51 protein-coding genes, 3 pseudogenes, 1 riboswitch and 1 other annotated feature (1 of these 56 running past the window's edge) are annotated in these 57671 nt (G+C 28.3%); of the genes and pseudogenes, 14 read left to right on the plus strand and 40 right to left on the minus strand.

Annotation, left to right across the window (positions count from 1 at the left end; translation table 11 throughout):
- Positions 1-229 precede the first annotated feature (229 nt).
- The 4 genes from C1715_RS01145 to C1715_RS01160 all read right to left on the minus strand — a co-directional run bounded on the left by C1715_RS01145 (position 230) and on the right by C1715_RS01160 (position 6569).
- Positions 230-2536 (minus strand): transglutaminase domain-containing protein, encoded by a 2307-nt coding sequence (locus C1715_RS01145; protein WP_102398851.1) that lies wholly within the window; start codon positions 2534-2536, stop codon positions 230-232.
- Positions 2537-2698: 162 nt separating this feature from the next.
- Positions 2699-3865, minus strand: coding sequence for a DUF58 domain-containing protein (locus tag C1715_RS01150; protein WP_102398852.1), 1167 nt, complete (start codon positions 3863-3865; stop codon positions 2699-2701).
- Positions 3843-4802 carry an AAA family ATPase gene (locus tag C1715_RS01155; protein ID WP_102398853.1) on the minus strand — a complete coding sequence of 320 codons (960 nt, stop codon included), beginning with the start codon at positions 4800-4802 and terminating at the stop codon, positions 3843-3845. The genes C1715_RS01150 and C1715_RS01155 overlap by 23 nt, the downstream gene beginning before the upstream one ends.
- A 225-nt stretch (positions 4803-5027) precedes the next feature.
- Entirely contained in the window at positions 5028-6569 is a 1542-nt protein-coding gene (locus C1715_RS01160) for a VanW family protein (RefSeq protein WP_102398854.1), read from the minus strand.
- Between the two features lie 329 nt (positions 6570-6898).
- Between C1715_RS01160 and C1715_RS01165 the strand changes: the two genes are divergently transcribed.
- Entirely contained in the window at positions 6899-7936 is a 1038-nt protein-coding gene (locus C1715_RS01165; protein WP_102398855.1) for a M42 family metallopeptidase, read from the plus strand.
- A 187-nt stretch (positions 7937-8123) separates the two neighbouring features.
- Here the strand turns inward: C1715_RS01165 and C1715_RS01170 are convergent, their stop codons facing one another.
- From C1715_RS01170 to C1715_RS01220, 12 genes and pseudogenes are all read right to left on the minus strand, one after another.
- Positions 8124-8879 carry a DNA alkylation repair protein gene (locus C1715_RS01170; protein WP_102398856.1) on the minus strand — a complete coding sequence of 252 codons (756 nt, stop codon included), beginning with the start codon at positions 8877-8879 and terminating at the stop codon, positions 8124-8126.
- A gap of 27 nt (positions 8880-8906) precedes the next feature.
- Positions 8907-9761 (minus strand): TPM domain-containing protein, encoded by an 855-nt coding sequence (locus tag C1715_RS01175; protein ID WP_102398857.1) that lies wholly within the window; start codon positions 9759-9761, stop codon positions 8907-8909.
- A 102-nt stretch (positions 9762-9863) separates the two neighbouring features.
- Complete coding sequence (locus C1715_RS01180; RefSeq protein WP_102398858.1) at positions 9864-10445, minus strand: LemA family protein; 582 nt, start codon at positions 10443-10445, stop codon at positions 9864-9866.
- 334 nt (positions 10446-10779) lie between these two features.
- Positions 10780-12438 carry a PAS domain-containing sensor histidine kinase gene (locus tag C1715_RS01185; protein WP_180963954.1) on the minus strand — a complete coding sequence of 553 codons (1659 nt, stop codon included), beginning with the start codon at positions 12436-12438 and terminating at the stop codon, positions 10780-10782.
- Between the two features lie 107 nt (positions 12439-12545).
- Positions 12546-12800, minus strand: coding sequence for a hypothetical protein (locus tag C1715_RS01190; RefSeq protein ID WP_102398860.1), 255 nt, complete (start codon positions 12798-12800; stop codon positions 12546-12548).
- A gap of 228 nt (positions 12801-13028) precedes the next feature.
- Entirely contained in the window at positions 13029-13655 is a 627-nt protein-coding gene (nth, locus tag C1715_RS01195) for an endonuclease III (protein WP_102398861.1), read from the minus strand.
- Positions 13656-13710: 55 nt separating this feature from the next.
- Positions 13711-14409, minus strand: coding sequence for a lysophospholipid acyltransferase family protein (locus C1715_RS01200; RefSeq protein ID WP_102398862.1), 699 nt, complete (start codon positions 14407-14409; stop codon positions 13711-13713).
- Positions 14410-14724: 315 nt separating this feature from the next.
- Complete coding sequence (sleB, locus tag C1715_RS01205) at positions 14725-15423, minus strand: spore cortex-lytic enzyme (RefSeq protein WP_180963955.1); 699 nt, start codon at positions 15421-15423, stop codon at positions 14725-14727.
- A gap of 160 nt (positions 15424-15583) precedes the next feature.
- On the minus strand, positions 15584-15730 hold the full coding sequence (locus C1715_RS20250) for a zinc ribbon domain-containing protein (RefSeq protein WP_423240816.1): 147 nt from the start codon (positions 15728-15730) through the stop codon (positions 15584-15586).
- Positions 15710-16141: pseudogene (locus C1715_RS01210) on the minus strand (RNA-guided endonuclease InsQ/TnpB family protein); the annotation flags it as partial. The pseudogene C1715_RS01210 and the gene C1715_RS20250, both read right to left, overlap by 21 nt.
- Positions 16128-16324, minus strand: a pseudogene (locus tag C1715_RS01215) (MerR family transcriptional regulator); the annotation flags it as partial. The pseudogenes C1715_RS01210 and C1715_RS01215, both read right to left, overlap by 14 nt.
- A gap of 1213 nt (positions 16325-17537) precedes the next feature.
- On the minus strand, positions 17538-18800 hold the full coding sequence (locus C1715_RS01220; RefSeq protein ID WP_102398864.1) for a magnesium transporter: 1263 nt from the start codon (positions 18798-18800) through the stop codon (positions 17538-17540).
- 266 nt (positions 18801-19066) lie between these two features.
- Positions 19067-19236, minus strand: a riboswitch (M-box (ykoK) riboswitch).
- 671 nt (positions 19237-19907) lie between these two features.
- On the opposite strand from C1715_RS01220, the gene C1715_RS01225 reads away from it, so the two are divergent.
- Positions 19908-21854, plus strand: coding sequence for a YgiQ family radical SAM protein (locus C1715_RS01225; RefSeq protein WP_102398865.1), 1947 nt, complete (start codon positions 19908-19910; stop codon positions 21852-21854).
- 20 nt (positions 21855-21874) lie between these two features.
- Here the strand turns inward: C1715_RS01225 and C1715_RS01230 are convergent, their stop codons facing one another.
- From C1715_RS01230 to C1715_RS01240, 3 genes are all read right to left on the minus strand, one after another.
- A complete protein-coding gene (locus C1715_RS01230) occupies positions 21875-22513 on the minus strand; it encodes a hypothetical protein (RefSeq protein ID WP_102398866.1) in 639 nt (212 codons plus the stop codon).
- A gap of 136 nt (positions 22514-22649) precedes the next feature.
- Complete coding sequence (locus tag C1715_RS01235) at positions 22650-23534, minus strand: YegS/Rv2252/BmrU family lipid kinase (RefSeq protein WP_102398867.1); 885 nt, start codon at positions 23532-23534, stop codon at positions 22650-22652.
- 139 nt (positions 23535-23673) lie between these two features.
- Positions 23674-24102, minus strand: a complete 429-nt coding sequence (locus C1715_RS01240; RefSeq protein ID WP_102398868.1) for a CBS domain-containing protein — start codon at positions 24100-24102, stop codon at positions 23674-23676.
- 194 nt (positions 24103-24296) lie between these two features.
- On the opposite strand from C1715_RS01240, the gene pssA reads away from it, so the two are divergent.
- Positions 24297-24809 carry a CDP-diacylglycerol--serine O-phosphatidyltransferase gene (pssA, locus tag C1715_RS01245; RefSeq protein WP_102398869.1) on the plus strand — a complete coding sequence of 171 codons (513 nt, stop codon included), beginning with the start codon at positions 24297-24299 and terminating at the stop codon, positions 24807-24809.
- A 53-nt stretch (positions 24810-24862) separates the two neighbouring features.
- On the opposite strand, the gene C1715_RS01250 is transcribed toward pssA, so the two are convergent.
- From C1715_RS01250 to C1715_RS01270, 5 genes are all read right to left on the minus strand, one after another.
- Positions 24863-25192 carry a hypothetical protein gene (locus C1715_RS01250; protein ID WP_102398870.1) on the minus strand — a complete coding sequence of 110 codons (330 nt, stop codon included), beginning with the start codon at positions 25190-25192 and terminating at the stop codon, positions 24863-24865.
- Positions 25193-25252: 60 nt separating this feature from the next.
- Complete coding sequence (gene cax / locus C1715_RS01255; protein ID WP_242971863.1) at positions 25253-26317, minus strand: calcium/proton exchanger; 1065 nt, start codon at positions 26315-26317, stop codon at positions 25253-25255.
- A 919-nt stretch (positions 26318-27236) separates the two neighbouring features.
- Positions 27237-28112: an L-serine ammonia-lyase, iron-sulfur-dependent, subunit alpha gene (gene sdaAA, locus C1715_RS01260; RefSeq protein ID WP_102398872.1), complete on the minus strand. Its 876-nt coding sequence runs from the start codon at positions 28110-28112 to the stop codon at positions 27237-27239.
- Between the two features lies 1 nt (position 28113).
- Positions 28114-28797, minus strand: coding sequence for an L-serine ammonia-lyase, iron-sulfur-dependent subunit beta (gene sdaAB, locus C1715_RS01265; protein ID WP_102398873.1), 684 nt, complete (start codon positions 28795-28797; stop codon positions 28114-28116).
- Positions 28798-28953: 156 nt separating this feature from the next.
- Entirely contained in the window at positions 28954-30612 is a 1659-nt protein-coding gene (locus C1715_RS01270; RefSeq protein ID WP_102398874.1) for a nucleoside kinase, read from the minus strand.
- Positions 30613-30736: 124 nt separating this feature from the next.
- Here C1715_RS01270 and C1715_RS01275 point away from each other — a divergent pair, with 124 nt between their 5' ends.
- The 3 genes from C1715_RS01275 to fba all read left to right on the plus strand — a co-directional run bounded on the left by C1715_RS01275 (position 30737) and on the right by fba (position 33165).
- Entirely contained in the window at positions 30737-31429 is a 693-nt protein-coding gene (locus C1715_RS01275; protein ID WP_102398875.1) for a YetF domain-containing protein, read from the plus strand.
- On the plus strand, positions 31426-31806 hold the full coding sequence (locus tag C1715_RS01280; RefSeq protein WP_102398876.1) for a DUF4363 family protein: 381 nt from the start codon (positions 31426-31428) through the stop codon (positions 31804-31806). The genes C1715_RS01275 and C1715_RS01280 overlap by 4 nt, the downstream gene beginning before the upstream one ends.
- A 411-nt stretch (positions 31807-32217) precedes the next feature.
- Positions 32218-33165: a class II fructose-1,6-bisphosphate aldolase gene (fba, locus tag C1715_RS01285; RefSeq protein WP_102398877.1), complete on the plus strand. Its 948-nt coding sequence runs from the start codon at positions 32218-32220 to the stop codon at positions 33163-33165.
- A gap of 252 nt (positions 33166-33417) precedes the next feature.
- Here fba and C1715_RS01290 read toward each other — a convergent pair whose 3' ends face one another.
- The 6 genes from C1715_RS01290 to C1715_RS01315 form a co-directional block, all read right to left on the minus strand.
- Positions 33418-34086, minus strand: coding sequence for an ABC transporter ATP-binding protein (locus tag C1715_RS01290; RefSeq protein WP_102398878.1), 669 nt, complete (start codon positions 34084-34086; stop codon positions 33418-33420).
- Positions 34083-35309: an ABC transporter permease gene (locus C1715_RS01295; protein WP_102398879.1), complete on the minus strand. Its 1227-nt coding sequence runs from the start codon at positions 35307-35309 to the stop codon at positions 34083-34085. Before C1715_RS01295 ends, C1715_RS01290 begins: the two co-directional genes overlap by 4 nt.
- A gap of 11 nt (positions 35310-35320) precedes the next feature.
- Positions 35321-36385, minus strand: a complete 1065-nt coding sequence (locus C1715_RS01300; RefSeq protein ID WP_207654956.1) for an ABC transporter permease — start codon at positions 36383-36385, stop codon at positions 35321-35323.
- A gap of 56 nt (positions 36386-36441) precedes the next feature.
- Positions 36442-36819 (minus strand): hypothetical protein, encoded by a 378-nt coding sequence (locus C1715_RS01305; RefSeq protein ID WP_102398881.1) that lies wholly within the window; start codon positions 36817-36819, stop codon positions 36442-36444.
- A 319-nt stretch (positions 36820-37138) separates the two neighbouring features.
- Positions 37139-37417 carry an IS66 family transposase gene (locus tag C1715_RS01310; protein ID WP_423240817.1) on the minus strand — a complete coding sequence of 93 codons (279 nt, stop codon included), beginning with the start codon at positions 37415-37417 and terminating at the stop codon, positions 37139-37141.
- Between the two features lie 50 nt (positions 37418-37467).
- A complete protein-coding gene (locus C1715_RS01315; RefSeq protein WP_102398882.1) occupies positions 37468-38502 on the minus strand; it encodes a nucleoid-associated protein in 1035 nt (344 codons plus the stop codon).
- A gap of 338 nt (positions 38503-38840) precedes the next feature.
- Here C1715_RS01315 and truA point away from each other — a divergent pair, with 338 nt between their 5' ends.
- On the plus strand, positions 38841-39578 hold the full coding sequence (truA, locus tag C1715_RS01320; protein ID WP_102398883.1) for a tRNA pseudouridine(38-40) synthase TruA: 738 nt from the start codon (positions 38841-38843) through the stop codon (positions 39576-39578).
- A gap of 616 nt (positions 39579-40194) precedes the next feature.
- Here the strand turns inward: truA and C1715_RS01330 are convergent.
- Positions 40195-40473 carry a spore coat protein gene (locus C1715_RS01330; RefSeq protein WP_102398885.1) on the minus strand — a complete coding sequence of 93 codons (279 nt, stop codon included), beginning with the start codon at positions 40471-40473 and terminating at the stop codon, positions 40195-40197.
- Between the two features lie 154 nt (positions 40474-40627).
- Complete coding sequence (locus C1715_RS01335; RefSeq protein WP_102398886.1) at positions 40628-40843, minus strand: hypothetical protein; 216 nt, start codon at positions 40841-40843, stop codon at positions 40628-40630.
- A 141-nt stretch (positions 40844-40984) separates the two neighbouring features.
- Between C1715_RS01335 and C1715_RS01340 the strand changes: the two genes are divergently transcribed.
- The 5 genes from C1715_RS01340 (at position 40985) to leuS (ending at position 46361) form a co-directional block, all read left to right on the plus strand.
- Positions 40985-41533 (plus strand): class IV adenylate cyclase, encoded by a 549-nt coding sequence (locus tag C1715_RS01340; RefSeq protein ID WP_102398887.1) that lies wholly within the window; start codon positions 40985-40987, stop codon positions 41531-41533.
- Positions 41533-42414: a DUF5685 family protein gene (locus C1715_RS01345; protein WP_102398888.1), complete on the plus strand. Its 882-nt coding sequence runs from the start codon at positions 41533-41535 to the stop codon at positions 42412-42414. The genes C1715_RS01340 and C1715_RS01345 overlap by 1 nt, the downstream gene beginning before the upstream one ends.
- Positions 42398-43015, plus strand: a complete 618-nt coding sequence (locus C1715_RS01350) for a DnaJ domain-containing protein (RefSeq protein ID WP_102398889.1) — start codon at positions 42398-42400, stop codon at positions 43013-43015. The genes C1715_RS01345 and C1715_RS01350 overlap by 17 nt, the downstream gene beginning before the upstream one ends.
- Positions 43016-43027: 12 nt before the next feature.
- Positions 43028-43540, plus strand: a complete 513-nt coding sequence (locus tag C1715_RS01355) for a hypothetical protein (protein WP_102398890.1) — start codon at positions 43028-43030, stop codon at positions 43538-43540.
- A 65-nt stretch (positions 43541-43605) separates the two neighbouring features.
- Positions 43606-43809: a binding site (T-box leader), on the plus strand.
- 113 nt (positions 43810-43922) lie between these two features.
- On the plus strand, positions 43923-46361 hold the full coding sequence (gene leuS / locus C1715_RS01360; protein ID WP_102398891.1) for a leucine--tRNA ligase: 2439 nt from the start codon (positions 43923-43925) through the stop codon (positions 46359-46361).
- 538 nt (positions 46362-46899) lie between these two features.
- Here the strand turns inward: leuS and yjbM are convergent.
- Positions 46900-47688: a GTP diphosphokinase gene (yjbM, locus tag C1715_RS01365; protein WP_102398892.1), complete on the minus strand. Its 789-nt coding sequence runs from the start codon at positions 47686-47688 to the stop codon at positions 46900-46902.
- 327 nt (positions 47689-48015) lie between these two features.
- Here yjbM and C1715_RS01370 point away from each other — a divergent pair.
- A pseudogene (locus C1715_RS01370) lies at positions 48016-48702 on the plus strand (DUF2225 domain-containing protein).
- A 10-nt stretch (positions 48703-48712) separates the two neighbouring features.
- Entirely contained in the window at positions 48713-49717 is a 1005-nt protein-coding gene (locus C1715_RS01375) for a methyl-accepting chemotaxis protein (RefSeq protein WP_102398893.1), read from the plus strand.
- A 74-nt stretch (positions 49718-49791) separates the two neighbouring features.
- Here C1715_RS01375 and C1715_RS01380 read toward each other — a convergent pair whose 3' ends face one another.
- From C1715_RS01380 to C1715_RS01410, 7 genes are all read right to left on the minus strand, one after another.
- On the minus strand, positions 49792-50481 hold the full coding sequence (locus tag C1715_RS01380) for a metallophosphoesterase (RefSeq protein WP_102398894.1): 690 nt from the start codon (positions 50479-50481) through the stop codon (positions 49792-49794).
- Between the two features lie 16 nt (positions 50482-50497).
- Positions 50498-50758 (minus strand): EscU/YscU/HrcU family type III secretion system export apparatus switch protein, encoded by a 261-nt coding sequence (locus tag C1715_RS01385; protein WP_102398895.1) that lies wholly within the window; start codon positions 50756-50758, stop codon positions 50498-50500.
- Between the two features lie 18 nt (positions 50759-50776).
- Complete coding sequence (locus C1715_RS01390) at positions 50777-52462, minus strand: ring-infected erythrocyte surface antigen domain-containing protein (RefSeq protein WP_102398896.1); 1686 nt, start codon at positions 52460-52462, stop codon at positions 50777-50779.
- 296 nt (positions 52463-52758) lie between these two features.
- Positions 52759-53976: a tyrosine--tRNA ligase gene (gene tyrS, locus C1715_RS01395; RefSeq protein ID WP_102398897.1), complete on the minus strand. Its 1218-nt coding sequence runs from the start codon at positions 53974-53976 to the stop codon at positions 52759-52761.
- Between the two features lie 151 nt (positions 53977-54127).
- Entirely contained in the window at positions 54128-54538 is a 411-nt protein-coding gene (locus tag C1715_RS01400) for a hypothetical protein (protein ID WP_102398898.1), read from the minus strand.
- 75 nt (positions 54539-54613) lie between these two features.
- Complete coding sequence (locus C1715_RS01405) at positions 54614-55774, minus strand: AlbA family DNA-binding domain-containing protein (RefSeq protein WP_102398899.1); 1161 nt, start codon at positions 55772-55774, stop codon at positions 54614-54616.
- A gap of 1234 nt (positions 55775-57008) precedes the next feature.
- A protein-coding gene (locus C1715_RS01410) for a peptide chain release factor 3 (protein WP_102398900.1) crosses the window boundary here: on the minus strand, positions 57009-57671 show its 3' end. Its footprint extends 930 nt past the window's final position; the window shows 663 of its 1593 coding nt (coding positions 931-1593); its start codon lies off the right edge, out of view; the stop codon is at positions 57009-57011.

Consider the following 57671-nt stretch of genomic DNA (forward strand, 5'->3'; position numbering starts at 1 on the left):
TTAAATTTAATTTTAGAAATTCTTCTTTTAGACAGATAAAATTATCGTAAGCCTGGCAAGGACGCCAGGCTAGCGAACCTGAGGCAGGACGCTGAATGTGAGCGTTAGATAATTTTATATGGCTAAAAGATTAGAATTTCTTAAATTAAATTTATTGTTCCGAGCTTTTATGCAAGTCATGGAGGAGAAATTTCATAATTCTATCACATTATACCTTTTTGTGGTTTAATCATGGTATAAAATTATAGAAAAATAATTTCACGTAGTATTTAAATTTCCCCTCTACAGAAAGTATATATTTTTCTATAAAGTTTATGAATTCTTTCCTGTTAAAATTATTCTCAATTATATTTCCATAATGTTCCTTATAATATACATCTACCATATTTGAAAGCTTTTCTCTAAGCTTATCATCTTTTATATTCTCTACAAACTCCTTATCCCCTATGCTTTCTCCTCTTACTATATCTATACTCTTAAGTCTTCTAGCTGTGAAACAATAAAGAGGTATAATACTATTTGATTTTATAATTTTTCTTCTTTTAACCTTATAAAGTACGTAACTCAAAGCTAAAATACCTATAGAAGCTAGTATGGTAACAATTATTTTTATTTGTTTACTAGTTAATTTAATTTTGTGATTTTCTGATACGGTTTGCTCTTTTTGTATATTTTGTACTTTATTCTTATTTTTGTTAATTTTTATATCGTCTATATTTATATTCGCATTTTTTTTCTTTTTATTTCTTCTATATTCCACTGGAGTAGGTGATGCATCTGCTATGGCCCAAATATCCTTTTCAGGATCAATTAATACCTCACACCAAGCATGAGCTTCTTCATTAGTTACATTTATACGCGTGTTTCCCTCTCCCTTTCTATCAACTTTAAAGCCTTCGGAATATCTAGCAGGCACTCCCGCTATTCTGCACATAACAGTCATAGCTGTAGCAAAATACGTACAGTATCCTTTTTTTTCATCAAAAAGAAAATAATCTACGAAATCTCTTCCCTCTGGTACATCAAAAACTTCTAATGTATATTGATAGTTTTTATTTAAATAATTTATTATCCTTTCTACTTTCTCTTCGCTGCTCCTGCTTCCAGCTACTATATCATAAGTTAATTCATAAACCCTCTCTGGAACAGAATTGGGCATCTGCAAATAATCTCCATACTTAATCTTTAACGTATCATCGCTCATTACAATAAGACTTTCTCCTATATTCTCTCGTTTTATAGAATTCATATCTCTAAATTTACTTTCTTCCCCTTTATCATATATCATTTCACCTAAAAAATAAGTGCTATAGTTTATATCATTTTCCCTAATATATTTTGTAAACTCCTCAATAGTCTGTACGGCTCCATCTGTATATTTCACTGAATATGGTGAATCCTGAATCTGTGAACTTATAAATACAGGAGTATTATCATAATACACTGTACTATTTACGCCCTCAATATCATAAGGATTTAGTGGAACTAATAAGGATGTGCTTCTTATTTCTTTAGGGATAATTTTCACTTTACGTTTTTTAATACCTTTTGTATTAAATACGCCAAATTTTCTTATATTTTGATTTTCTTTTTTCCAATAAGATATATTTTTGGATTTCCACATAACGCCATTATAATAATTTTTCATGGATCCCCTAATATATTTTATATAATTACCATCCATCTCAAAGGCTACCTTATCGTCTAATATTATTCTTCCTCCTAGTTTTTTATCATTATTTGAATATCCTGATAGTCTTAAATTATATGAACTTCCCTTAGCTACATCTAGAGGATTATTTTGAAAATTTTTTGCGAATCTATTTACAAAATTTCCTTTGTGATTAGTATAATATTTTCCCTTAAAATTTTGTGGTAAAACTATAGATATAGTTGAAACTATTAATGAAAAAATACAGGAAAATATAACTACTTTTTTAAAATTAAGCTTAATTTCAACATTATCTTTAAGAAGTTTTTTCCGCATCTTGCTGTAGGCAAAAATCCCACTAGAAAATAAAGAAATAAATAAGAACATCTTTAGGTTTTTCTTTACATCCTCGGTATACCCCAAAAACCACATGGATGTTACATAGGCCAAATTCATAAGTATTATTAAATTATTAAATTTATAACTTATACCTAAAACTAGTGGTACTACTAATACAAAAGCTAATATAAACATAAATTTATATTGAGCAAAGGCTGTAGGTTGTATTTTTTCAGTTAAAGTATAGAGCTCATTAAAATTGTTTATAAACTCTTTTTCAATAAAGCCATAAAAATTATTTCTATTATTATATACAATTAAAAATAAAAAGAGAAATATAGCTCCTGTAGCTATTAATCTATATTTTCCCCTCTTCAAAACATAACTATATATCCAATATATAAATAAACTTATTAAAAATAAAAATATAATATAGAAATAGCTAAATCCTTTTATTATTAAAGTATCTTTTAATAGCTTCATTGCAAAGAGCAAATTAACAAGAACTCCAAAAATTAGAGCCCCTCTCTCTTTTATCCAGTTCAATACTTTTCCCCCCTGATCTGACAGTTGACAATTTACATTTGTGAATTAATAATTCTTTATTCATAATTTTGTTATCACTCTAAAGAATGTTTTCTTCTACAATTTCATTAATTAAAGTCTAAAACCATATACAAAAATTGTATTAATTCTTTTTAACAATATTTAATTGAAATCCTTCTGTATTATACTGTTAATATTTATTGTTCTAACCCCTATTTTCTCTAAAGCATCTATGTATTTAGCATTGTATGTATCAGCCAAATAATATAATAACACTACTTTATAATTCTTGTTTATTAGTGAACATAACGTATTCCAAATTTTTTCATGAACTTCTGAAGTAACTATATAAATAAGTCCACTATAAGAAATATATTTTATATTCATATCTATAAAATCACAAAAATCTACATTGCCGTCACTTTTCTCATTTACCATATCTTCCATAAATTCATTAAAAGATTGTCCATTATATACTTCTAGCTTAGTATTTTTACTATCATTTATAAATATTTTACTTTTAATTCCATTTATATTCATATAGTTTATCAATGAAGCTGCTATCTCTATACATTTATCCTCTATCCATTTACCATCCTTAGATGTGTAGCTCTCTCTACTCATATTCAAAAAAACATTAGCCAACTTTCCACTAGTGCTTTCAAAATTTTTAACATAAAGCTGCCTTTGTTTAGCACTTAGCTTCCAATGTACTCTTTTTAGACTATCACCACTTACATACTTTCTAATATCTTTTAACAAAGATGTATCCTCATTAAAATTTCTATTTATACTTCTACTATCACAAGTTCCATCTCCAAAAACCCACTTACCATCTATTGGATATATTTTAGGATAAACTTTTATCAACTTATCTCCCACGTAATACTTCCTTTTTAAAGAAAATATATTAAATAAATCATACGCCATTATATTAAATTCCCCTAAATCAAACACCCCTCTAGAGTTAAATATTAAATTTAGTTTTATAATTTCACTTTTATTAGAATCTACATATACACAATGACCATGATAATTTTTATCAAACAGCTTAATGCTATTATTAAATATATAAAGATATGGAATACTATAGTTTTTTACCAGTACTTCTAAGTCATCACTTTCCCCTACGGTGTAAGAATTCTTTTTATCTCTAAAAACTAAGTGCAATTTTCCCATTACTTTATAGATGTATATAAGCTCAATAATTAATGTAACCACAAAAGTATAAAAAACAGCATAAGGAAGATTTCCTCCTAGTATAATTGCCACTATAAAGGAAATTACAAGAATAAATATAAACTTTTTATTTATCTTTATCATTTTCATTTACCTTAGGTACAGCTATAGTGTTTAAAATATCTTTCACTACATCATCTGATGTATAATTGCTTACCCTTGCTGAAGGGGTTAATATTATTCTGTGGCTTAATACTGATAGAGCATTTTCTTTTACATCTTCAGGTATTACATAATTTCTGCCATTTATAAGTGCATTAGCTTGTGACACTCTAAGAAGTGCTAAAGTTGCTCTAGTACTTGCACCTAGTACTAAAAATTTATTATTTCTGGTGGCATCAATTATATTTATTATATATTTATTTATATCCTCGCTAACATATATTTCTCTAACTTTATGCTGCAATAGCATTATATCTTCTGCTTCTGCAACGGCTTCAATATCTTCAATAGGCTCATTTTTCCTATATACATTTAATATGCTTAATTCTGCATCCTGACTTGGATAACCTATTCTAACTTTCATCATGAATCTATCTAGCTGAGCTTCTGGAAGTGGATATGTACCTTCATACTCTATAGGATTTTGAGTAGCTAAAACAAAAAAAGGACTTTGTAGTTTATATACATTATTTCCTTCTGATACCTGTCTCTCCTCCATTACTTCCAGCAATGCTGCTTGAGTTTTAGGGGAAGTTCTATTTATTTCATCTCCCAGAACTATGTTAGCAAAAATAGGTCCCTTCATAAATTGAAATTCCATGGTCTTTTGATTATAAATAGATACCCCTGTTATATCTGAAGGTAACAAGTCTGGCGTAAATTGTATTCTACTATAGGATAAATTAAGTGACTTAGCTAAAGCCTTCACCAACATAGTTTTACCAACACCAGGTATATCCTCTATAAGAATATGTCCATTAGATATTATTCCTTTTAATATGTTTCTTATTTCAGCATTTTTACCTATTATAACCTTTTCCATGTTACCTATTATTTTTTCTAACAATTCAACTTCTTTACTCATTTTCATTACCCCCTCTGTTTTGTTTCATTTCAATCACCAACCCCTATTCACTGATCTAGAATTCATGGTTTTATTAACTTTTAATTTTAAATTTATAAATTTCTAGTTCTTCATTGATGATTTAATATTCTAAATAATTAGTTACATCTATTATATAACTTTATTGTGATATTTTCTATTTTTTCCATAAAAATAATACTCATAAAAACATGAGTATTATTTGTTTTAATTGGTTTTAGTATTGTTTGTACTTTGATTTGCTGGTTTTGTACCTGTTTTAGTGGTGTCTACTGGTTTCTCAGGAACTTCTTCTTGTTTAGGAGTTTCCGCATTTGGCTTAGAAGGCTCTTCACTCGGTTTGGTATTTGGTTTAGGATTCTCTTCTGGTTTCTTTTCAGGTTTCTTAGTTCCTTTTTTCACTATACCATTTACGGGTCTATAAAAGTCATCTGATACTAGTTCCTTTTTAACCAAATTGCCGTTTTCATATATATTTCTATAAACCTTAACTTTATAACCTGTATGCGCAGGTTGAATCTGCTCTGTCTTTCCTTCTTCTAAATTTGGATCATCTTTAGTCTGACTGGAGGCTTGCAATGTTTGATATATATTATTTTCCAAAGAGTAAGTTCTATTTTTTAAACTTTTATTGCTGTATATATTGAAAGTAACTACTCTACCACCTGTATGTCCTACAATATAAATAGGATATTTAAAGGTATTCTTAAATTTATAATCTATATTTCCATAATCTACAGTAGCGTCCATACCATAAGGCACATAACTGGATGGAAATGAATGATGAGCTCTTTCTACAGAACTTAACCCAGTCTTCAATACTACATTATAAAGGGTACTTGATACTTGACATACTCCTCCACCTAATCCCGATTCCAACTTGTTTCCAACTATTACTCCAGCTGCCATGTAACCTTTCTCTGCTGTTCTTCTTCCAACTACATCATTGAAGCTAAATACTTCTCCTGGCATTATCAATGTTCCATTTATACTTTCAGTTGATAATTTAACATTAGTAGCTCTTGCATAGGAGGAACTTCTATAGCTTGTACTAAAAGTTGCTAATAGAGTATCTATTTGTTTTAATTTTTCTTTAGTTGCCTTTGGCTTTGCAACTTGAAGTGGTGCATCTAAGTTAAAATCTTCACCATTATTTTTTTCTATTTTCTCTTTTATTTCTTTCTCTAGTTTATCTGCCAGAAGCTTTTTTCCCTGAACTTCTGGAATTATTTCTATACCTCCAGCATTAGTAAAGTTTATCTTTGCATCCTTAGGTTCTTTGTTTACATTTTTGGAAATTCCATCAATTATATTCTTCATTTTCTTCTCATCATAGGTAAATTTAGGAGCAAACGTCCTTTCTTTGGCCTTTTTTATATAAAAATATTTTTTAAAAATATTTCCTTCTTTACCATAAGAATATACCTCATCTAAGGTAGACTTAATGTTATACTTAATATTTAAATCAGAATACTGTATATAATAGCTTTTTCCTTCCGCCCTTATTGTGATTTTATTATTTTTTTGTATGGATTTTTGTCTTTCACTTAATAATTTAAAAGCTTGTTCCTTAGTTTTTCCTGATAAATCTACCCCACTTACCTTAACTCCAGGTGAAATAGTTTCTTGGTATTTTTTCACTGTAAAATAGGCATAACTAGTAAATCCCACTAAAAGAAACATAATTACTGATATAACTACAATAAATATATTTCTATATGGTTTTTTATCTACACTTTTTATTTTCATAGCACTTCTCTCCTTTGCATATCCTAAATCATTATACTACAAAAATCATTAATGTTAATATATTTTTATATTTAAATATATTACTATATATTTAAAAAAATCACTCTATATATTTACAATTACTTCTATGAAAAAACATTATTTATGAATCTCTAAACACTAATTCTAACTCCATAAAATATCTTCCCGCATTATGGACTATTTTTAAGTATTTAAATAGTATAAATTTCTCTATATTACCAATTTGAAAATATAATTTTATTTAAAAAAATATTTAATTATGTTAAAATTAATAAATAATATTTCAAACTATTTTAGGGGGAATTGACATGAATTTAAATGAGAGGAAAATTAAATACTACTTAAATAATGTTTTAACTATACCTAGTCCAACAGGTTATACTAGCAAAATAATGGACTATATAAAAGAAGAATTACATATTATCAGTGCTTATTATTACACCACTAACAAAGGTGCCATAATTGTTTCTATTAAAGGAAAAGATGATGAAAATCAAAGAACCTTGTCTGCCCATGTGGATACATTAGGGGCTATGGTTAAAGGCATTAACTCTAATGGTACTTTAGCTTTAACTCCACTAGGTGGATACATGATGAACTCAATAGAAGGAGAAAATTGTACTGTGGAAACCATCGAGGGTAAAGTTTTCACTGGAACAATTCAAACCAAGAAACCATCCGTACATATAAGTGGTAACGATGCCAGAGAACTTAAGAGAACTCCTGAAAATATGGAAGTAGTTTTAGATGAAAAAGTTTTTTCTAAAGAAGATGTGGAAAAATTAGAAATAAATGTAGGCGATTTTATATGCTTAGATAGCAGGACATCATTTACTGAAAAAGGTTTTATAAAAACAAGACATCTAGATGATAAAGCTAGTGTAGCTATTCTTCTTTACGTTATAAAATATATATTAGAAAATTCTCTAGACCTTCCTTACACAACAAATATATTAATAAGTAATTATGAAGAAGTTGGTCATGGTGCTTGTTATATTCCCCCAAAAACTAAAGAATTTATCTCAGTTGATATGGGTGCTCCTGGGCTAGATCAAAATTCTTCTGAATATTGTGTATGTATATGTGCTAAGGATTCTTCTGGTCCTTACGATTTAGATATTAGAAAGAAGTTAACAGATATATGTAAAAAAAATAATATAAATTATAAGATAGATACTTATCCCCATTATGGTTCTGATGCTTCTGCCGCCCTTAGAGCTGGCTATGATATAAAAACTGGTCTTATTGGCCCGGGTATTTTTGCATCCCATGCTTATGAAAGAACTCATATGGATTCTGTTTTAGCTACTACAGAACTTGTTCTTAACTATTGCAAAAGCAATTAATTAAAACCCTTCGCATAAAAAAACTACCGAGTTTTCATGCAAAATATTACCTAGAAAACTCGGTAGTTTTTTTATATCATGTCCACTACCATAAAAGCTAAATTATTTGAATGTGCCTTAGCTGCTAAATAATGTTTTTTAGTCTTATATCAAATAAACAATTTATTTAGTATAATGAATATCTTTGTTATATGGACAATCTGTTATTGCTTTTTCTGAGATTTTTTATATTCACTCTCTCTTCTTCACTTAATCTCTTGGATTCTAATATCTTTTGTATAGATTTATTTCTAACTTCCCGGGAAATTTTTTCACTTTCTATAAATTCTAAAGCTAATGATCCATCCACAAAATAGCAAGTACTTATAAGCCAAGCCATACCCATTACAACATAATATTCTTTACTGTCTACATACCGTATCATAAGAAATATATCTTCTATATGTTTTTGATCTGTAAAATAGTTGTTCAGTAATACTAAGCCAAATCTAATTTCCCATGGATTAGCACTGCGTATATATTTTTTAGTCCTTATAAAAAAGCTCTCTCTACTTTCTTTAACTACTTTTTTCAAGCTTCCAACAAAACTATCACATAAAGCCCAATTGTGGATTCTTAGAATGTATAAATCTATATTATTAAACATATTCTTAGTGTCTTCATAGGGCAAATTGGGAAGAAGCATACCCTGAATAAGCTTTTCTTCATAGGTATCTCCCTCTTCTAAAAAATTATAAAAATTCATTAAGTCATTATTCTTACAAAGACTTTTACTTATCTTCTTTAGTATAGGAATTCTAATGCCTATAGACTTTCCTAAGTCAGGAATAATTTTTTCATTAAATTTCTTATATTCTTCATCCTTTATTGAATATAAAAACTCTTTAAATTCTTCATATTTTTCCTTATTCCATTGAATAATACTTAAATTATCTACATCCATATAATCTCTCCCAAAAATTTATTTAAACTACCATCCACCCGAAGAGCCTCCTCCAGAAGAGCTTCCTCCTCCGAAGCCTCCAAAGCCTCCGCCTGAACTTCCACCAGAACTTCCGCCACCAAAACCTCCAAATCCGCCAAAGTGATCATCGTCATCATCATGGAAGTTTCTTCTTCCTCTTCTTCTATTAAAAAGAGAATCCCAAAACATAAATTCCATTAACCTACCCAAAACTCTGCCCTTATTTGCAAAAATATCTAATAATATTAATATAACTATTATACTAACAAATTTATTTGCACCTTTGGAATCACTAGCTCCTGACTTACTTTTAGGTAAGTTAACTTTTTTATTTTTATCTAAGCTTACATTATACTCCTTGGCTATTTTATCTACCAATGCAGAATAACTATATTTTAATCCTTTACCATAATTACCTTTCTGAGCTTCTGGCGTAAAATATTCTTCCATTATCCTTTTAGATTGTATATCCGTAACAGCTCCCTCTAATCCTGTGCCTACTTCAACCTTCCATTTTCTATCCTTTTCAGCCACTAGTATTAAAAGACCATTATTTTTACCTTGCTCACCAATTCCCCATTTTCTAAAAAGCTTATTAGCATAGTCATCTATATCTTTATCCTCTAAAGATTTTATAGTGACTATTACTGCTTGAGCACCTGTTTTATCTTCTAGCTCTTTTCCTATAGATACTATGGTCTCTAATTCATCTTTTTCTATTATATCTGCATAGTCATTTACATACTTATATTCTGTAGGTTTTGGATAATCAACCTCCCCATATACCGGTTGAAAGCATAAAAAACATGTAAAAAATATACTTAGTAAAGTAAATAAAAATCTATTCTTCGATTTTTTCATAATCATACATCCCATTTAATTATTTTTAATTGTTATCTATTTATTATTAATCCAATATATTTCATGATATATTTTTACAACTTTTCCTTTTTGTATTAACAATTATTTTCCTTTTACATTAGAAAAGTCTACTTTTGGAACTTCTTTTGCTCCATTTGAAGCCTTGTAATACTCTTTTTTCTCAAATCTAAAAATACTTGCTACTATGGAATTAGGAAATTTTCTTATGCTTACATTATATTTGTTTACGCTTTCGTTATAATCTCCTCTAGCTATAGTTATTCTATTTTCTGTACCTTCTAAAGATGTCATTAAATCTCTAAAGTTTTCGTTAGATTTTAACTCTGGATACTTTTCAACAACTACTAATAATCTAGATAGTGCTGATGATAATTGTCCATCTGCATTAGCCTTTTCTTGCATATTCCCTGCTCCTGCTAATTTTGATCTAGCTTCAGCTATATCTGTAAATATCTCTTTTTCTTGTGTAGCATATCCTTTAACGGTTTCCACAAGATTAGGAATTAAATCCATTCTTCTTTGAAGTTGCTTTTCTATTTCACTTTGGCTCTGCTCTACCTTTTGTTCCAAAGATACCATTTTATTGTATGTTCCTACTAAAGGTACTGCTATTACTAAAATCACTGCTAAAACTATTAGTACCGTTTTTAAAGTCTTGTTCATAATATCCACCTCCAAAATACTCTATTCTTAACTTTAAATATAATATATCTATTATAATACATTTATAAATAAAATGCAGTTATTATATTATATAAATTACTTGTTATTTCTATTAAATATATTAATATATTGTTCTATTATAATACTTAATTCATATGTATAATATGTATAATTATCTATACATTATAAAATATATAACTTTAAGCTAAAATTTATTATTTAATTTTAATTTTTTTATTCTATTATTACCATGCCATCCCATATTTTATTAAAATTTTAATTAATACCAAATATAATCTAGATAATAAACGAGACATTTCTTAATTTCATATAATTAATTATGGTTATTATATATATCTGAAAACTCAATATTAATTCTTTCAATATTATTGTATTTTTTTATAGAATCTTCTTGATAACATTTACAACTTTCTCCAACTAGTTTTATTGGAAGCTTTATTGTAAACTCTGTTCCCTTGTTTTCTTCACTCTGTAAAGAAATTTTCCCTCCATGCATTTTTACTAAAGATTCTACCAAAGAAAGCCCTATGCCACTGCCCTCTCTATTTCTAGATAAAGATTTATCTACTTGAGTAAATCTACTAAACACTTCTTTTTGCTTTTCCTTAGGTATTCCTATACCAGTGTCTTTAACTACTATGTCTATGTAATCTTCCCTATCAAAAATATTTACATATATATTTCCTCCAGGCTCAGTAAATTTAATAGCATTGGATAATAAATTCAAAATTATTCTCTCTATTTTATCTGGATCACAAGCCATAATCTTTTCCTCTACATCCGTATCAAAAATCAACTGTATATCGTGTTTTTCTATATAATCTCCTACTGATAGAGATATATCTTCCACAAGATTTACTATATTACAATTACACATATGTATTTCATAAAAACCAGCACTAATCTTGGTAATATCAATTAAATTATTCACTACTCTTATTAATCTATAGCAATTCTGTTTCATTATACTTAAATATTTATTAAATTTAGAATCATTATACTTATTTTCACTTTTTTTATATAACTCCATAACCTGAAGTGCAGAGAATATAACATTTACAGGAGTTTTTAATTCATGTGAAATATTTGCGAAAAATTCATTCCTTATTCTATCGTATTCTTTACGTTCTTTTAGTTGAATAGTCTTTTTCTTAACTTTTTCTTTTAATTCCTCTATTCTATTTTTTTCTGATATATCTCTAACTATTTCCATAACTGAAATGTCATCTTCAAAAGGAACTAAGGTACAGGTAATTTCTAACTCTATAATTTCATTATCAATTTTTCTTATAAATTTTTCTTCTGTTGGAGGAATTACACCTTCCCTTTTAACTCTATCTAATCTCTGCTGATTGATAGATACATACTTTTCATGAACTCCTACTAATCTAGATACATTTTGCCCCAATATATCATCAGGTGTTTTGTAACCAATTAAATTAGCATAATAATCATTGCAATATTTAATGACTCCATTTTTATGAACCACAACACCATCTGGCATAAATTTCAGAAGTCTTCTATATCTATTCTTACTTTCCTGTAACTCTTCTTCCACCTTTTTTCTTTTAGTAATATCGAAAGCAAATCCTAAATTAAATTTTTTTCCATGAATACTTATGTTTTCACTGCTAAATTGAATCCATTTTTCTTTTCCATATTTAGTTATTAGTATAAAATCTTTAGTCCAATGTGACTTATTTTTTTTACTTTTTAAATTCATTCTAAATAAATCTTCTCTACAATTTTTATGAAACAAATGGCTAAATTTCATATTTGCCACTTCTTCCTTTGAGTATCCTGTATATTTTTCTGCAATAGAATTCATATATATGCATCTATCTTCATGGTATATAAATGTAATTACAGAATCTATTTGTGTTACTGATTTAAATTTCACTGATTCTTCAGTAATCTCATTAGCAATTTTATATATGCCTAATTCTCCCTTATTAAAAGTATCCCCTGCCATTGATGTTTTCCCCCCCAAATATAGTGTCCTATATATATCATTACTTGACATATACTTCTATATTCTACGAGTTTTTTGTAAAATCCTTCTTTAAAATCAATAGTTTTCTAATATTTCAAGCTTAACTTAATAATATTAATAATCTTATCACTATAATTTTTTATATTTTCTTTGTATACTTTAATATGTCCACTTGAATTGCTTCCATCGAATTGAATAATCCAAGAAGTCCTTTCTTTTAAGTGAAATGTATTATAATAACTAATCAAACTTATTATTATTACAATTGCTGCCATAATTACATTCTTTACTATAATATTATTTCTTTCTCTCCTTCTTCTCTTTGTTCTTTTCCTTCTCATTTTATCTCCTCCTTGTATCTAATAAACTTATAAAGAATTTTATTATATATTGGGATTACTTTATAAAAGTTCTTATTTATAAACGCTAACTACAAAAGAGAACTTTTTTCAATTTATTTCCATTTAGCTTGTAGTATATATTATAAGTTGAATTCCATATTTTTACAAGTGAATTATATAAAAAAACATCATTTAGATATTATTTAATAAATCTAAATGATGTTTTTGTTATTTTTTATAAAATTCGCAATATAAACTTATAGGACAATTTTCACATTCTGGTTTTCTCGCTTTACATACTTTTCTGCCATGCCATATTATATAGTGATGTGCATCACTCCACAGTTCTCTAGGTATATTTTTCATCAACTCTTTTTCTACCACATCTACATTCTTACCTTTTCCTATACCTATTCTATTAGATACTCTAAATACATGAGTATCCACAGCTATAGCTGGTACTCCAAAAGCATTGCTTAAAACCACATTAGCAGTTTTTCTTCCAACACCTGCAAGACTTGTAAGCTCTTCCATGGTTTTAGGTACCTGTCCATTAAATTTTTCTATTATGTCCTTTGTGGCTCCAAATATATTTTTACTTTTGTTCTTATATAATCCGCAAGATTTTATCTTATCACCAAGTTCCTCTACGTTTAATGTTATCATTTTTTCTGGAGTTCCATATTCTTTAAATAATTCTACTGTCACCTTATTAACTCTTTCATCAGTACACTGAGCAGATAATATGGTAGAAATCAATAATTGATATGGTGAATTAAAATTTAATGCACACCTAGCTCCCTCATAGGTTTTGCCTAATATATCTAAAACCTTAGAAATACTCTTTTTATCCATTATAAACACTTCCTTTGAAAATCCCTATCATCACTTTTAGCTATCAAAACACTAACTATTTATACATTCCTCTATAATCTTCTGGTATTAAATTAGCTATACTTTTCATAATATAATCCATAGCTCTTTCCCTATATTCCTTTTTATTTTCATCCTTATTAATTTTAGGCAGCTCAATAGGCTTCCCAATATTAACACAAACATCTGCATGCTGAAATTTTTCTTTGCCCATATCCTCATTATTTATAGGTAAAAGTTTTTCTGTTCCCCATATTCCTATAGGAACTATAGGAACTTTAGTCATTTTAGCTATTAAAAATGTTCCCTTTTTTCCTTCTATCATAGCACCCGTTCTACTTCTAGTTCCCTCGGGGAATATAAGTATATTTTGTCCACCTTTCAAAGCTTTTACCACATTAGATATAGCATCTTTATCTGCACTATTAGGCTTTATAGGTATAGTTTTTACCATGTGTATTCCTAACCTTGTAAGACTATTTTCATTTAATTTTACCCCTGCAACAAATGTAGGATTTTTTTCTTTTAAAATTTTATTAAGAACTAGTCCATCTGAATTGCTCAAGTGGTTACTTACAAATAAAACAGGTCCTTTTATTTTATTTATATTTTCTTCACCCTCTAGCTTTATATGAGCATATTTATCTATATAATTATTTAATATTTTTCTTGATAAGCATATCAATAATTTATCAGGCAACATATTTATAAGTTTTACCATAAATCCAGATATCATTTCATTTCCACCCTTCACTTAAATTACTCTTATGCTATTTTAGCATAGCCTTTCTAAATATATTATAGATGGAAATTCTTTAAAAGTCTATCTTCATATGAATCCCTAATCACCAGTCATTAACCTCTAACTCCCAATTGAAGATGATATATTCTTTCTGTGCTCTATGCTATATAAATAGAATTTATAATAGTAAAGTGATACACCAGTAAGTATTTGAAATACTTTTGGTAAGCTCTTATTCATATTGTTTATAATATCAACTAAAGAAAAGGAGATTTTGCCTCAATTCCACAAAATCCCCTTGTGAATTTATTACTTACAAAATCTATGTTTACCAATGATTTTAATTAATGGTCTTGACCATATCCATTTACTTGTAGCCTTAGCGGGATTAAAATAATACATAGCTCCTCCTGAAGGATCCCAGCCATTAAGAGCATCTCTAGCAGCTCTTATAGATGATTCCTCTATTTTCGCATTTATTTGCCCATCTACTATAGCAGTAAAGGCACCTGGTTGATATATTACTCCAGCTACACTAGATGGAAATTTAGGATTTCTTACCCTATTTAAAACTACTGCACCTACTGCCACTTGGCCTTCATAAGGTTCTCCCCTAGCCTCTCCATTTATTAATCTAGCTAATAAATTTACATCTGCATTGTTAGATGAATACCCAGGAGAAGATGTAGTAGTTCCAGTACTTAAGCCTAAAGCACTTAAAGTTCTAGCCCCTATCACACCATCTACTTTAAGTCCATTTTTAGCTTGAAAAGCTTTTACTGCTTTAAAAGTTTGATAACCATAAATTCCATCTATTTCTCCTTTATAATATCCCCACTTTTTTAAATTGTACTGAACTTTATATATTATATCTGCCTTAGCTCCATAGTAATACGTCTGAGTTTCAATTGTTTTTTTATAATCTCTTGTATACATTTCTCCTACTGCATATGTAAGTGTAATGCTTATAAAACAAATTATCATTCTACTTATAATTTCTTTTTTCACATTTAGGCACTGCTACTCAAAATATGGTCAAATGTATCCATATTGAGATTTTTACTGTTTCAACGTACTCTGCCTTGCCTAAGCTACTACAGTTTGTATAGTACTCCGCAGTCGTTAATTCCCCAAATAGCCTTGGGTACACATATAAGTGCTTGTTTAATTAAGCTATCTTATATTCTTTAGCATTGGCTAAATTGATTGAAGCATTTAAATCTCTATCAATAGAAAGCCCACAACTGCATTTGTAAACTCTATCAGATAGTTTTAAATCTTTCTTATATGCTNATCCAAATTCTTTTAATCTAATCCAACCTAAAGTTGGTACTTTAACTCTATGTCTTTCAATAGTCCAATCTGTTTTATTATTCTTTGGAAAGTAAGCTTTAACATCTTGGTTTTTCTTTTTCTTAAATTTAGGAAAACTTGCTTTACCATCAAAAAACTTTTTAAAAGCTTTTTCACTATTCATGATTGCTCGTTTGGTAGCTTTAGAGGACACTTCTTTAATCCAAGTTTTATCGGTATTATTAGGAATATACTCATTATTAAGCCATTTAGAAAAATCCATACCACTAATAAATTTTTTCTCTTTTTCGTAAACTTCTTTATTATGAGCAATATAAAAATTGTATATGAACCTACTTACACCAATAGTTTGATGAATTTTAGTTATCTGTTCTTCTGTTGGTTTAATTCCTATTTTGTATGCTTTTTTCAACTTCTTCATCTTCCTTTATCTTTTTCTTATATTTTCTTTGTATTGCTCATAAGTATAATATCTCCTATTTGTTGGTGTTCTAAATGCTTTTAATATTCCTTCGTTATCCCATCTTTGTAATGTTCTAACTGATACATTAATTAACTCTACAACTTCATTTGGTTTATAATTATTATTTTTCAAATGTACTCACTTCCTTTTCATAAGTACATTTTACTATATTTAATTACTTTTATTTATATTTTAAGTAACTAAAGATATCTCCTTTTGTTTTTCTAATGATATTATTTTGCGCCTAAAATCAAAAAAAATACACGAAATAAGAAAATTGCAACACAATACATTAAAATCAAATTTTTAGTTTAATATGTTTATGGTTGGAGAGGAGAATCCTACTAAAGGAGGATTTTCCTCCGCTTCGCTATGGGAAATCTTTAATTTATAAAAAAAGCGCTCATAATATTTTTTAGGCGTAGCCTTTCGAAAAGTTATATGATACTTATCAAAATAAGATAATAGCTAAAATTTAATTCATTTTGCCGTGAGGCATAGGGTTGTATAAATCTTAAATTTGTAGGGTAGAACAAATAAGGTAATAAGTAAGAAGTAAGAGTTAAGGATAAAACTCAAAGAGTTTTTTATAATTAATTTATGAATAAGCAACAAGAGCTCTCACTTCTTAGCTATTACCTTTTACTATCTACAAGTTCTTATTTATCTAACAATTAAGGCACATTCAAATAAATAACAAGTCAGTATGCTAGTCTATTTTGCGTCATACTGCGTCAGCAGAACCCACCGATAGTTCTACTAGCGGCGGAACCTGTTTCCTTGTCTGACACAAAATATACCAGCATCTTTGACTTGGTATTTATTTTCATGTACCTAAAGTTATATATTCTTATATATAAACCCTAATAATACCTATGCATTTAGGTTGACTGCCGCCAATAAAAGATTTTTAAAGGTTTAAAAGAAAAAACCATAATTATTCCATTAATGACATAATTATAGCTTTTATTATCAGATTATTATATTTATATACTTTTTATTTAATTAAAGATTTTTCGTAACGTAGTGAAGAAAAATCCTCCTTTAGTAGTCTGTCTCTCCATAAGTAATGTACATATGAACCGAAAAATCTATCTTTAAGGTAACAATAAATATATTTTTTTAGACTATTGAGCTAGCCTTAGAAATTCTTTGTTTTCAAATTTCAATACCCGTTAAGAAGCTTTCATGTTTGAGCGCCGTTAGAAGCGAGTTTGAAAGCTTTAGGGGATTGAAATTTGAAAACATTAGAATTTCTTGGCGTATTGCGAACAGTCTAATAAAATATATTTATTGTAGACTTAAAGATAGATTTTTCTTGCAGCACTTGCTTCGTAATTTATGCTTATACTGCTTTTTTAAACTTTCTTTTTACCTTAAGAGGAACAACTTCATCTAAGATATCATTTATTATAACTATGCCACATAGCTTTTCATCTTTGTCTACTACTGGTATAGATAACAAATCATATTTTAAAGCATATTCCACTGCTTTTTCTATACTATCATCATCTTTTATAAAAACTATGTCAGAATACATTATATCTTCGAGTCTGCTTTCTGGAGAGTTGGTTACCAAATCTACTAGAGAAACAATGCCCTGAAGCTTTTCCTTTTCATCAATGATATATATATTATAAATGGACTCCTCATCTGGTTTAGTTTCTCTTAAAATTTCTATAGTTTCTCCAGCTGTTATATTTACATTTAAAGTTATAAAATCTTTATTCATTATACTTCCAATGGTCTCTTCTTCATACTGCATTAAACTTCTTACTTCATTTTCATCTTCTTTATCTAAATTCAAAAGGATTTTTTCTTTTTCCTCATCTTCCATATCCTCTAACATATCTGCTATTTCATCGTTAGGCATGGTATCTAAAACTTCTCTCATTTTAAAACTATTTACATTTTTCAATATATCCTGCTGTACATGATGTTCCACTTCTTCTAATGTATCTGCTGCTAGATCCTTATCTAAACTCTCAAAAACCCTTTTCCTATCATTAGTATCTAGTTCTTCTAATATGTCAGCTATATCTGCTGGATGAAGCTTTGATAACTTTTCATAGGGTAATGATATTTTTAAATTATTATCTACCATTTCTATAGACTCAACACTTTCCCAAGTTACCATACTATCTTTAAGATTTCTATGAAGAATCTTATATACTGTTGCTACAAATTTTTCAAGACCAATTCTTCTAGCTGAAGCTAATGTTCCTGATATTACTGCCACTATTTTTATTTCTGCTGCATTTTGCACTAATGTCAAATCATCTACTTTTATAACTTTTTTACCATTTATATCTACAATCTTTTTATTTAAAAGATGTTTTGAAAGCAAATAAGAGTATTTTCTAGGAATTATATCCCTTACCCCTCTTACTTTTATAATTATTTCTCCGTGTTCCTCAAAAAATTCTATATTTCTAAATTCATAATTAAAAACCTCTCTATTTACTTTCACTTTATATCCTATAACTCTAGGGTATCCTTTTTCTGTGGTCACGTATATGTCTTTTAATATTCCAACGCATTCATCAAATTCATCATAAATCTTTTTGTTTAGTACATTATTTAAATAAAAGCTGCATATTTTCTTCATAAAGACCCCTCCTTATATTCGAGAAGTATTTATGAACATGTACTTAAGACTAGTTTATAGATGCTTTTCCCTATTAAAACGTATTTTAACATGGAAAAACATCTATAACTAATCATCACAAACACTTCTCTTTATTATTCGATTTTTTGAATCATCACTATTAACCGCCGGTAATTGAGGATCACCCTCCATGAAATTTCACCACCTTATAGATTATTTTTGAAAATAAAAAAGAGCTATTATTAGGCTCTTTTTCTCATGCAAATTAAATAATTTGTATGAGCTTTAGCACTATATAGCTTTGAACTTACAAATAAATTCAGCTACATTAGATAAAACCTTATTCTCGGTAGTACCTGCTGACCCATTGGCATCTCTCGATGTTTCCGGGCAGTAGCGTGTATCTATATAGGAGCCTCACCTAACAAATTTATTATTTAAATTTTATTTTAAATTACCTCTGTAATATTATTATATTATAAAACTTTTAAAATGCAATAAAATTTCTTATGCATATACAAAAGTGTATACTTTTACATGAAAAATTTAATTTACATCTACAGTTCATAATTTAAATTATTTAACTTTTGCAGCTAAAAAATAAAGCTCTTTTAGAAACTAACTATAATTGGAAATTTGCAGGTAAGTAATAGGTAAGAGCTAAGAAGTAAGAGTTAAGGATAAAACTCAAAGAGTTTTTTATAATTAATTTGTAAGTAACAGATAATAAGTAATAGTTGTGGTAAAAATTCAGCTTTGCTGAATTTTTTCAAGAGCTCTTACTTTTTACCTATTAGTTCTTACCTTTTCACTCTTACTTCTTACTTTTTACCTCTTACCTACTCTACAAATTCCTATTTTACATTCTAAATTTTAAATTAACTTCTGAAGGAGCTTTTAATTCTAAATTTTTATTATGTAGTTGTATATTAAAAATTCAATTTTTATATATTTCTATTTAATATTATGTATTAATTATGTTAATATTAATAGTTGATAACTATTAATGAGAGAAACCTAAGATAATAACTTATTAATTTAAAATATCACTTATTAATAACGACAAAAACTATGTCATAATTTTATAATTGGAGGAAACAGCAATCTATGACTATAAATAATAAATTTTTACCTATTTGCAAAAACGATCTTTTAGATAGGGGCATAGAACAATTAGATTTTATAATAATTACTGGTGATGCATATGTAGATCACCCGTCCTTTGGAACAGCTATAATAGGGAGGGTTTTAGAGCGTGAAGGTTTTAAAGTAGGCATAATAGCTCAACCTAATTGGAAAGATGTTAATGCTTTTAAAATTCTAGGCAAACCTAAATATGCTTTTCTTGTGAATTCTGGAAATATAGACTCAATGGTAAATCACTATACTGCTGCCAAAAAGAAAAGACATGATGATTTATACTCCCCAGGTGGAAAAAGCGGATATAGACCAGATAGAGCTGTTATAGTTTATTCAAATAAACTTAAAGAAGCTTACAAAAACGTACCCATAATATTAGGTGGAATCGAAGCTAGCTTAAGGAGATTTGCTCATTATGATTACTGGTCTGATAAGGTAAGAAGAAGCATATTACTAGACTCCAAAGCAGATCTATTAATATACGGTATGGGTGAAAAAACCGTAGTGGAAATAGCCAATCTTTTTAAGTATGGAATGAAAATAGAAAGTATGAATACTATAAAGGGAACTGTTTATAGCACTAATAACATAGATGAAATTAAAGACTTTGTAGTTACACCATCCTTTGAAGAAGTTTCAGAAAATAAAAAAGCATATGCAGATGCTTTTAAAATTCAATACTTTGAGCAAGATGCTATAAATGGAAAAACTATAATTCAAAAGCATGGAGATAGATTTATAGTACAAAACTCTCCTCAGCACCCTTTAAGTCAAGAGGAAATGGATGTAGTATATAATTTACCTTACGCTAGAAACTATCACCCTATATATGAAGAAGATGGAGGAATTCCAGCTATCAATGAAGTAAAATTTTCCTTGACCAGCCATAGAGGTTGTTTTGGTTCTTGTTCTTTCTGTGCTTTAACTTTTCACCAGGGAAGAGTAATTCAAAATAGAAGCCAAGAATCTATTTTAAAAGAAGCTAAACTTTTAACTAAATTAGATGATTTTAAAGGATATATACACGACGTAGGAGGTCCTACTGCTAATTTTAGACATAGAGCTTGTAAAAAACAGGAGACACTCGGCACTTGTAAAAATAAACTGTGTCTTTTCCCTTCGCCTTGCAAGAATCTTATAATAGATCATACAGAATACCTCAATATGCTAAAAAAAATAAGAACAATACCCGGAGTTAAAAAGGTTTTTATACGTTCAGGTATAAGATATGATTATTTAATTCACGATAAAAACTCAGCATTTTTTGAAGACTTATGCAAACACCATATAAGCGGTCAATTAAAAGTGGCTCCTGAACATATTTCTCCAAAAGTATTAAAGCAAATGGGAAAACCTAATAGAGAAGTATACGAAAAATTTGTGGATAAATATTTTCTTATAAACAAAAAACTTAATAAAAAACAATATCTAGTTCCATACTTAATGTCCAGCCATCCTGGCAGTGATTTAACTGCTGCTATAGAATTGGCTCTATACATAAAAAAAATGGGATATACTCCGGAGCAAGTTCAGGATTTTTATCCTACTCCTGGTAGTCTTTCAACAACCATGTACTACACAGGTATAAATCCTTTAACTAATGAGAAAGTATATGTTCCTAAAGCTCAACATGAAAAAAATATGCAAAGGGCATTACTGCAATTTACTAAGGAAGAAAATTATAATTTAGTTAAAGAAGCACTTATAAAAGCTCATAGAGAAGACTTAATAGGCTTCGGTAAAGAGTGTTTAATACCTCCTAGACTTATAAGAAAAAACAGAAGTTCCCATGGCAATGGAAAAATTAAAAAGAACACTAATGATTTCAATAATAAAAATGTACATGGTAGAAACAATAAAGGGAAAAATACTAATGTTAAAAATAGAAATACTAAAAAAACCATTAAAAGATAAAGGCACATTTACTAGTGTCTTTATCTTTTAATCTTATACAATATATAGTCTAATAAAATCAACCATAAACAATTACTTATTAATAAATTAGGAATAAATTCTGCATTTGTTATACTTGATAATATTTCCACAATAGATACTCCACAAACTACTGTTGCAAATACTATAAGTGATTTATTATAATTGTTCTCTCTAATCAGTATTATGCACCATATAAAACATAAGGTATAAAAAGCTAATGCAATATTCTTAAGATATTCACCATTAATCATATTTACCACATACCCAAAATCCATATTTAATATGATATCTATCTGTCCCTTCAAGATAAATAAAATATATATCGCTACGGATGCGAAAAATACTATGAATAAATATGAAAAATTTATCTTACTATTTCTAGCCAGTATACATAAAATTATACATACAATTATAGGCATAGATATAAAGTTTAAATATATAAGAGGTTTTAAAAAGTATAAATATGCTAAATTCTCAGTTATAAACATTATAATAAGAGCTACATTCCTAATAATAATACCTAATATACCTATATAAGTAAGTATTTTTATTTTAAATGGTACTTTTTTACATATAGAAATTCCCCTATAACTTATATAAAACATAAGCAGTAATAAAATTAAATATATATATTTCAATTTATACTCCAAAATAAATTAGTATACTTAATATATATTAAACTCCATAAAATTTTATTACTACTGTTGTATTCATATATATGCTATGGCTTTTATAAATTTACCTTCTTCTAAGGCACATTCAAATAACTTATATTTACTGCTGTATACCTAATATTTTAAGTCCTCCTTTTATGCATCTTACGGTAAGTGGGAAATCAGGTCCTTTCTCTCCGTCTATATCTGTAACAATGTCTTCATGACATTCTATATATAGATTATCTGTTTTAAAATAAATTAGTCCGTTAATATTTTCTAAATGTTCCCCTTTTACTATTTTTATAAACAAAGGCAACATATCTCTTATAGCACATGCTTTTATAATTATTACATCTAAAAGACCATCATCTATCTCCGCTTTATAAGCTAAATTTAAATTACCAGCAGTTCTTCCATTAAACACCAACATAAGGAACATATCTCCATCATAATTAACTTCTTCTGATTTTACTTTTATACTTAACCTTCTGAATTTTGGAAGTTGTTCTATTCCTTTAACATAATAAGCTAACTTTCCTATGGCGTTTTTTAAGTTTGTATCTGTTTTTTGAGAAATATCTGTAAAAAGTCCTGTACTAGCTACATTAATAAAATATTTATTATTTATTTTTCCTAAATCAACGGTTTTAACTTTACTGTTTAATATTTGTTCACAAGCTTCTTCTATGTTTTGAGGCATTCCTATTAATTTTGCAAAATCATTAGCTGTTCCTACTGGAAGTATTGCAATAGGTAAATCTATTCCTTTTTCTTTCATAGTATTTACAGCATTATCAACTGTTCCATCTCCTCCAGCCACTAATATATAGTCATAATCATTATCTAAATCTTTAAAAGCCTCCTCTACACTATGTTCAAAACTTATTCTATAAGGCACAACATCATAACCATACTTCTGATGTACCTTTATAACATTATCTATATCTGATATTATAGAATTTTCCCCTGAATATGGATTATAAATAAATCTTACCTTTCCCATTATCTTCTCTCCTAGCAAATCTATTTTCTTTTTATAATTATAGAATATTTACCTCTTAATAATATATCATTTATCAAAAAAAATCCATAAGAGTAAATAATCTTATGGATTTTATTCATACTTATATAAATTTTATTTATTAAATCTGTGGAGTAGCTGGTTCAGAAATGTTACTTAAAGCAACTCCCGCATTATCTGAAAGTTTAGGTTCTACTGCTAAATCACCTATAGAAACCATACCAACTAGATTATCATTTTCCACCACAGGCAATCTTCTTATTTGCCTTTCACTCATTATTCTAGAAGCTTCATGTACGTCATTATTTGATGATACAGTTACAGGATTAGATGACATTATCTCCCTAACATATTGTCTCATAACATTTTGCCCCTTTGCTACAGATCTTAATGCTATATCTCTATCCGTTACTATTCCTATAACTTTTTCTCCTTGACATACAGGAATTGAACCTACATTATACTTTTGCATTAATTGAGCTGCTCTTTCTACAGTGTCTTCATAATTAACAGTAGCCACTTCTCTAGTCATTATATCTCGTATTTTCATCTTAAAGCACCTCCTAAATTAAAATATAGTTCGAATATTATTTTGTGTTATTAATTATTTTTTATACTTACAAAAAAAGTAATTATAAATTTTATGTTAATTTTATTAAAAAAGCTTAAACTTTTCAGCAAAATAAGGTAGAATTAATCTAAATAGTTTTTACCATGTGTGAAATTTTAGGAGTGATTGCTATAATGGCTAAAAATGCTATACCAAACTTATTTACTTTTGGCAATTTAGTTTGTGGAATACTTTCAATAATCATGACTTTTGAAGGAAATCTTCAATTAGCATGTATATTTATTTTATTAGCTGGACTTATGGATAGATACGATGGAAGGATAGCAAGATTTTTGCAAGTGTCTAGTGATTTGGGGAAAGAATTAGATTCTTTAGCAGACCTAGTTTCTTTTGGTGTAGCTCCATCATTGCTTATGTTTAAAATGAATAACTTTGTAAACTTCGGAGTTATTGGTTATGTATTAGCTTTAATGTTTCCTGTAGCAGGTGCTTATAGACTAGCTAGATATAATTCTACTACTTTTGACAATGTATTTTTAGGAATACCTATAACCATAGCTGGTATGTTTGTAGCTTTATATTCTTTAGCAACAATAAACCGTAATTCCAATGCAATGATTTCGATTATATTATTAATATCTTTATCTTATTTGATGATAAGTCGTTTAAAGTTCAAAAAAGTATAATAACAAAAGTATAATAGTAAAAATAAAAAAGTATGAGTTTTTCTCATACTTTTTTATTCGCTAAGTTTAAGTTCCTCATCAATTTCCGTAAGTATATAGTCATATTGTAATTTATCCTTTATAATATCTGACTTTAGCCTACAATATTCGGAATAATTTTCTTCAGTCTCCTCTAAAGTTTTTACTATCTCATCTATTATATCACCTAATTTATCTGCTCTTTTTATAGCTCTTCTCACATCACTTTTACTAGCTAATGCTATCTTATTCAACTCATCTGCTCCACCTACTAATAGCCTATAAGAATTCACTAATTTAGCTAATAAATCTGCTAGGTTATTCACATCTATAAAATAATTATTTATAACTCTTCTATTACTCACCTAATCACCTTTATAACTCTTGTTATATAAAATTATATATAGTAATGTTATATATTATTACTATCTTATATAATAATATGCTAACGTAATGATTATATATATAGACACTAAAATAGCGCCTTCAAACCAATAGCTTTTTCCATCTTGGAATACTAAAAATGACATACCTATGGCAAGAACACTAATTATTATCTCAAAGGAGGAAAATACTAGAGTCATAGGCTCCAATAAAAAACAAGATAAAATAGTCAATAAAGGCGTTACAAATAAAGATATTTGTATACTAGAACCTATAGCTGTTTCTATACTCATATTTATTTTATTATCTAAAGCGCACATAACAGTTGTGACATTTTCTCCTATATTACCAAGCAAAGGTATAAGTATTATACCCAAAAATTCTTGTGAAACCCTTTTAGTATTAACTAAAGTTCTTACATTAAATATTAATTTTTCACTTATAAAATAAAGTATTACAGCTATTGCAATTAATTTTATAGAAGTTAAAACTACCTTTAATTTATCATTTACCTTCTCTTCGTCTAATTCTCTTCCACTTACTAAAAATAAATTTTTATGTGTATAAAAAGAAAATATTAATCCCAATAAATATACAAATATTAAAACTAAAGACACCTTTACACTTATGGATTTTAAAATGTCTTTTCCTAAGGGATATAGAGTGTATCTATTTAAAGAACTTATAACTATAATAGCTGACATAGCCAGGATCAGCATATTAAAATTTGTTCTAGCTATTATTTTGTTGAATTTTTGCTCCTTATACTTCAATCCTCCAAATATAACACCTATTCCTAATCCTAAAAGCATATTACTTATTATAGATCCCAATAAAGCTGCTTTAGCCATGGGAATCATGCCATATTTAATAGACCAAATTCCCATCATTAATTCTGGTATATTGCCTATGGTAGCGGCTAACATTCCTCCTTTTTTTTCTCCCAAATACACAGACATATTAGAAGTTACATCTCCTAATAATACAGCTAAAATAATAACCAGTATACAGCTACTGATTATATTTATAATATAATATTGAGTATTCAATAATATTAAAAGCACCACTGAAAATATTCCCATAATTATCTTAGTATTTTTGCCCATACTCATCAATCCTCACTAAATTTCTCCCTACTAATCTATTCAGAACATAAGAAAATTGTGACTTTGTCATAATTTTCAGTGGGCCAATGGGCTAGAGGGCTAGAGGGCTAGTAAAGGATAATTTTTCTTCATTGCATTACGAAAAATTTTAGAATGTAAAAAAGATAGCTAACATAATTTCACGTTGTGAAATTGTGATAGCTATCTTTTGGGCTTAACTTAAATCTTTTATTGGCGATAGCCAGCCTAAATACATAGGCATCATTAGAATTTATATATAAGAATATATAAATTTAATTGTTAGATAAATAAGAACTTGTAGATAAGTAATAGGTAAAAAGTAAGAGCTCTTACCTGGTCTACCCTACAAATTTAAGATTTATACAAGCCAATGCCTTACGGCAAAATATATTAAATTTTATCTAATATTTTAATAATTAGGTATTCATTAGTATATAATCAAAGTTAATAATTCTATCTCACAATTAATCAAAATAATATTAGTAACTAATATCGTAGATTAAACGAAAGGCTACGCCTAAAAAAGATTATGGGAGCACTTTTATTTACTTTATAAATTAAAGATTTTCCGTAACGTAGTGGAAGAAAATCATCCTTTAGTAGGCTTCTCCTCTCCAACCATAAACATATTAAACTAAAAATCTGATTTTAATGTAGTAATAAATGTGGAATTAGGGACTATTGAACTAGCCTTAGAACTTATTATGTCTCACAGTTAAAGAACCGTTAAGAAGCTTTCATGTTTGAACGAGGAACGAGTGAGTTTGAAAGCTTTAGGGGCTTTAACTGTGAGACATTTAGAAGTTCTTGGCGTATTGTGAACAGTCCCAAATTACACATTTATTACGGAATTAAAATCAGATTTTTCTTCAATATATTATGTCACAATATATTCTTGCTATTTTCCTAAGACTTGTTCTTTAAGTTTTAAGCCTGTTGGAGTAATTGCAAGACCTCCAAGAGCTGTTTCTCTTAATTCACATGGAAGTTGCTTACCTACTCTATACATAGCTAAAACTGAATCATCAAAAGGTATTTTACTCTTCACCCCTGCCATTACTAAATCTGCAGTAGTAAGAGCACTTACTGCTCCTGATGCATTTCTCTTAGCACAAGGTACTTCCACAAGACCTGCTATAGGATCACATACTAATCCTAATATATTTTTAATAACTATAGAGCCAGCATCTAGTGCCATGTCTGGAGTTCCACCCATCATTTCCACTACAGCTGCAGATGCCATAGCAGCCGCTGATCCGCATTCTGCTTGGCAACCACCTTCTGCTCCAGATAATGTAGCATTCTTAGCTATTATTATCCCTACACCAGATGCAGTTAATAAGGCTTTTACTAAATCTTCATCTGATTTATTTAGTTTTTCCCCAGCAGATATTATAACTGATGGAAGTATACCACAGGATCCTGCAGTAGGTGATGCTACTATTTTACCCATAGCTGCATTTACCTCTGAACAAGATACAGCTCTCGCCATAGCTTTAACCATAAATTCTCCTGTTAAAGTCTTTCCACTTTCAGAGTACTCTTTTAGCTTTTTAGCATCTCCTCCTATAAGACCACTTATAGATATTACTTCTCTCTCTAAGGCTTCTTTTGAAGCTTCCTGCATTACATGAAGATTTTTAAGCATTCTATTAAATATTTTTTCTTTACTTACTCCAGTTTCTCTACTCTCTTCTCTTAATGTATATTCCCATATAGTAATATTTTCTTTATTGCATATATTTGCAAGTTCTCTCCCTGTATCTACAAACATCTTATTCTTCTCCTTCCATTACAGGATTTATAACTTTTACGCTTACTACTCCTGGAACTGATTCTATTTTGCGTACTACACTTTCAGGAACAAGACTGTCTGTTTCAAAAGTCATGGTAGCTTTAGCTCCCTTACTTTCCCTATATACTCTCATAAATGCAATATTTATATTTTCCTCATAAGTTAAGCTAGTTATCTTTGAAATTATTCCTGGAGAATCTTCTTGTTCAATTATTACTGTAGGATAATCTCCTCTAAATTGAACTTCTCTTCCCTGAATATTAGAAACTAATATGTTTCCTCCTCCTACAGAAGAACCTGTAACTTCTATAACTTCACCATCTTCTTTAGTTATGACAAATTTAACTGTATTTGGATGTACATCTCCTAAATCTGCTTCTTCAAATTCTATGTCTAAACCTTTATCTTTAGCTATTTCAAATGAATTTCTAAGTCTTTCATCCCAAGGTTCCATTCCTAGTATGCCTGCAACCAATGCTCTATCTGTTCCATGGCCTCTATACGTTTTTGCAAATGAACCATGCAACAAAAATTTGACTTTTACTATTTTTTGCCCCGCTATTACTCCTGCAATTTTTGCTAACCTAGCAGCTCCTGCAGTATGAGAACTACTTGGTCCTATCATTATTGGCCCCACAATATCAAATACACTAAAGTTTTTCATTTGTATTCTCCTTTTTAGTGATAAATATTTTAAAATCATGGTATTTTTTAGTCATGTTGTTTTTTATTATGCAGTATTTATTTCAAAATTCCTTTAATATATGCCAATTTAATTATAAATTAAATTTAGAATTTGTCACTATTTTTTAATAATATTTTAATATTTATAAAAACAACTTCCACCAATAAATTCCCTTAGTATGGAATTGTCCGGAACATATTTACCATCTAAATCCTTGAAAAACTTTAAGAAACTTCTTAATCTTAGTGCCTCATAATAAACTGAACTACTTGATTTCACAGAACTTAGCTGCTCTAGTGCATATTTTTTTAATATGCACAATTCATAGACCAATGTGGAATTAAACATGATATCTGCTTCCTCTTGAAAAACAAATATATTTTTTTCTTCTCCACGTTTTATAGATGGCCACATGGCTAAAGTTTCTTCTGCTGCATATCCTCTTGATAAATAGTCTCTAACTATTCTTCTTATTTTTCTAACATCAGTAGTAGCTATTCTATTATGATTATCTATATTTAACTGTGTAAGAGCGCTTATATATATTTTGAATTTATTTTCCTTTGGTATAGTTGATGTAAGTTTTTCATTTAAACCATGGATTCCTTCTACCACTAGTATGCCATTGTTGGGTACTTTTAATGTGTTACCTAGCCATTCTCTTTTTCCTACTTTAAAGTTAAAAGTAGGTATTTCCACCTCTTCGCCTTTTAAAAGTCTATTTAAATGTTCATTAAATAACTTTAAATCTAATGCTTCTATAGATTCAAAATCATATTCTCCATTCTCATCTCTTGGTGTTTTATCTCTATCTACAAAGTAATCATCTAACGATATAGGTATAGGCATTAATCCATTAACTCTAAGTTGAATTCCCAGTCTTCTTGAAAAGGTAGTTTTTCCAGAAGAAGATGGTCCTGCAATTAATACAATTTTAACTTTTTCTCTCTCATGAATTTTATCAGCAATATTAGCTATCTTTTTTTCATGAAGTGCTTCAGCTACCCTAACCATATTTATAATATCTCCATTTTCCACCTTATCATTTAAAGCTCCTACATCACCTACATGAAGTATTTTCCCCCATTGTTCTGTTTCATAAAATATTTTTGCCAGTTTACTATATCCTTCATAAGGTGGTATAACATTTATGGCTTCTTGAGTTGGAAATCTTAAAATAAAACCTGTATTATAGTAAATTAAATCAAATAACTTAAGTATTCCTGTGGAGTATGCCATAGGTCCATAAAAATAATCATATCTATCATCCATCTTGTAAAGACTTACAGTATCTTTATTTAAATGATTTAATAACCTAACCTTATCGTACATAGAATAATTTGCAAATATTTCTATAGCTTTTTTCCTCTTTACACTTATTTTTTCTATGTGAATGTCTGCATTTATTATTTGTTGCATTCTGTTTTTAATTCTTAAAATATCTTCTTCTCTTACTTTTTCTTCCTTATGAATTTCTCCAAATATCCCTCTTCCTAAAGAATGTTCTATGGTTACAAAAGCTTCTGGGAAAATATCGTATACAGCTTTTATTAAAACAAATTGAAGACTTCTTATATATACTGACATGCCTATATCTGTAGATATGTCTATTAGTTCAAATTTACCTTCTTTTTCAATAGGAGAATTCAATTCAAATATTTCTTCATTTATTTTAGCTAAAATAAACGGAAATTCCATAGGTATATTATTCTCTTTTATAAATTCATAAAAATTAGTTCCTATATTTACTTTTAAACTTTCACCGCTTTTCAAACTCAATTCTAATTTATTCAAAAAATCATCTCCTAAAATTTAGTGTTAATAATATTATACTTTAAAGTTTATTAAAAGTAGCTTTTTATATGTTATATTTTTGTTACTTTAGATAAAAACTATAACTACATGGGAGGTAATATTTATGTTTGTTTTAATTTTTAGAACTATTATTCTATACTTTATATCTATTTTGGCCCTAAGATTAATGGGTAAAAGACAAATAGGTGAACTTCAACCCTTTGAACTAGTTATAGCTATAATGATATCTGAACTTGCATCTATGCCAATGCAGGATAGCAGGATGCCATTAATTAACGGAATAATACCTGTTTTAACTTTACTAATAATTCAAATAATTATTTCTGTAGTTCAATTAAAAAGTGAAAAAGTTCAAAAACTAATTTGTGGAAAACCAAGCATACTTATAGAAAATGGAATAATAAATATACAAGAACTTAGGCATCAAAGAATTAATGTTAATGATTTAATGGAAGAACTTAGATTAAACGGATATTTCAATATTCAAGACATCGAATATGCCATTTTAGAAACCAGTGGTCAACTATCAATAATACCTAACTCTCAATTGACTCCAGTTAAAAGGCAAGATTTAGGTATAAATGTTCCTCAAGAAAAACTTCCAATTACATTAATATTGGATGGAAAAATTAATGAAGAAAATTTAAGCAAAGCAAATAAAAATATAAATTGGTTAAATAATCAATTACATAAAAATAATATAAATTCTGCAAGTGAAGTATTTGTGGGTATATTAGATTCTAATAGTAATTTTTATTACCAACTTAGAGATAATCAAAGGAGTGATAAATCATGAAAAATATAGTAATCTCCTTCATAATCTTTATATTAATGCTATTTGGCATTGCATTTTCCACCCGATACATGACATCTGTATGCAATAACCTTCTTGAAAAAAATGCCAAACTAGAACAAATTATAGAGGATGAATCTTGGGATAATGGATATAACGCTTCAGTAAAACTGTTAAATGCTTGGGAAAAGGAATATGATAAATTAACAGTATTTGTGCATCATGAAAAAATAGATGCTATAAACAATGAATTGCTCCAATTAACTCAATATGTTCAATGTCAAGATAAATCTGAATCCTTAGCAAAAATACATATAGTAAAAACCTATTTAAAAAATATAGTAGACTCTGAAAAAATTAATATACAGAATATATTTTAGAATGAATACATAATATATTTTAACATATATTTATAATTAGCATACACTATATTTGGTTTTTATAGAAAATTAGTGTATAATATTATTGTATTTAAGGTATATTATTTATATTTTAGATAAGTTTAATATACAATACTATGCTTAATTTTTATAAGAACACACAAATAAAACTTTCATTATTCATATAAACGATAATTCATAATAATATTACACTACAATTGGCAATTTGTATTACTACTTTAATGTACAATTTAAGAATTGTATTGACTTAAGTGCATTACTTTATTAAGTTTGCAAAATAAATTATAATAAGTATAGAAAATATTTTTTTAATGCTTTATAATAATAATGTATTCAAACGTCCCAGCGGGACGCAATATGTCCTAAACATATTTGAAAGGTGGTATATAAATGGCATTAGTAACTACTAAAAAAATGTTCCAAAAAGCTTTTGAAGGCAAATACGCAATAGGAGCTTTCAACATTAACAACTTAGAAATAATTCAAGGCGTAGTAAGAGGTTGTAAAGCGAAAAACTCTGCAGTTATACTTCAAGTATCAAAAGGTGCTCTAAAATATGCTGGAGCTAGCTATTTGAAAAAAATGGTTGAAGCTGCTATAGAAGAAACTGGTATAGATGTAGCTCTTCACTTAGATCATGGTCCAGATTTTGAAACAGTAAAAGAAGTTATAGATGCTGGATTCACTTCTGTTATGTTTGATGGTTCTCACTATGATTTTGAAGAAAACATAAAAAGAACAAAAGAAATAGTAGACTATGCTCACGAAAAAGGAGTTGTAGTTGAAGCTGAGCTTGGAAGACTTGCTGGAGTAGAAGATGACGTTAAAGTTGCTGAACATGAAGCTATATACACTGATCCAGATGAAGCTTTAGAATTTGTTAAAAGAACTGGTGTTGATTCTTTAGCTATAGCTATAGGAACAAGCCACGGTGCTTATAAATTTAAAGGAGAGGCTAAACTAAGATTTGACATTCTTCAACAAATCACTGATAAGTTAGAAGCTGATGGATTTAAAAACTATCCAATAGTTCTTCATGGAGCTTCTGCTGTAGATCCTATGTATGTTGAAATGTGTAATAATTATGGTGGAAATATAGCTGGTGCTAAAGGTGTTCCTGCTGAAATGCTAAGAAAAGCTTCTTCCATGGCAGTATGCAAGATAAACATGGATACAGATTTAAGGTTAGCTATGACTGGTTCTATAAGAAAAGTATTTGGTGAAGATCCAAAACAATTTGATCCTAGAAAATACTTAGGACCTGCTAGAGATGCAATACAAAAATTAGTTGAAGATAAAATAGACAATATATTAGGTTCTGAAAACTCAAATAACTAATTTAAACTAATCCAAGGAACATCCATAGATTTGTGTAAACAAATCTACGGATGTTCCTTATTAAATTGTCATAAATATCCTTTGATTTATAGGTACGGTGAAAATCTTCTTTATAAAAAATGAGGCTGCCGCACTAAGAATAAATACTACGATATATTGTACTAGATTTAAATTTTCAGTACAATATATTGTATGTAAATTTTTTAATGCAACAGCCCCACTTACTTTGTATCTAGTAGTTATGATTGTATTTTATATCCACTTTCCATCCTTCATATACAGTATTTTGTTGCAATATTTTGCAACAAGATTTTCATGTGTTACTACAATAATAGTCTTATTATACTTTTGCGATAAAGATGATAAAATTTCCATTATTTTAATAGTATTTTCTTCATCAAGTGATCCTGTTGGTTCATCAGCAAGAATTATATCTGTCTCTTGTGTTAATGCTCTTGCTATAGCAACTCGTTGCTGTTGCCCTCCAGATAGTTCAGTGATATATTTACTTTTCAGATTTTTTATATCAAGTTCATCTAAATATTTTACAGCTTGATTAACTTTTTCATGGTATTTTATATGCCTAAATTTTAGCGGCAGCATAACATTTTCAAGAACAGTTAAATCTTTAATAAGTGCAAAATTTTGAAAGATAAATGATATTTTATGATTTCTAATATCAGCTAGAGAATTCATTTTCTTAAAATCTATTAAATTATTTTCTATATGATACTCTCCCTTATCAGGGTAATCTATACAACCCAAAATATTTAATAGTGTACTCTTTCCACAACCTGACGGTCCCATTATTGCAATTAAATCCCCTTGCTTAATATCTAAATCTATACCTCTAAGAGCTTTAACCTCGCTATTGCCTTTACCATAATTTTTGTGAATATTATTCAATTTCAAAATGCTCATTCTATGAAGCCACCTACCATTTCTTTTGGACTTAACTTATTGATTTTATTAAATCCAGTTATTAAAACGCAAATAACTATTATTAATAATATGAACATTGAACTATACAAATTGAAAATCAAGTTCTCATTAATAAAAAATGCATAAACGTTTTTACAATTTTTCAGATAAAAATAACTTCCGCACAAAATCCCAATAATGACATTAATGCTAAATTCAAAAGCAAACATTTCAAATATCTTACTTTTGCTTATTCCAACTGAAAAAAGTACACCAATTTTATCCTTGTTGCTACTAATTTTATAGTATATAGTTGTAGCTATTGAGGCAGTAGCAATTAAACTTATTATAAATACTCTAAATATTTCAATCTTCTTTTCTATTTCAATTTCCTTTAAAAATTCTTCTAAATTTTCATTAAAGTTTTCAATATCAGCATCAGGTGTAATATTAGACAAATCTTCTTCCAGTTTTTTAATATTTTTCTCATTGCTATTATTAAAATATAAAACTATAGGAGTATAGTTGAAATTTTCAATATAGTTATTTAAATCTAAAGGAATAATCATAGAACCATTTAATAAAAATGAACTATCTACAGGACCTGTATGATCAAATGCCAGTGTATCTTTTTTAAAAAAACACATCACTGTATATTTCTTTGACTTATACGTAAAAGTGTCCCCAATTTTAAATTTTTTTGAAAAATTCTGCCCTAGAATCACAGGAATACTATTGTTTTTTTCTTTCCATTGATCAAAATTAATTTTTCCACTTATGTTTTCTTTATAGCTTTTAACCATTTCATAATTCATTTTAATGGGATATAGTTTATTATAGTAAATTTCACTTTCAGTAAAATTAGATTTTATAGTTTTACTATTTATACCCAAAACTTCCATAGGAATAGCAGCGTCTTTTCTTTGCAGCATTCCAAACTTATACTTATTTGTTTCTAAATAATTCAAAATATTTTTGAGGATTTTCCTATCCTTTTCTTCATCCTCCACGGTTTCCATTTTTGCAATCATCTTATAAAATACCATAATTTTTGAATTTTTCGTTGGAAAGGATCTATTATATCTATTTTTATAAGAGTTATCAAAATTAAGCAATGAAACTAAAGATGACACATAAAATAGCCATAAGGCTATTTGAAATATGATTAATAGGTTTAATACTGCACTTTTTCTATAGCTAAAAAATAGAAATTTATTTCTCATATTACATTACCTTACCTTATTTCTTTTAATAATTTAAATTTAATAACGTTAAACAAAATAATTAAAGATACTATATTAGATATTAAAAATATTAATGAACTTGTTATTAATATATTATAGATATTCAACGATTGATATCCGTAATTATGAGCAAATGTAGTATTTATTAATGTTATGGTTAGTTTTGAAACTATCAATCCCAAAATAATTCCGAGTACAGATATTTTTGTTATTTTCCCAAACACCTCTTTGTACACATCTATATTTTTAGCACCTAATACTTTCATTATAGCAATTTTGGGTTTTATATTTTGAGCAAAGAAATATGAAAATAAAATTAAATTGATAATCCCTAATAAAACCCCATAAACATTATCTTTTAAAATTGATACATTTCTAAATAAATACTTTATAACAGATACATGTGGTATATCTTTCATTAAAAATTTAAGTTCACTAAAATTTGAAATATTTAATTTATCTAATTGATTGACGCCCACTAATAGATTAAATTGTTTATATTTATTATCAATAAAATAGAGTGATTTTATTGGAACTATGCTTACTTCTTTAAGGAATTCAGAATCCCTCATAATTCCAACAACCTCATAGTTTTCATCGAAGACTTTAATATATGATTTATCATCTACTTTAACCACATATTTTTTAAGGTTATTACCTATTATAGCTATTTTTTTATTGCTACATTTTTCTTCCTGCGTAAAATTTCTGCCCTCTATAATATCATACTTTTCAATATTAAATCCTTTAGTAACACCTATAATACGGTTTACTATAAAATCATCACCTACTTGAAAGTTTGTGATTAGTTGAGCAGTTGTTATATTGTCTACACCTTTACTTTCTAGAAGGTCAACAACATTAGCTCCAGTAATTTCTTTGCCTTTGGTTTTTAGCGATAACATATTATAGTCCTTATTAAAATTATTTTTTTCTACAACTACTCTATAACTTCTATAACTTGAACTAATTATTATGCTAAAAGAAAAGGCAGATATAAAAAAACCTAAAATTAAAAAAAATTCAATATTACTAATTCTTAAAAATTTTCTCATCGCATTCTCCATTATTTAGGTAGCAAAAGTAAAAAACTTTTACTACCTATACTAATTTACATGTCGCCTACATACAAATTTAGATATCTCCATGGGTCTTTAGTAGGTGTTGTACTGTGCATGCTTCCCCACCAATCTGGTCTTCTAGCAGTACCTGCACACCATGCCTTAGGATAACCAGTATTATTGTTCCAACTTTCTGATAATGTTACGCCGTCAGCAGATGCGTAAATTTTTACAACTACTTTTTTATTATTTCGTGAGTTATTAATTGTACTTGCATTTGCGGTATTTCTAGTTCCAGAACTATACAATTGCCCTTTAATTTCTGTATTAGTACCTGGGTAATACCAATTCTTAAGTTCAGCTTTAACCACAGTAGCAGGTAATAATAACATTGCAGTAGCTAAAAGAATGGATAGTTTTCTTTTCAATTCTATTCACCCCCTTCTAAAATAAACTAATTATTAATAATCAATTACAATTGTACAATTAAATTACATTAATGTCAATATTATAAAGGCTAACAACCACTGTAACTATTCAATCATTTTAAATAATTACTATTTTTAACAAGTTTGTTAATATAATTATATTACAAGATATTACTTTAATGTATTTAAATCGTTAAATATTACTATATTTTACAAAATAAAAAAACACCTTACTTTCAAATTTCTATAGTCAGTAAGGTGCTAATATTAAATTTATGCACACTAAAAAGAGGTGATACACCTCTTTTAGCGAAGCTTTTCAGGCTAAAGTTGGATTAATTGCATTTACTGTAAATACTGATTCTATACAACTTAAAGCATTTTTGCCTTGTTTCCTTAGAGTAGATACATATCCGCGAATCCTAGTAAAAGCATTGGCTCCCGTAGAACTTCTGAATGTTCCTGAAATCTTTTGTTTTACTTTAGCCATATGCAAATCACGTTGGGCTAAGTTATTACCAAAAGGTATATCAAAGTCATACATGAAAGCAAGTATTTGTTCTTTATAGCTACTTAATCCCCCGCCGCTGGTCTCTATCCCACATTATTTGTGGATCAGGGACTAAAGACTGGGGATTAATACTAAGTTTATTTTTCAATATAGTTTTTAACAAATTTTATTACCATATTTATAGTTCCATCTCCATTTCTTTGGATTTCAAACCTGCTATCATCTCCATATGTTTCTTCATTAATATATAAATCTATATCCTTATCTATTTTAAGTCTAACCCTTTTTAATTTTTTTTCTACCCACTGTTTATCAACTTTTATTTCATCTTCTACACCTAATTCTTTTACAAATCCCTTGAAGTTTTCTCTAACTTCTGGTTCTAGAAATAATTCATCACTTATGGCATTTACATCTACCACATCTCCGTTTTTTACCCTTTTTTTTATGGTAGTTCTCACTTTTTCAGCTACATCTGCATTTTCACTTAAATTATTTCTAGTCCATTTTTCCGCAGCATTCAAAAAATTTTTTGTCATATCCCTTTCATTATTTATTATAAAGCAGCCTAAATAATTATTTATAAAGTAATTAGAGCCATACTCTTCTTTATCCTTGGTCTTTTTCTGTTTATCCAAAACCATTAAATCTACTTCATTATCCTCATTCAATAATTTTATAAAAGCAGCCTTTTGAATTTTTTGACCACTGGTTGGAAGTCCTGTAAGCTGAGCTACTATATCTATATCAAATTTTCCATCCTTAAACTCTACCTTATGGGAATAATTTTTTATATAGTCCATTTTAAGAATACCTAGCATAGGTCCATATTCTGTGGATATACTCACTACAATAAGATCACAAGAAGGTATATTTCCATTAGATTTCATAAGAGAAAACATTTGATTAGCTAATTCCTTTGAAACCTCTAAAAGACTATTCTCCCCTTTTAAATATTCCTGGGACAAATCTTTTATAACATTTCTATTTTGTTTAAAAGAAGCATATTTTAACTCTTCATCCTTAAATACCTTTTGAACATGCTTTAATAGAAATTCATATATTTCATCATTTATAGTTAACACACGTTCATTTAATAATGGCTCATCTCCATTGTTATCCAATACATGTATTATGCCTTCATTTATAGCTATATCATTTACGTATTCCATATTTACCACCCTTTTTCACTAAACTTCACATTAATACAAATAAAAAACTGTAGCATAACTTCTAATTTTTATTTACAATTTTAGTAGTTATGATTTATACCGTATTTTTTCTCATTTATGGCTATAATAATAAAAAGTATACTTTATGTAAAAACTTATACATAAGTACACTTGCTCTAAAAAAATAATATCATAACATTAGTATGTTTACAAATTGAGTTGTTTAATCTAAAAAAATATGAAATAATGTAAATTACACTATTTATATTCAGTATACATATAAACGCATGATAATTAATTTATATATTTAACATGTAAAAATAAAAAGGAGCAATATTATGAAAAACATAAAATTAACCATTCAATATGATGGAACTAAATATCAAGGTTGGCAGAGACTTGGAAGTACCTGCAATACCATACAAGAAAAGATGGAAAGCATTCTAAATTTATTTACTAAAGAAAAAGTAGAACTTATATGCTCAGGGAGAACCGATGCAGGAGTGCATGCAGAAAATGCCATAGCAAACTTTAAAACAAATTGCACCGCCTCCACAGAAGATATTTTTCACTATTGCAATACATATATGCCAAAGGACATAGTAGTAAAAAAAGTGGAAGAAGTAGATGAAAACTTTCATTCTAGGTATAATGCAAAGGCAAAAATATATACATATAAAATATGCAATAATGTATTTCATGATGTATTTACAAGAAAGTATTCTTATCATATTCCTACTAAATTAAACATTAATAAAATGAGAGAAGGAGCTTCTTTTTTAATAGGTGAGCATGATTTTAAATCTTTTACAGCACTAAAATCTAAAAAGAAATCTACTGTTAGAAAGATTTATTCCATTGACATAATGGAGGTAGATGGAAATATAGATATGATTTTTCATGGAAATGGCTTTCTATACAAAATGGTTAGGATACTATCTGGCACACTTATAGAAATAGGTCTTGGAAACATATCCCCTAATTCCATACCTGATTTATTATCCCTAAAAGACCGCAGCGAGTCTGGCCCTACAGCCCCAGCTCATGGACTTTTTTTAACTAGGGTAATTTATTAAATAAGAATTGCAACATAAATGCCATAAGAAAATTCTACTTTTAATTTTATAATAAATATTAAGTTTTTAATTTCAATAACAAAGAGCTAATATTTGTATAAATATGTATATTATATTACATTCATGATATAATTAGTATAAAATAAGTTATAAATTAATGTTGAGGTGATTTTATGAAAAAACTAAATAATTATCACTCATTTGGTTTGATTTTTATTGCAATTTACTTATTTACAAATCATAATTCTATCTTACCTGATATCTTAAACGGTTTTTGCTTAGGTATTGGTATTGTACTTACATTAATAGGTATATATGCTTATAATCATGACATCTCTAAAATTAGAAATTATAAAATGACTCTTCTAAAAAAATATTTAAGATTTAATAAGGACTAAAATAAAGACTCTAATTTTACAACATATAAAATTAGAGTCTTTGCTTTTTCATTAAATTTTTTCATAATATAATGAAAAAAATTAACCTTAATTCTCAATTATCCCTGGCACGCTAGCCAACTAGCCCACTAGCCCACTAGCCCACTAAATTTTACACCTCTAGCACATTAGGCCTCTATATAAACTGTGGCAATTGTTCTACTCTTTATCATTCCATTCTATTTTAAGGAATTCATCATTGTAGTAGATTTACTTTTAGCTTGTTGAACTTCATTATCTTGAGCATCTTTAGTTGGATACCAGCCTTTTTGTCTCATAGCATCGTAAACTTTATATTGAATATCTTGTGTACGACTAAAATTGTCTACTAATACATTTCTTAAATTTGGGCATGAGGATTCAGTTATTCCAGTACTATAAGCTGATATAACTTGCTTTTCTGTAGCAAGTATATCTTGCATTAATTCTTGCTCTGTAAATGATGGTTGATTTGTCATTTAATATCATCCTTTCTTAATTTATATTTTTACTTTTTAAATACCTCTAATTCAAACAAATTACTATTTGAAAAAACTCACAAAATATCTTTAATAGATACGCTCTATTTTTCTCCGAGAATAAATTATAAAATATATAAACTTATCCTAAAATTTAATTATGAGAATCTAAATAATTCTTTAGTGCTGTAAAGTTATTTTTGTGTACTCCTGCACCTTGCTGGCAAACTTGCTTTAAATTTGCATCTGTACAGTATTCAGCGTATTGACTGCATTTTTTGTTCATTAAAGCTTCATAAGCTAGTTGATCTTCTAATGTCTTTAAATTTCTAGCATCTATTTGTTTATTTCCTGTGTTCATAGTATTCATAAAATTCACCCTCCTATAAATTTATTTGTAACTACATTTATTATTGTTTCCTTATATGAACATAAATATTTGAGAAACTTAATTCAATTGTGGTTAATTTTTCACTATGATATAATATTTTAGTAGCAAGGAGTGATGTTTTTGAAAGAAATGGAAATTAGAATTATAAATATAGATGTAGATACTATGCGAAATAAATTACTCTCTTTAGGTTGCGCTAAAGTAAAAGAAGAAAATCAAACAAATTTAATCTATGATTTCCCAGATAAAAAACTTTTAAATAATAAAGGTTATGCTAGAATAAGAATTGTAGAGGATTTAATAAAAAATAAAACTACAAATTATATGACAGTAAAAAAGTTATTAAGTTGCGAAAAATACAAAATAATGGAAGAGCATGAAACAGAAATTTTAAGTAGTGAGGATGGCAAAAATATTTTAGAATCCCTTGGCTTATGCTTAATACAAGGAATTAAAAAATATAGAGAAAGCTATAAATTTAAAGATACCCTTATTGAAATAGATATCAATCAAAAGGATTTTTGTCCCTTTCCATATATTGAAATTGAAAGCTGCTATGAAAATCAGCTAAAGGAAGTAGTGTCACTTTTAGGTTATACCATGGAAGATACTACTTCAAAAACCATATATGAAATATTAAAAGATAAAGGAGTTACAAAAGGATTATAATGTTTGGATATGTTACTCCCTGCATTCCAGAGTTAAAGGTTAAAGAATATTATAAATTCAAATCTTACTACTGTGGATTGTGTAAAAGTATTAAAACTAACTATGGAAATTTACCTAGATTTTCTTTAAATTATGATATGACATTTTTAGCTATACTTATTCATTCTTTAAGTAATAATGATGGTTCTTTTAAGAAATGCTTTTGTCCTGTACATCCTTTAAAGAAAAACTTAATAATGGAAAATAACCCCGAATTAGATTATGCTTCTTTTTGCAATGTGATTTTGTTCTATTATAAGCTTTTAGACGATTTTAATGATGATAAAAGTATAAAAAGTAAAATACTCAGTGGTTTTTTAACTCCTTATTTAAAGAACCTGCCCAGAGAGCTTCAAAATGTACAAGCTGCTATTGAAATTAAATTAAAAAATCTTTATGTTATGGAAAATTCCATAAATAAATATAATTTAGATGAGTACTCTCATAATTTTGCTGACCTTACAGGATTCCTTTTAAGTAATTATTTTTCTGGAGAAAACTTTCAGGATAATTTATATTGGTTGGGATATAATTTAGGAAAATGGATATATATAATCGATGCTTTTGATGATTTAGAAGATGATATGAAAAAACATAAATTTAATCCTATAAATAACTATTTAAATACAGAACAAAAATCTTTTATAGATTTTTCCCAAGAAATTGAAGGAAGGATAGATTTTACATTAGTTTCTTGCGCCAATAATTGCCTCATGCACATGGGAAAATTACCTATAAATAAAAATAAAACCTTACTAGAAAATATACTTATGTTTGGCTTAATGGAAAAAATGGATAAAGTTTTTAAAAGGAGTGACGTTAACTATGAGCAATCCCTATGAAGTTTTAGGAATAAGTGAAAATTCTTCTTTAGATGATATTAAAAGATCCTATAGAGAGTTAGCTAAAAAATATCATCCAGATCAATATGAAAATAATCCTTTAAGAGAATTAGCAGAAACTAAAATGAGAGAAATTAATGAAGCCTATGATTATTTAATAAAAAATCATAACAATGGACGTAACAATAATAATTATAGTAGTAACAATAGCTATAGTAGTAATAGTGATTATTCCGACAATATGGCATATCAGTACATAAGAATGGATATTCAAAATAATAACTTAAGAGAAGCAGAAGCTAAACTAAACAGAGTTATGAATAGAAATGCAGAATGGAATTACTTAATGGGTGTGCTTTATATGAAAAAAGGATGGTATGACCAAGGCTTAACACATTTAACTAATGCTTATAATTTAGAACCTAATAACGCCGAATACAGAGATGCTTACAATCAAATACAAAGGATGAATAATTCTTATAGGCAAAATTATAGAACTAGAAATAATTCTGATAATGACATGTGCAGATTATGTTTTGGACTTTGGTGTGCTGACTCATGTTGTGAGTGCTGTGGAGGAGATTTAATTTCTTGTTGTTAGGAGATGGTTACTATGAGTAAAGCCTCTTACGCCGCCAAGGGAGGCTTATTTGCAGCTTTAAGTATTTTACTTATTTATTTAAGTACTATTATTTACACAAATAGGTTATTTTTTCTTGGAGCCGCTTCATTAATTATTCCTTTATGCATATTGATGCTAGATATTAAATATGCACTGCTTGTATACCTAGTTTCTTCAATAGTTAGTTTATGGCTTTTGGGTCCTCGAGGTACTGTAGTGGCATACACACTATTTTTTGGCATATATGGAATAATAAAATTTTATATTGAAAAACTTAGAAATATGCCTTTGGAAATTGTCTTGAAGCTTTTAACATTTAATATTTTTTTAATTGCTGTATATACTCTTTTTAAATTTATTTTTATGGAAAGTATAGCTTCAAACTATCTAAAATATAAATATATAATATTTTTTGTTTCCCAATTTGTATTTTTATTTTATGATTATATTCTTACAATATTTATAAGCTATTCAAATAACCGTTTTATAAGAAAATTTAAATAATTTCTATTGACAATATTAGTTTTTTGTATATAATAAATTAGTAATATAGTTTTTAAACTTAATATTTTAAAGCAATGATATGGAATAGTAATATTAGATGCATTTAAAGAGAGCTGTTGGATGGTGCAAAACAGTGATGATATAATATGAACTTGCCTTAGAGCATATCTGTGAAAAACAGATACGGTTAAACCGTTATATTTTAAAGAGAGGTTTTATTATTAAAGCCTAAAAAGAGTGGTACCGCGGATAAATCTTTCGTCTCTTATAGAGATGAAGGATTTTTTTATTTGTAAAAATACAAAAACTTGGACAATAAATAAAAAATAAAGAGGAAGGGAGAGGGTTAAGTTTCTCCGAGTTTTCTTAATCTAGTATATATATGAGCGACTATGGAACAAATATAGACCAAAAATGGCAAAAGAAATGGGAGGAATCCGGCCTCTATAATTTTCATGATAATAGTGATAAGCCTAAATTATATACATTAGAAATGTTTTCCTATCCTTCTGGAAGTAAACTTCATGCTGGTCACTGGTTCAACTATGGTCCCGTAGATTCTTGGGCTAGAATGAAAAGAATGCAGGGATATAACGTATTTCAACCTATGGGATTTGACGCTTTTGGACTTCCTGCTGAAAACTACGCTATAAAAACTGGAATTCATCCAAAAGACTCTACAGATAAAAATATAGAAACTATGGAAACACAATTAAGAGCTATGGGTGCTATGTTTAACTGGGATCATGAAGTGGTAACTTGTAAACCTGATTACTACAAATGGACTCAATGGGTTTTCTTAAAACTTTACGAAAAAGGATTAGCCTATAGGAAAAAGGCGCCTGTAAACTGGTGTCCTAGTTGTAACACAGTTTTAGCTAATGAGCAAGTAGTAGATGGTTGCTGTGAAAGATGCGATACAGAGGTTACTAAAAAGGATTTAACTCAATGGTTCCTTAAAATAACTGACTATGCAGAAGAACTTTTAGAAAAACTAGATGAACTAGATTGGCCTGAAAAGACTAAGGCTATGCAAAAACATTGGATTGGAAAATCCACTGGTGCAGAAGTTACCTTTAAAGTAAAAGACAGCTCCATATCTTTCGATGTATTTACTACTAGAGCTGACACCTTATTTGGAGTTTCTTATGTAGTTTTAGCGCCTGAAAGTCCTTTAGTAGATGAATTAACTAAAGATGAATATAAAGAATCCGTAGAAGACTATAAAATTGCAGCTAAAAAACAATCTGAAATAGAAAGACAATCTATAACAAGAGAAAAAACTGGTGTATTTACTGGTTCTTATGCTATAAACCCTGTTAACGGCAAGGAAGTACCTGTTTGGGTTGGAGATTATGTACTTGCAACTTATGGTACTGGAGCAGTTATGGCAGTGCCCGCTCATGATGATAGAGACTTCGCCTTTGCTACAAAATATAATCTTCCAATAGTTAAGGTTATAGAGGGCGGAAAAGAACTTCCTTTCACCCAATATGGGACTCTCGTAAACAGCGAGGAATTTAACGGTCTTAAATCACAAGAAGCAAAAGAAGCTATAGTTAAAAAACTTGAATCCATAAACTGTGGATGTGGAAAAACTAATTATAGACTTAGAGATTGGCTTGTATCAAGACAAAGATATTGGGGTGCTCCTATTCCTATAGTATATTGTGATAAATGTGGAACTGTAGCAATACCAGAAGATAAACTTCCTGTAGAGCTTCCATACAATGTGGAATTTGCTCCTGATGGGAAATCACCATTAACTAAATGCGATGAATTTATCAACACAACTTGTCCTGTATGTGGAGGCCCTGCAAAACGTGAAGCAGATACTTTAGATACTTTTGTTTGCTCCTCATGGTACTTCCTAAGATACGTGGACAACAACAACTCATCAAAGGCTTTTGATAGCGAAAAAGTTAATAAAATGCTACCAGTTGACATGTATGTAGGAGGTCCTGAACATGCTTGTATGCACCTTCTATATGCTAGATTTGTAACCAAAGCTCTTAGAGACATGGGATATATCAATTTTGATGAACCTTTCAAGGCTTTAAGACATCAAGGACTTATTCTTGGACCTGATGGACAAAAAATGAGTAAATCTAAAGGAAATACCATATCTCCTGATGAATATATAAAAGAGTTTGGTTCAGATGTATTTAGAATGTACTTGATGTTTGGATTTGCTTATGAAGAAGGCGGAGCATGGAGCGATGAAGGTATAAAGGCTGTATCTAAATTTATAGATAGAATAGAAAGAACTCTTGAAAGCTCTATAGATAGAATGAATTCAAAGAAAAAAATTAAAAACTCTATAGATAAAGGAGAAAAGGAACTTAACTATGCAAGACATTATGCTATAAAAAATGTGTCTGAGGATGCTGAAAAGCTTCAATTTAACACATCTATAGCAAGACTTATGGAATTCAATACTTCTCTATCAAAGTACTGCAATGAAGAAGTTATAAACCCTGATTTCTTAAAAGAAACAGTAATAGATTTTATAAAATTACTTGCTCCTTTCGCACCACACTTTGCAGAAGAACAATGGTCACTAATAGGAATGGATTTCTCCGTATTTAACCATTCATGGCCAATATTTAACTCAAAAGCTCTAATTAAGGATGAAATAGAAATAGCTATTCAAATAAATGGCAAAATAAAATCTAAAATAAATATCTCTTCTAACTTAGATGAAGAAAGCATAAAAGAAGCTGCTTTAAGCGATGAAAAAATAAAAGAAAACCTAGAAGGAAAAGAACTTAAAAAAGTTATTGTAATAAAAGGAAGGCTTGTAAATATAGTTGCAAAGTAGTTATTAAGTAATAGTTGATAGTTCAACTTTTGCATATAAATTTAAGGCTTTACATTAAATTTATAAGCGTTTTTAATTTAAAATGTAAAATTGAACTTTGTAGAGTAGCTAAGAGGTAAAAAGTAAGAAGTAAAAGTGAAAAGGTAAGAGGTAATAGGTAAGAGTTTCTTTAAAAAATTCAGCAAAGCTGAATTTTCACCACAACTATTACTCATTACCTATTACTTACAAATTAATTATAAAAAACTCCTTGAGTTTTATCCTTAACTCTTACTTCTTAGCTCTTACTTCTTAACTCTTACTTCTTAGCTCTTACCTCTTAGCTCTTACTTCTTAGCTCTTACCTATTACCTATTACCTATCTGCGAATTTCAAATTATAGTTAATTTCTAAAAGAGCTTTATTCTTCATTTTACATTTTTATTTTATAACTACAAAAGTTGAATTAAATAACCGATAATAAAATAAATCCCCAGTCCCAGCTCCCCATTTATATTGTTGAGTATTTAGAGACTGGAAATTAGGGATTATAATTTTTTTATTTATATCTATCAACTATTTTCTGAGTTAAATTTAAAAGTTCATTTAACTCGTATACTTCTCCTTTTTCTATAAGCCTATCCAATTGCTTTCTATATAAATTAGCCTCACTTACTTTACCTATGGATGTTAAAACCAATATATTATTCATTACATCTGATACTATACTAGATTTTACTTCAAAAAGTCTTTGTGCATCCTTTATCTCTTCTTTTATTTTAGACATTTCCTCATCTAAATTAAAAGCTGCATCTGCTGCACTCTTTAATTTTACTTTTACATCATCTGGTATATCATGTTTATATTTGTAATTCAATGAGTGCTCTATAGTAGCCCAAAAATTCATGGCTAAGGTTCTTATTTGAAGCTCTGCTAATATAATTTTCTGACCTTCGGCCATATTTACAGGATACTTAATTATCACATGATGACTTCTATATCCACTTTGCTTTACATTAGTAACATAGTCCTTCTCATAAACAATCTCCATATCTTTTCTACTTCTTACTAGTTCCACAACCTTTTCTATATCGTCTACAAATTGACACATTATCCTTATGCCAGCTATATCTTCCATCTCATATTCTATTCTCTCTAGCGGTATATTAAATTTATTAGCTTTCTCAAGTATACTGGATATTTCTTTTACCCTCCCTGTTACAAATTCAATAGGAGAATACTCGTTCCTTTTTCTATACTCTCTTCTTACACTCCTAAATTTAACTTTCAGTTCCTCAACTGCTTGAAAATATGGTATTAAGAATCCACTCCATTGTATTATCGCCATATGCTCTTCATCCTTTTCTATGGTATTTTTATACCCTTTATTTATTGTAATTCTAACTCTTAATAACTAATCCCTATATTCAAAAAATATATATTTATAATATTATTATTTATTGGTGACTAGTTTTTTTATCATTTATAGTTATCTATACTCTATTATACCAAAATATTATACAAGTGATAATTATATGTTATAATATTTTTATGAATTGTGTGAGGTGATAACTTGAATGATAATATATTTTCTGGTTTAGAAAAGCTAGGTTTCAACGATATAAAGAATGTAAGCTTATATTATATTGACAGTGAGAAAGAAAATAAAAATCATATGGAAAAGGATGGTACTAATAAATTAAATTTTTTATATCAAAAAGACATCACCTGTCCAATTTGTAATACTAAGTTTAAAGAAAAGGCAGTAAAAACCTCTGCTTATGTTATGGATACAAAAGACAGTGATTTTTTTATAAGATATAGATTCATAAATCCTTACTTCTATGATGTATGGGTTTGCCCTTGTTGTGGATATTCAGCCATGAAATCAGATTTTTTGAAAATAAAAAATCATGAAAAGACCTTAATAAAAGAAAAGATTTCATCTAAATGAAAAAAAAGACAATATCCTGAAGAATATGATATAAACATAGCCATTGAAAGATATAAATTAGCTCTATTAAATTATTATGTAAGAGAAACTGTTTCTAGTAAAAAGGCTATGACTTGCTTAAAATTATCTTGGATGTATAGGTTAAAAAATGATGGTAAAAATGAAACTGAATTTTTAAACCAAGCTCTTACTGGTTTTGAAGATGCCTTTTATAAAGAGTGCTTACCCATATATGGTATGGATAGATATACTACAATGTATTTAATTGGGGAACTTAACAGAAGAATTGGCAATAAAGAAAAGGCTTTGTTATGGTTTAGCAAAGTTATAACTCATCCAGGTGTAAGATTTAAATTAAAAGAACTTGCAAGAGATCAAAGAGATTTAATAAAATCTTTAAATAGTTAGGGGGATACTTATGTTTAAACATTCTAGAAAAAGTAAAAATTTAAATACCAATGAAGATTTATTCAATAATACAAATTCAAATAATGATGATATATCTATAAATAAATCTGAATTTTTGAATTTATATAATATTTTTAAGAACTCATTAGATAGTATAATCAATCCATTTAACCAGCTAATTTCTAATAATAGTAATATAGCTAATTGTTTTGATGAAATAACTAGTCTTTCATCATCACACACAACTAATGTAAAAAATACTTTAGCCACTATAAATGATTTTAATGTTCATATGGAAGATGTAGCTTTCAAGATTAATAATGCCCATGCTAAAGTAATAGATGCCAATTCTGCTGCAGATAATGGCATAAAAAATTTAAATACCCTTGATTCTTCCCTAGATGAACTACAAGAGGCTTTTAATAGTTCTTCTGTTATAGTTAATGATTTGGTAGCAAAAATAGATTCTGTAAACATTATAACAGATTCTATAAGTCAAATTGCTAATCAAACCAATTTATTAGCTCTAAATGCAGCCATTGAAGCAGCAAGAGCCGGTGAAGCTGGAAGAGGTTTCTCCGTAGTAGCAGATGAAGTTAGAAAATTAGCTGAGAATTCAAAAGAAGCTGTTGAAAACATAACAAAAATATTAGAAAAGATAAAAATTGACATACTAAATACCTCATCAGCAGTATCTAATGGTCAATCAGCCTTAACTTTTCAAACTGAAACTATAGCAAATACCAAAAACTCTTTTACAGATATTAAATCTTCAATTGATGAGACTATATGTGAAATAAACAATAGTATAAATACTTTAGTAGAAGCTTCTTCTACAACTAATACTCTAATAAATAATATAGATACTTTAAATTCAGACATGGTAAATAATGATTCCTTATGCTCTAATGTCTCTACAAGTTTAGAAGAACAAAACTCATATATAAACACTTTAAATTCCTCTATAGACAAATTGCATTCTACAGAAAATAAATTTAAAAATTTCATAGATTAGATATAAAAGAGCATAGATTATTTTTTATACAATAATCTATGCTCCTCTACTACTATAATCCCTAATATAAAATTTTAATCTAATATCTTTATAGGCTTAAAATCTAAATAATCTGCTGAAGTAACAATATACTCTATGCCCTCTATATTTCCTTGAAAAAGCCTTTTTAAAGCTGGGCCATGTATATGCCCATATATGACCTTTTCAACATCATACTCCTTAAGCAAATCTATAATTTCTGTGTTTTGAAATTTATCATTAGTAGGTGGATAATGTAGCATTACGATAATCTTTTGAAATCCCCCTTTTTTAGCACTGTCTAAAGATAATTTCAATCTTATTAATTCTCTATTATATATTTTTTTATTATGTTCTGTAGAGTTATCTCCAAAAGGTATTACCCATCCTCGAGTCCCACAAATAGCATATTCTTTATAAGAGAAGTGATTATTTTGTATAAAATTCATCTCTTCATATAGATTATTAAGTTTAGTTATACTCGTCCACCAATAATCATGGTTCCCCTTGACAAATATTTTTCTTCCTGGCAACGAATCAACCCACTGTAACTCTTTAATTCCCTCTTCCATATTCATGGACCATGATATATCTCCTGCTATTAAAATTGTATCTTCTTCTTTTATCTTATCCATCCAATTATTTTTTATTTTTTCATCATGGTCTCTCCAGTTATCCCCAAAGATGTCCATAGGTTTATCTGCACTTAAAGACAAATGCAAATCTGATAAAGCATATAATGCCATATTTATAACTCCTTTATTATTTTATTGATGAGTCTACATCCATTACATAAGCTATTACTTTTGCCACTGTATCGTATAATTCATAGGGTATGCTGCTACCTACATCTACATTCAATAGTAAATTGGCTAATTCTTCATTATACACTATTGGCACATTATTTTCATTAGCCTTTTCCAGTATTTTATCAGCTATTTCCCCCATGCCTGCTGCTGTAACTATAGGAGCATCATAATTTGTATCATATTTTAACGCTGCAGCTTTATTATTCTTATCCATAACTTTCTCCATTCTACATTACACTTTAACATTTAATTTATTTAATCCACAATCTCCAAAAAACTCTCTGCAATTAGATAAATTAAATTCCTCTTCTTTTTCACTTACCTTTATATAAATATTATAAAGGCTATCACTTAGCATTTCCAATAATTTATCTTTATTTTTTTCTACCATTTTAACCCAATTACGTTGGCATTTTATTTCTACATTCATTATAGAGTTATCTACCCTAATAAATGTATCCACCACTCCCATATTTATAGTTTTAATTGAAGTAGCTATTTTCACATTTTTAGTGTCTATAACTTTTCCCTTTTCTCTTCCATCTTTTATTACTAATTTACAAGGGTACACATTGTCCCTTATATTTATTGGCAAATCTAAATAATAATATTCATTACTTAAGGAATTAAATATTTTAAAATTACTAATATTATCCTTAAGCATTTCCATTACTTTAGGATAATTCTTTGAATCTGACTTTATAATATTATCTAACAAATCTTTTATTATATTCTTCATTTCATTTGTTTTAAGTTCTACTTGATTTTTAACTTCCTTGTGTAACTCCTTCCAACTAGTATCTTTCACCATATTTTCAGAAGTATTTTTAATTCTATTTTCACCATTTTTCTCAATACTATCTTTACTATTGTTATCTATACTTTTTTCTATATTTTTAGTATTATCTTCAGTATTTTTACTGTTATTTTCTATATTTTTACTGATACTATCTAAATTTTTACTGCTATTTTCTAAATTTTCATTGCTATTCTCTATATTTTTTTCAGTACTAATCTGTATATTATCTTCAATGTTTTTTTCAGTGACATTTTGGATGTTGTTTTTAGTATTATTTTTTATACTATTTTCAGCGGAAGCTGTTTTCTCTTGTAATTTATACTCCATATTATCACTTTTTGTTTCTACCTGCACAGTTTCCTTTAAACTTTTTAATAATTTTTGTTCATAACTATCTTCAGTTGTACTCAAACTTTCCTTCAAACCTTTTGATTGTAACCCTTTTAGTAATGTAAAAATATCTTTTGACCCTTTAAATACATTTACAAAACCATCTATATTTTCTTTTGAGATATCTATATTATTTTCATATAATATTAAAATATCTTCTAAATCTAGTTTTTCAAGTGAATTAAAAAATCCCTTTAATAAATTTTTTATCTCATTACCTTCTGTGGAATCTAATGTTATACCCTTACTAGATATATATTTATATATGAAATTATCCACATACTCCTCATTGTGTATCTTTTGCATGAGCTTATCCATATTCTTTACATAAGATATATTTTCTTTAGTTAAAGGGATTTCATGTTTTATCATTTCCTTTAAAATACTATAATCTTCTTTACTTAAATTCATATTACTATTCTTTAAAAATTCCTCAATACCATCATTGTGTCCATGATGAGATATTTGTTCTTGTATTAATTTTAATATAAGTTGGCCATCTTCGAATCCATCCACTTGAAACTTAACTAATCCATTAGGCATGTAATCTAAAGGGTTTTTTAGTTTAGCAGGGAACTTCCAACCATCTAAAAGTTTAAGTAAAATATCTTCTTCTCCTATATCTACAATTCTAGCTAAAAACTTCTCTCCCAATTCAAAAGTTAATTTTTCACGATTTCTTTTAGTGTTTACCTGATATACTCCTGGTATGTTTCTTATTTCTGGCATTCAAACTCCCCCCCAAAAACTCCTTTCTTCTATTATCGTATAATTCACAAAAATAAAGAGCCAAAAGTTTTTTAACTTTTAACTCTTCATTCCGTAAATTAGTGTCAAGTAACCAATCCTTAATCTCCAGAACCTATTTTTACATACTTTCTATTTACACAATTATGTTTTAAATGCTAAAGCCACATTTAGAAATTAAATTCCAAGGATAAATATCAATTTTCATATTTATTTAAACTATAACCTAACATCTAATTATAGTGTTTATTGGAGATTAGTTACTACAGATTTAGATTTTATTTAAGCTGAAGCTTATAGAATTTTTTCTTTCCTCTTTTAACTAATGCAGAACCATCTTCAAAGAAATTTTCTTCTAACTTTCTATTAACATCAGTTATTTTTTCTTCATTTATTGTTAATCCACCTTGTTGTATAAGCCTTCTTCCTTCTGATTTAGATGGGACTATCCCACCTTCCACTATTACCTCTAGTAAAGAAGAACCTATTTTATCTCTTTCAACTTCCACTGTTGGCACATTATCCATCTTATTTCCTGCACCAAATAAAGCTTCTGCTGCTTCTTGAGCCTTTTTAGCTTCATCTTCACCATGTACTAGCTTTGTAACTTCATAAGCCAATACTTTCTTAGCTTCATTAATTTGTGCATCTTTTAAAGCTCCTAGTCTTCTAACTTCTTCCATAGGAACAAAAGTTAGAAGAGCAAGGCATTTTTCTACATCCGCATCATTTACATTTCTCCAATATTGATAGAAGTCATAAGGAGAAGTTTTCTTAGGGTCTAGCCATAAAGCTCCTTTGGCTGTTTTACCCATTTTGTTTCCTTCGCTATTAGTCAAAAGAGCACAAGTCATAGCATAAACTTGTTTTGATTCTTTTCTTCTAACTAAATCAATACCTGCTAACATGTTAGACCATTGGTCATCTCCACCTAATTCCATAGTACAATTGTACTTTTTATTAAGTTCAAGGAAATCATATCCTTGCATAAGCATATAGTTAAATTCTAAAAATGAAAGTCCCTTTTCCAATCTCTGTTTGAAACATTCTGCTGTAAGCATCTTATTTACAGAGAAGCAAGAGCCTATATCTCTTATAAAATCTATATAATTTAGATTTAAAAGCCATTCTGCATTATTTACAAGTATAGCTTTATCATCAGTAAAGTCTATAAATCTTTTCATCTGTTCCTTTATGCAACTAACATTATGATCTATAATTTCCTTTGTCATCATTTGTCTCATATCAGTTCTACCTGAAGGGTCTCCAATCATAGCAGTACCCCCACCAACTAGTGCTATAGGTCTATGTCCTGCCCTTTGCATATGAGCCATAAACATAAGAGCTATGAAATGTCCTACATGAAGACTATCTGCTGTAGGATCGAATCCTATGTAAAATGTAATTTTTTCTTTACCTAAAATATCCTTTATTTCATCGTGAGTGGTTTGTTTTATATAACCACGTTCTGATAGAATATCATAAACATTACTCATGGCTAATTCCTCCCTATAAACTTAAAATAAAACTCCCCTTTATTTAAAAGGGGAGACGTTAATCTATTAATAAAATTATTATATCATTTTAGAAATCTTTTAACAACAGCAATTAAGCTGTAAGAAATACATATAGGTATATAAAATGCCTTTATGCTATATATTTTTTTACAAACTCAGGCACATTCTTCTCTACTTCATTAATGTTTATATAGAAATCTACTTCATACCTCTCTGATAAGTCTTCTAAATAGTAAAATAAATGTGCCGCATCCTGAAGACCTTCTTTTACAATATTCCCTAGACCATCTACAAAAACAGTCTCAATATCGTAGTCTTCTGACAAAATGCCGCACAAGAAACCATAAAAACTCTTATAATCTTTTAAAACAAAATCATCTGTAGAAATAAATCTAATACTGCTCTTAAGTTCACAACTTGGTCTAAAATCATCATCAATGTAAACTAAATTTCCCTTGCTAGTTAATGCCTTTTCATTAGCTAGTCTTATAAGCTCCTTTGTTTTACCTGAACCTTTTTCACCACAAAAAACACAAATCATTTTAAATCAACCCCTTACTCTAATATTTAGGTGCTGTTTTATATATTATATAATATTCAGAATATTTTTGCAATATTAATTGTTAATATTATTTTTTATATTTTTAATTCCAGGATATACAATTTTAAAAGTATTTCCAGCTGGTGAATTGATAAATAATACCTTGCCATACTTTTTAAATGCCCTCTTAATCTTAGTAAAACCAGTGCCTCCATGATTAAATCTTTTCTTTTGATCAATAGTTATTAATTTTTCATATATCCACATATTCCTTTTAACATAATTAGGTGATTGAATACTTTTTCCTCTAATTAAAACTCCCGGACTACATAAAACCACACTATTATAATTGATTATAATTTCTATCTCCCTAGAAAAAATAGTATAATCCCTATAGAGCACAGCATTTTTAACTCCCTCTAAAAGAGCATAAGTAGGATAACTTTGTGGCAAAATATCATAGAGTTTTTCTTCTACTTCGTCAAGCATTTCTAAAAGTTCACCTTTTACTATAAAGACCTCCCCAACAGCCTTATTTATTCTATTTACTATTCTTATAACATTTTGAGGAAGAAAAATATTGTTTATTTTCGAAAATACTAAAAGCCCCCCTAAAGTAACACAATATTCATTGGTATCTCTGTCTCTATTTATAATAGAAGTACTTTCCATTAATGCATATTTATTTTCATCATTTAACTCTATACCTGTATACTTAAAATACTTATTAATAAGTTCCATGTCTAAAACTTCCGGACTACTTTTAATTATAGAACAAAGTTCACTATTTAAATTCATATTATTTTCAAAGGAAGAGACTAACTCATCTTTTCTCATAATGTCTGTAGTGGAACCTCTTCTTATATAAAAAGCTCCATTATCTCTAACCTGATATGGTTTTTGTTCACCATAATATATTGCTATTATAGCTAAATTTTTGCCATTATACTTCATTTTCTCTACAGATATTGGTATAGGCGGATCACATCTAGAACTTACCACCTGCTGTATTTGTTCCTCCACCACATCTTCAGAATTTATCCCTATTATATTTTTAGTCTTATCCTCTACTCCAATTACAATATACCCTCTTCCCCCTTGAGAATTGGCAATAGCACATACATCTTTAACCAGTTCCTTTTTACCTGTATCAGTGTTTATATCTAAGCTTTGTTTAAAATCTAGTTTAGGTCCCTCTTGTCTTTTTAACAGATTTTCCAGCTTCCTTTTATCCAAAATTATCACTCCAAAACATTCTTGTAATACTATTTTATTATTCCTATTTTATAATATTTCATTATATAATATTTTATCAGAATTTTTATTAAACTTACAACACAAGAATATTGTGATGTAATACATTGAAAAAAATCTGATTTTAATTCCGTAATAAATGTGTAATTTTGGACTATTCACAATACGCCAAGGACTTCTAAATGTCCCACAGTTAAAGCCCCTAAAGCTTTCAAACTCACTCGTTCCTCGTTCAAACATGAAAGCTTCTTAACGGGTCTTTAATTGTGAGACATAAGAAGTTCTAAGGCTAGTTCAATAGTCCCAAATTCCACATTTATTACTACATTAAAATCAGATTTTTAGTTTAATATGTATGTGGTTTAAGAGGAGAAGCCTACTAAAGAAGTATGATTTTCCTCCGCTTCGCTATGGAAAATTTTTAATTTATAAAAAAAAGTATTCATGATATTTTTTTAAGCGTAGCTGTTCGTTTAATCCCCAGTCACCAAATAGTTTAATAGTAATTCTTTATTTTTAAGTAGTAAATACTAGGTATTATATGGTAAATTTTAGAAATGAAAAAACACTCATATTATTTTTTTAGGCGAAGCCTTTCGTTTAATCCTAAGTTCCCGGTTATTAATAATATCTTGACTAATTGGAAGATATAATTAGTTACTTTCATTAGAAACTAATAAATAACCAATTATTAAAATATTCAATAAAATTCAATATTTTTTGCCATAAGGCATTAACTTGTATAAATCTTAGCTTTTGTATTTACACTGGCTGCCGTTAATAAAAGATTTTTAAAGCCCTAAAAGAAAAACTATAACTATTCCATTTAATGAAATAGTTATAGCTTTTTTTTTGCTATCTCATTTATTTAATTAAAGATTTTCCGTAACATAGTGGAGGAAAATCATCCTTCAGTAGGCTATCTCCCCCATAAGTAATGTACGTATGAACCGAAAAATCTGTCTTTAAGGTAACAATAAATATAGTTTTTTAGACTATTGAGCTAGCCTTAGAAATTCTTTGTTTTCAAATTTCAATACCCGTTAAGAAGCTTTCATGTTTGAGCGCCGTTAGAAGCGAGTTTGAAAGCTTTAGGGTATTGAAATTTGAAAACATTAGAATTTCTTGGCGTATTGCGAACAGTCTTAAAAAATATATTTATTGTGGACTTAAAGACAGATTTTTCTTATGACACTTGCTTCGCAATTTATGCTTACTATTCGCTCTTAGCTATGGCTGACAAAACTAACCCTTTGTTGTGCTCTAAGGCCCAGCTTATTCCCCAATCTGTTTGGAAAAGTAATAAATTTCTTCCTTTTAAATCTTCTACTACCTTTGTATCACTGGTTACACTTATACTGGACACTTCTCCAATCCACTTTTCAATCCATCTTATATTTCTAAATGGAAGTCTTTCTAGTTTAACATCTACATTGTATTCATTTTTTAGTCTATACTCTAAAACTTCAAACTGGAGAACTCCTACAACTCCTACTATAAGTTCTTCTGCACCTATATGTGGTTCCCTAAAGACCTGTATAGCTCCCTCTTGAGAAATTTGTGTTATTCCCTTTACAAACTGTTTTCTCTTCATAGTATCTACTGGTCTAACCCTAGCAAAATGTTCTGGTGCAAATACAGGTATTCCTTCAAATTTAAACTTTTTAGAAGCTTCACATAGAGTATCTCCTATTCTAAATATACCTGGATCAAATACTCCTATTATATCTCCTGCATATGCCTCTTCCACAATTTCTCTCTCTTGAGCCAAAAACTGCTGTGGTTGTGATAATTTAATTTTATTTTTTCCCTGTACGTGATAAACCTCCATGCCTTTTTCAAATTTTCCTGAACATATTCTCATAAATGCAATTCTATC

The sequence above is a fragment of the Haloimpatiens massiliensis genome (assembly GCF_900184255.1).
In the GTDB taxonomy this organism is placed as follows: Bacteria; Bacillota; Clostridia; order Clostridiales; family Clostridiaceae; genus Haloimpatiens; species Haloimpatiens massiliensis.

Bases quoted from the DNA above. Each gene is read 5' to 3' on its own strand.
- C1715_RS01385 (WP_102398895.1), bottom strand. From the start codon at position 50,758: ATGGATAAGAATAATAAAGCTGCAGCGTTAAAATATGATACAAATTAT.
- C1715_RS01200 (WP_102398862.1), bottom strand. From the start codon at position 14,409: ATGATATCTGGATTTATGGTAAAACTTATAAATATGTTGCCTGATAAA.
- sdaAA (WP_102398872.1), bottom strand. From the start codon at position 28,112: ATGTTTGTAGATACAGGGAGAGAACTTGCAAATATATGCAATAAAGAA.
- pssA (WP_102398869.1), top strand. From the start codon at position 24,297: ATGGCTAAAAATGCTATACCAAACTTATTTACTTTTGGCAATTTAGTT.
- C1715_RS01175 (WP_102398857.1), bottom strand. From the start codon at position 9,761: ATGAAAAAATCGAAGAATAGATTTTTATTTACTTTACTAAGTATATTT.
- C1715_RS01335 (WP_102398886.1), bottom strand. From the start codon at position 40,843: ATGAATACTATGAACACAGGAAATAAACAAATAGATGCTAGAAATTTA.
- yjbM (WP_102398892.1), bottom strand. From the start codon at position 47,688: ATGGCGATAATACAATGGAGTGGATTCTTAATACCATATTTTCAAGCA.
- C1715_RS01150 (WP_102398852.1), bottom strand. From the start codon at position 3,865: ATGAAAATGATAAAGATAAATAAAAAGTTTATATTTATTCTTGTAATT.
- C1715_RS01240 (WP_102398868.1), bottom strand. From the start codon at position 24,102: ATGAAAATACGAGATATAATGACTAGAGAAGTGGCTACTGTTAATTAT.
- C1715_RS01300 (WP_207654956.1), bottom strand. From the start codon at position 36,385: ATGAGAAAATTTTTAAGAATTAGTAATATTGAATTTTTTTTAATTTTA.
- C1715_RS01220 (WP_102398864.1), bottom strand. From the start codon at position 18,800: ATGAAGAAAATATGCAGCTTTTATTTAAATAATGTACTAAACAAAAAG.
- fba (WP_102398877.1), top strand. From the start codon at position 32,218: ATGGCATTAGTAACTACTAAAAAAATGTTCCAAAAAGCTTTTGAAGGC.
- C1715_RS01165 (WP_102398855.1), top strand. From the start codon at position 6,899: ATGAATTTAAATGAGAGGAAAATTAAATACTACTTAAATAATGTTTTA.
- C1715_RS01190 (WP_102398860.1), bottom strand. From the start codon at position 12,800: ATGAGAAGGAAAAGAACAAAGAGAAGAAGGAGAGAAAGAAATAATATT.
- C1715_RS01380 (WP_102398894.1), bottom strand. From the start codon at position 50,481: ATGGCATTATATGCTTTATCAGATTTGCATTTGTCTTTAAGTGCAGAT.
- C1715_RS01290 (WP_102398878.1), bottom strand. From the start codon at position 34,086: ATGAGCATTTTGAAATTGAATAATATTCACAAAAATTATGGTAAAGGC.
- C1715_RS01330 (WP_102398885.1), bottom strand. From the start codon at position 40,473: ATGACAAATCAACCATCATTTACAGAGCAAGAATTAATGCAAGATATA.
- C1715_RS01400 (WP_102398898.1), bottom strand. From the start codon at position 54,538: ATGATTTGTGTTTTTTGTGGTGAAAAAGGTTCAGGTAAAACAAAGGAG.
- C1715_RS01350 (WP_102398889.1), top strand. From the start codon at position 42,398: ATGAGCAATCCCTATGAAGTTTTAGGAATAAGTGAAAATTCTTCTTTA.
- C1715_RS01375 (WP_102398893.1), top strand. From the start codon at position 48,713: ATGTTTAAACATTCTAGAAAAAGTAAAAATTTAAATACCAATGAAGAT.
- truA (WP_102398883.1), top strand. From the start codon at position 38,841: ATGAAAAACATAAAATTAACCATTCAATATGATGGAACTAAATATCAA.
- C1715_RS01160 (WP_102398854.1), bottom strand. From the start codon at position 6,569: ATGAAAATAAAAAGTGTAGATAAAAAACCATATAGAAATATATTTATT.
- C1715_RS01185 (WP_180963954.1), bottom strand. From the start codon at position 12,438: ATGGCAGGGGATACTTTTAATAAGGGAGAATTAGGCATATATAAAATT.
- leuS (WP_102398891.1), top strand. From the start codon at position 43,923: ATGAGCGACTATGGAACAAATATAGACCAAAAATGGCAAAAGAAATGG.
- C1715_RS01155 (WP_102398853.1), bottom strand. From the start codon at position 4,802: ATGAGTAAAGAAGTTGAATTGTTAGAAAAAATAATAGGTAACATGGAA.
- C1715_RS01275 (WP_102398875.1), top strand. From the start codon at position 30,737: ATGTTTGTTTTAATTTTTAGAACTATTATTCTATACTTTATATCTATT.
- C1715_RS01235 (WP_102398867.1), bottom strand. From the start codon at position 23,534: ATGGGAAAGGTAAGATTTATTTATAATCCATATTCAGGGGAAAATTCT.
- C1715_RS01170 (WP_102398856.1), bottom strand. From the start codon at position 8,879: ATGGATGTAGATAATTTAAGTATTATTCAATGGAATAAGGAAAAATAT.
- C1715_RS01390 (WP_102398896.1), bottom strand. From the start codon at position 52,462: ATGCCAGAAATAAGAAACATACCAGGAGTATATCAGGTAAACACTAAA.
- C1715_RS01355 (WP_102398890.1), top strand. From the start codon at position 43,028: ATGAGTAAAGCCTCTTACGCCGCCAAGGGAGGCTTATTTGCAGCTTTA.
- C1715_RS01345 (WP_102398888.1), top strand. From the start codon at position 41,533: ATGTTTGGATATGTTACTCCCTGCATTCCAGAGTTAAAGGTTAAAGAA.
- sdaAB (WP_102398873.1), bottom strand. From the start codon at position 28,797: ATGAAAAACTTTAGTGTATTTGATATTGTGGGGCCAATAATGATAGGA.
- tyrS (WP_102398897.1), bottom strand. From the start codon at position 53,976: ATGAGTAATGTTTATGATATTCTATCAGAACGTGGTTATATAAAACAA.
- C1715_RS01225 (WP_102398865.1), top strand. From the start codon at position 19,908: ATGACTATAAATAATAAATTTTTACCTATTTGCAAAAACGATCTTTTA.
- cax (WP_242971863.1), bottom strand. From the start codon at position 26,317: ATGGGCAAAAATACTAAGATAATTATGGGAATATTTTCAGTGGTGCTT.
- C1715_RS01280 (WP_102398876.1), top strand. From the start codon at position 31,426: ATGAAAAATATAGTAATCTCCTTCATAATCTTTATATTAATGCTATTT.
- C1715_RS01315 (WP_102398882.1), bottom strand. From the start codon at position 38,502: ATGGAATACGTAAATGATATAGCTATAAATGAAGGCATAATACATGTA.
- nth (WP_102398861.1), bottom strand. From the start codon at position 13,655: ATGGATAAAAAGAGTATTTCTAAGGTTTTAGATATATTAGGCAAAACC.
- C1715_RS01295 (WP_102398879.1), bottom strand. From the start codon at position 35,309: ATGAGAAATAAATTTCTATTTTTTAGCTATAGAAAAAGTGCAGTATTA.
- C1715_RS01180 (WP_102398858.1), bottom strand. From the start codon at position 10,445: ATGAACAAGACTTTAAAAACGGTACTAATAGTTTTAGCAGTGATTTTA.